Below are 56275 nucleotides of genomic sequence, written 5' to 3'. Positions count from 1 at the left end.
CTTGCCGCCGAGCTCGGCGTAGCGCGTGGCGATGCGCCAGATCATCGCTTCCAGGCTCTTGTCGATCTCGAGCACGTCCTTGCGAAACGCCGGCTCGAACATCGCCTGCGAGCGCATATCGTACCAGAGCCGGTGCATGCGGGCTTCGTCCCGCAACGTTGCCGCGAGCTTGGCGAGAAAACCTTCGGTCAATTCGTCGCGGCTTTGCGCCGACGTCACCACCTCGTCATAGCGCGTCACGCATTTCGCCTTGTAGTGACGGACGCAGCAGCAGATCAGGTCGAGCTTGTCGCTGAAGTAGTAGTGAAACACGCCGTGCGTGAAGGCGGAGTTCTGCGCGATCTCGCGCAGGCTGGTGCGCGCGAAGCCGAGCTCGCCGAGCGTTTCCAGCGCGGCTTCCGCAAGCTCGATGCGCCGCGCATTGAACTTCTCGTCGCGCAGCGCCTCGGCCGCCACCGCCACGCGTTGGGCCGCTCCCGTCGCTTGCCGCGCCATCTCGTGCCTTTCGTCTGACTGTTCCTTGCTGAGACCATACCGCGCGGACCGCGGCACGCTCCATCCCTTCACACCATCCTATTTGACACTTGTCAAATTCAGGCTTGACAAGTGTCAAGTTCCTGGACGAGGGTTGGCGCAATAATTTGGACAACCGTCAAGACGGCTGACCTAACGACAAACAGGAGGAAATGCACCGCCGGGCGCGCCAACGCTGCGCCCGCCGACCGGCCGCGACCACCAGTGCGCAGAGAATGCGCAAGGCCGCAGGCCGTGCCGCCGATCGCCACAGCACCGATCAATCACCAAGCAAAGGGAGGACTACGTCATGAGTGCGAAGAGCCTTGAAGGCAGGAAAGCCCTGGTCACCGGCGGCGCCCGGGGGATTGGCGCGGCGATCGCGCAGGCGCTGGCGCGGTCCGGCGCCGCGGTCATGATCGGCGATATTCTTGAAAGCGCCGGCAAAGACACCGCCGGCGAGATCGCCAAGGCCGGCGTGAAAACCGGCTTCGTCAAGCTCGACGTCACCGACGACGCGCAATGGGAGCGGGCCGCCGCCGCGACGATCGAAACCCTCGGCGGCTACGACATCCTGATCAACAATGCCGGCATCGAGATCACCTCGCTGGTCAGCGAGATCAAGGCCGAGGACGCGCGCCGCATGTGCGACGTCAATATCGTCGGCACCGTGCTCGGCATGAAGCACGCCTTCCGCGCGATGCGGCCGGGCGGCGCCGCCGGCAAGGGCGGCGCGATCGTCAATATCGCTTCCGTTGCGGCGACGATCGCGTTCCCGAGCATCGCCGTCTACTCCGGCACCAAATCCGCGGTCGATCGCATGACGCGGGTTGCGGCGATGGAAGCCGGCAAGCTCGGCTACGGCGTGCGCGTCAACTGCATCTATCCCGGCCTGATCCCGACCGACATGGGCCTGCAGCTCGCCAATGACATCGTGAAGATCGGTCTGGCGCCCGACGTCAACGCCGCCGTCGGCTCGGTGGTGGAGCAGACGCCGCTCGGCAAGCTCGCCGAGGTTTCCGACATCGCAGACGCCGCGGTGTTCCTGTGCTCGAACGACGCCCGCTTCATCACCGGCATCGGCCTGCCGGTCGATGGCGGCATGGGCATGTAGCAACAAAGCCGACAACAAGCATTTCGGAGGATCGCAATGAGCGAGAAGAAGCCCGTCATCGTCTATGGCGCTTCCGGCTACACCGGCCGGCTGGTCTGCGAATATCTGCGCGAGTACAACATCCCCTTCATCGCCGCCGGCCGCAGCGCCGAGAAGCTCAACGCCGCGATGAAGTCGAACGTGGCCGGTATCGAGACCGCCGACTACGAGGTGGTGACGGTGCCGCACACCGCGGCCGCACTGACTGAATTGTTCAAGGGCGCCTCGGTGGTGCTCAACACCGTGGGCCCGTTCGCCAAGTTCGGCGTCGAGGTGGTGCAGGCCTGTCTGGCTGCCAAGTGCCACTACACCGACACGACAGGCGAGCAGGACTGGCTGATCACGCTCGAACACGAGTTTGGCACGAGGTTCGCCAATGCCGGCCTGCTGTTGGCGCCGGGCATCGCGCAGATGTACACCACCGGCGAGATCGCCGCGCAGCTCTGCCTGGAGACGCCCGGCCTCGACACGCTTGATATCGCCGTGTTCTGGGGCGGGAGCCCAACCATCGCCTCGACGCAGACCATCCTGGTCAACGCCGCGATGGCCAAGGCCTACTACCTGGAGCAGAACAAGTATGTCGAGCATCAGCCCGATGCCGGCCTCTACAACCTCGCGATCCCCGGCCAGCACGAGCTGGCGCTGGCGCTGCCCTGGGGCGGCACCTCGCACCCGGTGTGGTTCAAGCACGATCCGCGCGTGGCCAACGTGAAGGTGCTGGGCGGCGTGTTCAACCGCGCGCTGATGCTGGGCGTGCCGCAGATCGTCGCCGCCGCGCTGGAGGCGACCAAGAACATGAACCCCGACGACCGCTACGCAGCCCTGGCGCAGACCGCTGCCGGCGTGATGAACACCATGCCACCGCGCGAGAACCCGCGCGTCAACAAGTCGATGGATTCGGTGTATGCCTCCGGCCCGCTGGGGCGCGCGCACTGCGTCATCTACGGCAACAGCAACTACAAGCAGACCGGCATGCTGCAGGCCTATGCCGCTGCGCACCTGCTGCAGCAGCCGCCCAAGCGTGTCGGCTTCGCCTCCGGCTGCCAGGCGTTCGGCCATCACGAACTGCTCGGGCAATTGCGCAGCTTCGGGCTTGTCGGCAAGCCGGTCCTGACTGTGCACGACTGAGTCAATCGCGGGTGGCGCGGTTATTCGCGCCACCCGCCTCTCGCGCGAGGCCCGCCATGCGCTTCATCGATTATCTCGACAAGGGCGCCTCGCTCGGCGCCGACGCGCCGTGTCTCACCATGGACGGACGCGACCTCAGCTATGGCGAGGTGCAAAGGCTGAGTTACCGGATAGCGCGCGGGCTCGACCGATCCGGCGTCGCGCCCGGCGACAAGGTCGCGATCCTGTCCGGCAACGATCCGCTCGCGTTCGCCTGCGTGTTCGGCATCTCGCGTGCTGCTGCCGTGTGGTGCCCGATCAATCCGCGCAACGAGGCGGCCGAGAACAAGTTCATCCTCGACCAGTTCGATTGCAGCCTGCTGCTGTTCCATTCGAGCTTTGCGCCGATGGTCGAGGCGGTCAGGCAGGACCTGCCCAAGCTGCGCACGCTGGTCTGCCTCGATACCGAGTTGCCGTTCGCGCCGTCGTTCGACCGCTGGCTGAGCGGTCTCGCCGACGATCCCTATGAACGCGACACGATCGACGATCTCGCCATGATCCCGGGCACCGGCGGCACCACCGGCAAGCCGAAGGGCGTGATGCTGTCGGGACGCAACATCGAGGCGATGACGGCGCTGACCTTGATGGGTTATCCGTTCAAGGGCCGTCCGGTCTATCTCGCGCTGGCGCCCCTGACGCATGCCGCGGGCGTGCTTTGTTTTCCGATCATGACGCTCGGCGGCCGCATCGTGATCATGCACCACCCTGACATTGGCGAGTTCCTGGCGCTGATCGCGCGTTACAGTGTCACCCACACCTTCCTGCCGCCGACCGTGATCTACATGCTGCTCGATCATCCCAAGCTCGACGCGGCCGAGCTCGGCTCGCTGCAATGCTTCTGGTATGGCGCGGCGCCGATCTCGGCGGCGCGGCTTGCGGAAGCGTTGCGGCGGATCGGGCCGATGGCGCAGCTGTTCGGCCAGACCGAGGCGCCGATGATGATCTCGATGATGGCGCCGGCCGATCACTACAATCCGGACGGCACGATCGCGATGCAGCGGCTATCGTCCGCCGGACGGATCAGCCCGTTGGTGCAGGCCGGCATCATGGATGGCGACGGCAAGCTCGTGCCGGCCGGATCGCGCGGCGAAATCGTGGTCCGCGGTTCGCTGGTGATGGAGGGTTACTACAAGAACCCGCAGGCTACGGCGGAAGCCTCGGCGCATGGCTGGCACCATACCGGCGACATCGGCTACATCGACGGCGACGGCTATCTCTACATCGTCGATCGCGCCAAGGACATGATCATCACCGGCGGCTTTAACGTCTACTCGATCGAGGTCGAGAACGCGTTGCGCGCCCACGAGGCGGTGCAGGATTGCGCGGTGATCGGGTTGGCCGATGATAAATGGGGCGAGCGCATCGTCGCGGTGGTGCAGCCGCGCGCCGGCCAAAAGATCGATGCAACAGCGCTGGCCGCCTTCGTCAAGCAGCAGATCGGCAGCATCAAGACGCCGAAGCAGATCGAGGTCTGGGACGATCTTCCGCGCTCCAAGGTCGGCAAGGTGCTGAAGCCGGACATCCGCGCGCGGCTGACGGAGCGTTCAGGCAGCTAGGGCGTTTGCGTGGTCCGGGGCGCCATGGACCTGGCGCTGTTGCCGCACAAGGTTTTAAAAGCTCGCTATTTGCCGGACCTGAGCGTAGAGTCGCGTCATCACCGTCCATCCACGGCATTCACCGGTGACTGAGGGTAACGTAGGGCTCCCGCCAAAAGATGAGGAGCATACGTGTCTCGATTTCGCCTGACCGATTGGATCGTGCCGCCGGTGATCGTCCCGCTATTTCTTCTGCTCTTGGTGGCTGCTGCGGCCGCCTTGCATGGATAAGACGACGCAGCTCCAATACCTGGTCAGCGGAAATCATCAGTTCGGCCGCGTCAACCTTGGCCGCGCGACGATCGCTGCTGCTTTGTCGAAGGCAAGGGAGCTTCTGCGGGACGGCTATATGGACGTGCGGATATGCACGCCGCGAGGCCAGGTCCTGATGCCTGATGAGTTCGATCAGCTCGAAACGTGAAGAAGCGCCGGCAGATTTTCAATGGCTGCGTCGATACCTCGCCGGAGCACGGCTCGGCCGAAGGCGAGCAAGGCACCAATCGGCGGGCAAAAGGAAAGATGATTGGATGTTCAGTTTGAATACTGAACGGAAAGGCACCTGCATGAGGACGCTTATTCTCCCCTTGGCGCTTGGCACATTCGCTCAAGGCGCTCTCGCCGCAGAACCGAACTGCCGCGCGATCGAAAGCACGGGCGCGCGCCTCAGCTGTTACGACGCGGCGTTTCCTCTGAAATTGAAGGAGCCGCGGGCGGTCGATAACAGCGCCCCGCAAGCTGAATACAAGGATCCGTTGATTGCGGAAGACGCCCGAATCGCGGCCAAGCTGAAGAATATCTGTCGCGGCTGCTGAGGTTTGTGACAGCGCCTGCACGGCAACGGGAGACAGCGAGGGCGGCCGAAGAGGGCGCAGCCAGTCCAAAGGCTGTTCCCGGGCGTCAGAGTGGCCATTGGAACAGATGTCGTGATCGAATCGTTGTGACAGCGCGCTGTTGCGAAGCGCGACGTCTTAGCCACGCCAAACCGTCTGAGCGGAAATCGACCAGCGGCATGTCGTTTCGACATGCGCGTTTTGGGTCAGGACAATCGATGACCATCGAGCAGGCCTCGATACAGATCACCCGCAAGCCGTGGGGGTGTGTCGATCTGCGTCCCTGGAGCCGCATCGACGCTTCCGCCGATCCGGTGGGAGAATTGTGGCTTGAGCGTACGGGCGTGAGCGCGCCGATTCCGGCACTCCTGTTCAAACTGCTGTTCACCAGCCAGCCCCTGTCGATCCAGGTTCATCCGGATGATGAGCTTGCGCACGCCCTCGGTCTGCCGAACGGGAAAACCGAGGCCTGGTACATCCTTTCGGCGGCGCCGGGGGCGCGGGTTGCGCTGGGCCTAAAGCAACATCTCACGCCGCAGGCTTTGCGCGCAGCGATCAGGGACGGCTCGATTGCCGGCCTGGCGCAATGGCATCCTGTCGTGCAGGGCGACGTCATCTTCGTCCCCGCCGGCACAATTCACGCGCTCGGAGCCGACATCGTGCTCGCCGAGATCCAGCAGCGCAGCGATACGACATTCCGTTTGTTCGACTTTGGCCGGAATCGCGAGCTGCACGAGAATAGCGCCGTGGCGGCCTCGGTTGCGGGGCCACCCCCAACGCAATCGCCTCCACGACGTCTCACCGATGTCCGGAAGGTTCTCGTCGCAAATCCGCATTTCATTCTTGAGCGGATCGACCTTCAGGCGAATTCGCGCTGGGCGCTCGATACCGATCGGGAAACCTGGATCCTTGTGATCGAAGGGAGCGGGCGCATCGGGTCGACCGCTACCTCCGTTGGGGACGCAATTTTTGCCGAAGCCGACAGCGCCGGCATCGAGGTTGGCCCGGAGGGGATGAGTATTTTGATCGCCTATCCGGGACCTGATCCGATTGCGGCCCTGCTGCAGGATTGCGCAGAACGAACGACCAAATCTGCCGTCGCATCCGGCGTCGTGCACGCTCCGACATCAAGCCGGATCATCGAGGTACAGACATGACACCGCCCCGCCGTATCGCCTTTATCGGCAACTCGTTGCCGCGCCGATGCGGAATTGCAACTTTTACGACAGACCTGCGAAACGCGATATCGGTTTCGCGCCCGGATCTTGAGGCCTGCATCGTGGCGATGACCGATCGCGGTCAAGTCTATGATTATCCCTTGGCGGTCGCTTTTCAGATCAAGGACGGCAATCTCGAAGATTACACGCGCGCCGCGGATTTCCTCAATGCCGGCCAGTTCGACATCGTGTGCCTGCAGCACGAATTCGGGATTTTCGGCGGTGAAGCCGGTGCTCATATCCTCGTGCTGCTGTCGCGCCTTACCATGCCGGTGGTGACGACGTTCCATACCGTGCTGGCCGATCCGACGGCCAGGCAACGTATGGTCATGGAGCGCATCGTCGATTTGTCGTCGAAGCTCGTGGTAATGGCCGACAAGGGGCGCGAGCTGTTGCGCGATATCTATCTGGTGCCGGAGGACAAGATCGAGATCATCGCCCACGGCATTCCCGATGTCGCCTTTGTCGAGCCCGATGCAGCGAAGGCGAGGCTCGGATTTGAGGAAAAGTCGGTCATCCTGACATTCGGCCTGTTGTCACCGAACAAGGGCATCGAAGTCATGATTGACGCCATGCCGTCGATCCTGAAACGCTGCGCGGATGCGGTGTACGTCGTGCTCGGCGCAACACACCCCAACCTGGTTCGAAACCAGGGCGAGGGGTATCGCGAGGGCCTGATGGCGCGAGCGCGCGAACTCGGAATAAACGGTCAGGTGGTGTTCCTCGACCGGTTCGTCGATCTGGCGACACTGCTCGAATTCATCTCGATGTGCGACGTTTACGTCACGCCCTATCTCAAGGAAGCCCAGATGACGTCAGGGACCCTGGCCTACAGCTTCGGACTAGGGAGGCCGGTCGTTTCGACGCCCTATTGGCACGCGCGCGAGCTGCTGGCAGATGGATGCGGCGTTCTGGTGCCTTTCGGCAACGCCTCGGCGATCGGCAACGAAATCGCAAAGTTGCTCACCGATGACGCTCGCCGGCAGGCGATGTCGCGGCGCGCCTACGCGGCGAGCCGAACGATGACATGGGAACGCACGGCCGAGCGTTACATGGCGGTCTTCGAGACTGCACGGCAAGCGCACCGGCCGAAGCTCTTCGCGCGCTCCGACGTAGGATCGCCGGAGCTCCGCAGTCCCGCGCCGCCGGACATGCAGATCGGCCACTTCCTGTCGATGTGCGACGATACCGGGCTGTTCCAGCACGCGGTCCATTCGGTGCCCGATCGCGCGCACGGCTATTGCGTCGACGACAATGCCCGCGCATTGCTGCTGGCCTGCGCACTGAACAATCCGGGCGAACAGCCGCTGCCGGAGCTGTTGACGACTCGCTTTGCGGCTTTCGTGCAGCACGCGTGGAACCCCGATACCAGGCAGTTTCGCAACTTCATGGGCTTCAATCGAACCTGGCTTGAAGACAAAGGTTCCGAAGACAGCCACGGGCGAACGCTATGGGCCTTGGGCGAGGCCGCGCGCAGTGATCTGAGCCCGTCGCGGCGCCGATGGGCCGCTGCCTTGTTCGCCGAGGCATTGTCGACTGCGGAGAGCTTTCGTTCACCGCGAGCGTGGGCATTCATACTTCTGGGCCTGGACGCCTATTGCGCAGTGACGCCGGACGATCTCCACGCCAGGGAGATCCGGCTGTCTCTTGCCGACCGCTTGATGTCCTGCCTGGCATGTGTCGAGACGCCGGACTGGGTGTGGTTTGAAGAAGGGCTGGCTTACGATAATGCGCGGCTGCCGCAGGCCTTGATGCTGACGGGCGTGGCGACGAAAGTGCCAGAATATTTCGATGCTGGATTGAGGTCCCTGCGCTGGCTCATGACGCAACAAACCACAGCAGCAGGTCATTTCCGGCCGGTCGGCACCGCCGGGTTCGGCGAGCGGCGGCAACATCCCCGTGCCTTCGATCAGCAGCCCGTGGAAGCAACGGCGACGATCGCAGCCTGCCTTGCGGCCTGGCGCGCGAGCGGCGATGCCGAATGGAAGGCCATGGCAGCGCGCGCCTTCGGCTGGTTTCTCGGCAGCAACGATCTGTCGGTGGCGTTGGTCGATGCGCACACTGGAAGTTGCCGCGATGGATTGCACCCCGATCGTGCCAACGAAAACCGCGGCGGCGAATCGGTTGTTTGCTATCTCCTCGGACTTGCAGAAATGCGTCAGCTCGCGCGCCTCAACACCAGCCTGACCAAGCCTGCCGCCTTGCGGGCTGTGGGCGCCTGAATTTCACCCTCCAATCCAGCGAGCTGAGGATACCGTGTCACAAGCTACTTTCCTGAATCGGCAGGCGTTTCATCTGCGCCCCGATCCCGCGCGGGTCATCGTGCGGCCGTTCAAGCCGGCGACCGAACCACGCGATCTGAATCCGACCGACAAAATACGCGCAAATCATATCGTCGATCGGGTTCTCGCACTCGATCCGGATGCCGTTGCCGCTCAGCTCGCGGACGTCCTGGACAATTTCCAGGGCCGTCATCGGAACCTGTTGGAGACCTTCGAAGCCCGCGCGGATGAAATGGAAGACGCGTTCGCGACGCATGGCGTCTTTTCAAAGACCCAGCGCCAGCTGGTGGGCGCCTATTTTCTCAGTGAGTATTCGTTCGAAGCCTCCGCCTTGTTCAATCCCAGCATCGTGCCGCACCCCGATCAATCGGGTGCGCCGAACGGCGGCATACGCGTCGTCATCAGTCTGCGTGCGATCGGCGAAGGGCACGTGTCGTCACTGACTTTTCGAACCGGAACGATCGCTGCCGATGGCAGCCTGACCGTTGATCCGACGGCGCGCCTCGCCTCGCTACCCCGGATTTCCCATCGCATATCCGGTCCGGACGGCGAGCGTGTCGAGTTGACTTTCAAGGGTGAGGAAGAGCTCAGCGAGCGCGTCATCTTTCCCATCACCGAATCCCAATCCAACGGCATCGAGGATGCGCGCTTTGTTGAATTCAGCGACGGTGATCGAAAAACCTACTACGCGACCTATACGGCCTACAGCGGACGGGCGATCCGTTCCGAATTGATCGAGACCAGCGACTTCATGTCGTTTCGACTGACGCCCTTGCGGGGCGCCGCGGCACGCAACAAGGGCATGGCGCTGTTCCCGCGCAAGATCGACGGCAGATACGCCATGATCGCGCGACAGGATAACGAGAACCTGTACCTGATCTTTTCAGACGACGTCTATACATGGGAAGGCGGTCAGGCCGTTCTGCGGCCGCAATTTCCCTGGGAGTTCGTCCAGATCGGCAATTGCGGGTCGCCGATCGAGCTTGATGAGGGTTGGCTGCTGCTGACGCACGGTGTTGGCCCGGTCCGCAAATACTCGATCGGGGCGGCGCTGCTCGACAAGCGCGACCCATCCAGGGTGCTGGCACGCTCGAGCGAGCCGTTGTTGCGGCCTGAACCGTCCGAGCGCGAAGGCTACGTCCCCAACGTCGTCTATACCTGCGGTGCGATGAGGCACAATGACCAGATCGTTTTGCCATATGCCGTGTCCGACACCTTTTCCAGTTTCGCCACGATCAAGATTTCTGCGCTCATAGAAGCGATGAAGCGCTGAGCGCGGCCGTTCGCAGTCGTTGGCATCAACCGCGTCGCTCGGCAGCTTAAGGAGCCATCATGGCCCGCGAAACAACCTACGTCGTGCAGGCATTCAACGCCGGCAAGGGCGGACATCTGAAGCCCGACTCTCCAATCGTCTGCAAGACGGCAAATGGCGCGCTGCGAACAGCGGAGAGACTGGCGTTGAGCAAGCTCGCCGTCGTTGCATTTTCGTCCACCGGCGACCCGGAAATGGGCGACTATGATGATGAGCCCATGGTCTTCTTCCGGAAGGGCGATCTTCCGGCTGCGTTCGGCTGAAGCCCTGGTTGCGAACGAGGAAGGTATGTAAGGGAAAACCCGGATGAGCGAGCGACTTGAAACACTGAAGAAGGCCCGCGATCGCATGATCGAGGAGAGGGACACACATGCGAAAGTGCTGGCCGCTCCCTTTGACCGTGACAAGGCGGAGCGGGCACGCAGCAAGTTCGTCGAGGTTCAAGCGTTGATCGAAGCCCTGGACCGCGCCATCAGCGCGGAGAACTTCGGTTCAACGAGAAACTGAAGCCGGATATCCGCGCACGGCTGACGGAGCGTTAGCTCGCGCAATCCGGCCTTTCACCGCTTTCCGTACTCGGTGAATACATAGTCGCGGTTCTGCACGACCGTGTGGCACGCATAGCCGCACTTGGCGTCGTTTTCCTGCGGCGGATTGTCCGCCGTGGTTGCGGGCCTGAATACCTCGGTCGCCGCGTCATACTCGAACGCGCCGTATCCCCATCCGCCGCTGTCGGCGAACCTCTTGCTGTCCTTCACCATGAAGTCGACGTCGTGCTGGGCGCCCGGCACCGTGGGCTGGCCGGGATACGCTTCCTGCTTTTTCGGAAGCCAATGAATCTTCGCCATCCTGGCGCCGTCCGGGAACGGCTTGCCATTGCCGGGCACGCCCTCCCTGTAAGCGCCGATCATCGCCGGATTGCCCAGGATCACGGCAATGACGCCTTCGTTCTCACTGATCGCGATCACGGACCAGTCCTCGTATCCCCTGAACTCGGAGAATGCGAGCCCACCAGGCACCTGCAAAGTGTACTTGTCCGGCGCGGAAATCGCGATGCCGGTTGCCAGGATGGCGATCGGCACCGAAGCAATGAGACTGATCAGCGAGCTCTTCTGCATGGCCGCATCTCCCTCAATCGATTTGACGGCGGATAATCTTTTGCTGGAAATTCCCTTTATCGCGTTGCCTCATTCGAGGCTCTGGACTGCGCGGACTGTTGGTCACGGGAATGAATTACAACATGGAATGGCGCGGAGCGAAATGGGGCCACTGCATGGGTCTGCTGCCTAAAGCATCGGCGTGAGGGGCTATTGACAACCGTTCCATCGCGCCAGAAGAATCCGGGGCGTATCATCGTGCACGCGGCCCCAGGGGATAAACGATGTCCCTCGAGTTTCGCTTCCATCGCACTCCCATCGACGTTCTCGCTTACGAGCTCGCCGAGGAAAAGGCTTCCGCACTCGGACGGATGGGACGAGCGCTGGAACAGGCCCTCGCCAAATTGCGGGAGTTCGATGCCGCGCAACCGGCCTCGGGCGCGCCGGCATCCAGGCTGCAGGCGCGGCGGGTTCTGGTGCGGGAGGCCGGCCACGCGCTCTGGATGTTCGTGGTGCAACGGGAAGCCTGTGGCATGCGCGACAGCCGCGCGATCATGCGCACCTACAATGTGCCGGGCGAGGTGCAGCTGTGCATGGGCCCGATGCTCGCCACGTCTACGCGGATCGTCACATGATTGATGCGTTCCGCCGCCTGTCGCGGCCCAGTCTCAGCCCGCGGCTCAAGTAGGAGACCCACCGAGCGGGGGTGGAGTTGTCTGCGCGCCATGCGTCGCGTGCGCGTTCTCTTCCGAAGCAACTTTCGATCCAACAAGGAGGCCCGCGATCATAACCGGTAGCAGCCCGGTCGGAAGCAACACATAAACACCCTGCCGCCCTTGCAGCGCTGGAAGGATCCCGCCCGCTATCCAGGACGCGTATGGCACCAGCGCTCCCAGGGAAACAAGTCCTCCCAGCAGCGCATAACTCAGCGGTGACGGTTCGATACGATGCCTGCTGAGAGCAATGATGGTACCGACGATGCCGAACAGAAATCCGCCGGCGATGCCGCCCATGATCGTGACAGCGGGCACGAACAGCACCAGCAACATGACAAAGCTGCCGGGTTCTCTCGACCAAGCAAGAGTGAGGCAGCAGGCGACGACAAGCGAGGCCAGTCCGCCAAACAGAACACCCCAGTTAGACGATCTACTGATCATAGGCACCGCGCACCCATGGCGTCATATCGGGGAAGCTTACCGCGGGCTTCGTTAAAGTTGTGACAACTGCAACTACCCGCAGAACGGAGCCCAAAATAAGAATGCGCGGACCGCCTCGATTGGTGTCGAGGCATGCCCGCGCATTAAATTCGCGGATGCTGAATTCAGCCGTGTCTTGCTGGATTCTGCGTCAGTGGACGCTAACGGCCTGCAGTTCGTTGCTCCAGGCGTTCGCGATCGCGGCTTCGCGGCTGTCGGTCAGCATGATCGGCGTGCCGTCGGCGGCATGCAGTGCGAACAGCTTGAGGCCCGGCGCAATCTTCGGCGCCTGCGGAAAGAGGTCGGGCACGTCCTCGGAACGGACCTGCTTCACATAGGCGATATGGCCCTCGCCCAGATGGGCCAGCGCTTCCGGCGTGACGCTGTCGGACTGGTAGATGATACTCGCTTCACTCATGGTCTCGACTCCTCAGTCAGATAAGCGGTCGAGTCCGCTCCTGGTTTCTATTATTCGTGTTCACTGATAGCGATTGTCTTAACGACCCGTTCAGGTTCTGGCCTGGCCAAGTCGATCGACAACAGCCCGTTCTTCAGATCCGCGCCCAGCACCTGCATCCCCTCCGCCAGCACGAAAGTGCGCTGGAAGTGGCGCGCGGCAATGCCGCGATGGATGTATTGCCGAGCCTTGTCGTCCTGCTGGCGGCCGCGGATGACGAGCTGATTTTCCTCAATGGTCACATCGAGTTGGTCGCGGGTGAAGCCCGCCACCGCCAACGTGATGCGAAGCCGCTCAGGCTGGCCGTTGGTACGGTCGCACCGCTCGATGTTGTACGGAGGATAGCCGTCGGCGCCCTTCACGACACGGTCGAGCGCACGCTCGATCTCGTCGAATCCCAGAAGGAACGGACTGGACAACGATGGAACACGAGACATTACAAAGTCCTCTCGAAGCGACTTTGAGGGGTCCTTGCGGCACCCCATGCAACCGGCGGGCCGCTTGCCTGTCGGTCACAAGCCAATATGGGAGTGATCTGGATAGCGTTCAAGCGCCTCTGAAACCAGCGTAAATGCCGCCTGGAGCATATCGGTTCTGATGAAATCAGAACCGAAGCTCCAGCCTTTTGTTTTGACCGCGTTTTCTTCACGCGAACCGGCGTCCACTTCGCTCGAAAACGCGCCAGCATGGCTCCCAATCGTTCCCGATTGGTTATTGCCCGACCCGCTTGCGGCCGTCAGCGGTAAAAAGATGCAGTTTGTCCCGCGGGGCGACCGCCCGGATCTGCTCGCCGATGGCGGGGCCGGTGGCGCCGGGAACCCGGACGATCACCTCGCCCGGCGGCAGCTCGCCGGGATTGGCGGCCACGCTTTGCTGCTCGCGCTGACGGCTGCCATAGACGAAGGTCTCGGCGCCGACATGCTCGATCGCCTCGACGGTCAGGCCGAGCGCGACGCCGCCGGATACCGTCTCGTTGGTAATGACGAAATCCTCCGGCCGGATCCCAGCAATGCCGGCGCCATCGGCGCCCGTGATCTGGGACTTCAGCTCGTCCGAGCGCAGCGGCATCAGGTTCATCGGCGGCGCGCCGATGAACGAGGCGACGAAGGTGGTCGCCGGCCTCTGATAGATGTCGAGCGGATTGCCGATCTGCTCGACCTGGCCGCCATTCATGACCACGAGGATGTCGGCGAGCGTCATCGCCTCGAGCTGGTCGTGGGTGACGTAGATCGAGGTGGTGTTGAGCCGGCGCTGCAGCTTGCGGATCTCGACCCGCATCGCGATGCGCAGCTTGGCGTCGAGGTTCGACAGCGGCTCGTCGAACAGGAACACTTTCGGCTGACGCACGATGGCGCGGCCCATCGCGACGCGCTGGCGCTGGCCGCCGGAGAGCTGGCGCGGCTTGCGCTCCAGCATCGGCGAGAGCTCGAGCACGCGGGCGGCTTCCTCCACCCGGGTCCTGATCTCGGTCTCGGCCATGCCGCGGTTGCGCAGGCCGTAGGCCATGTTGTTGTAGACGCTCATGTGCGGATAGAGCGCGTAGTTCTGGAACACCATCGCGATGTCGCGATCGGCGGGCTCGATCTGGTTGACGACGCGGCCGCCGATGTCGATCTCGCCGCCGGTGATGGTCTCGAGCCCCGCGACCATGCGCAGCAGCGTGGACTTGCCGCAGCCGGAGGGGCCGACCAGCACGCAGAACTGGCCGTCGCCGACGTCGACATCGACGCCCTTGATGGCCTCGAAGCCGCCGGGATAGGTCTTGCGGACGCTGCGCAGCGTGACGTTAGCCATTACTTTTCCGTCTCCACCAATCCGCGCACGAACAGTTTCTGCATCGCGACCACGACGAACACCGGCGGCAGCATCGCCAGCAGCGCGGTCGCCATCACCACCGGCCATTCGGTCAGCGCGTCGGTCGTGGTGATCATCTTGCGAATGCCGACCTGGATGGTCTGCATGTCGTCGCGCGTGGTGATCAACAGCGGCCAGAGATACTGATTCCAGCCGAGGATAAACAGGATCACGAACAGCGCGGCCATGTTGGTGCGCGACAGCGGCAGTAGCGTATCCCAGAAGAAGCGGAACGGGCCCGCGCCGTCGATTCGCGAGGCCTCGAGCAGTTCATCCGGCACGGTCATGAAGAACTGGCGGAACAGCAGCGTCGCGGTGGCCGAGGCGATCAGCGGCAGCGACAGGCCGGCATAGCTGTCGAGCAGATGCAGATCGGCGACGATCTTGTAGGTCGGGTAGATGCGCACCTCGACGGGCAGCATCAGGGTGATGAAGATGATCCAGAAGATCGCCATCCGGAAGGGAAATCGGAAATACACGATCGCGTAGGCCGAGATGATCGAGATCGCGATTTTGCCGACCGCGATCAGGAGCGCCATGATCAGCGAGTTCAGCATCATGTTGAGCACCGGCTCGCGGGTCGAGCCGCTCGTGCCGACAAACAGCGTCTGGTAGTAGGTCTCGAGGAAGTGGCCGCCCGGCAACAGCGACATCTGGCCGTTGGCGATGACCGCGTTGTCCTGGGTCGAGGCGACGATCGCGAGATAGACCGGGAAGGCAACGATCGCGATCCCGATCCACAGGATGGCGTGAGCCAGATAGCGCTGGAAGCCTTCCTCCTCGACCATCAGTAGGTCACCTTGCGTTCGACGAAGCGGAACTGGATGCCGGTCAGCACGACGACGATGACCATCAGGATGACCGACTGCGCCGCCGAGGAGCCGAGATTGCCGCCGAGCAGACCGTCGGTATAGACCTTGTAGACCAGCGTCTCGGTCGCCTTGCCCGGACCGCCGCGGGTCATGGTGTCGATGATGCCGAAAGTGTCGAAGAAGGCGTAGACGATGTTGATGACCAGGAGGAAGAAGATGGTCGGCGACAGCAGCGGGAAGATCACGGTCCAGAACCGCCGCATCGGACGGGCGCCGTCGATCGCGGCGGCCTCGATCACGCTCTTCGGGATGCTCTGCAGGCCCGCGAGGAAGAACAGGAAATTGTAGGAGATCTGCTTCCAGGCCGCGGCGAGGATGATCAGGGCCGCCGCCTGGTCGCCGTTGAGCAGCGGATTCCAGTCGATGCCCATGCCGCGCAGATAGCGCGACAGCACGCCGAGCGAGGGATGCAGCATGAACACCCAGAGCACGCCGACCACCGGCGGAGCCACCGCGTAGGGCCAGATCAGCAACGTGCGGTAGAGCGTCGAGCCGCGCAGCGGCCTGTCGGCCATGACCGCGAGCAGCAGCGCAAAGGACAGCGAGGAGGCCGCGATCGCGAACGAGAACGCGAAGGTCCTGACGATCGCGGCGAAATAGGTCTGGTCCTTGAACAGTTCGAGATAGTTCTCGAACCAAACGAAGCTGGAGGACAGGCCGAAGGCGTCCTGCAGCAGGAAGGACTGGATCACCGCCTGCACGGCCGGCCAGTAGAAAAAGATCAGGACGATCGCGAGTTGCGGAGCAACCAGCGCGTAAGGCAACAGCTTTGATTGGAAAATCGCTTGCTTTTGCATGGTCTCGGCAAAAAGGGCAGGCCGCGAGGTCGCGGCCTGCCGGGGGATGGCCTCAAGGCATCATGTCAGCGGACGGCGGTCTTTTCAAACTGCCGCAGCATCTGGTTGCCGCGCTCGACGGCGGCGTCCAGCGCCTGCTTGGCGGTCTTCTTGCCGGCCAGCGCCTGCTCGATCTCCTCCGACCACATGTCGCGCAGCTGCACCATGTTGCCAAGGCGCAGACCGCGGGAATTCTCGGTCGGCTCCTTGTTGGTGAGTTCAAGCAGCGGGGTCTCGAGATAGGGCTGGTCCTTGTAGAAGCCCTCTTCCTTGGCCTTGGCATAGGCTGCCTTGGTGATCGGCAGATAGCCCGAGGCCTTGTGGATCCAGATCTGGCGGTCGGTGTCCGAGAGGAAGGTCAGGAACTTGGCCACGCCCTTGTATTCCTCGGCCGATTTGCCGCCCATGACCCAGAGCGAGGCGCCGCCGATGATCGAGTTCTGCGGCGCGCCCTTGACGTCGGGATAGTACGGCATCGGCGCCGCGGTGAAGTTGAACTTGGCCTGCGCCTTGACGTTGCCGAAGAAGGCCGACGAGGTCAGGTAGATCGGGCACTCACCGGAGGTGAAGCGGCCTTCGCCGGTGTTGGTGCGGCCGGCATAGTCGTAGGTCTTGTCCTTCTGCAGCTCGACCAGAGTCTCGAGGTGCTTGACCTGCAGCGGGCCGTTGAATTCGAGCACGGTGTCGAAGCCGTCGAGGCCGTTGGCCTTGCTGGCGAGCGGCACGTTGTGCCAGGCCGAAAGCTGCTCGAGATTGACCCAGGTGACCCAGGAGCCGGAGAAGCCGCAGGTGGCGTAGCCGGCCGCCTTCAGCTTCTTGGCGTCGTCGAACAGTTGCGGCCAGGTCTTCGGAATCTCGGCGATGTTGGCCTTCTTCAGCGCGTCGAGATTGACCCACATCACGGTCGACGACGAGTTGAAGGGGAATGACAGCATCTCGCCCTTCGAGGTCGAGTAGTAGCCGGTGATCGCGGGCAGATAGACGCTCGGATCGAACTTCTCGCCGGCATCGGCCATCAGCTTGTAGACCGGTTTGACGGCGCCGGTGGCGGCCATCATCGTCGCGGTGCCGACCTCGAACACCTGCATGATATGCGGCGCGTTGCCGGCGCGGAATGCGGCGATGCCGGCGTTCATGGTGTCGGCGTAGCCGCCCTTGTAGGTCGGGATGACCTTGTAATCGGATTGCGCGGCGTTGAAGTCGTTGGCCAGCTTGACGATGACGTCGTTGTTGGCGCCGGTCATCGCGTGCCACCACTGAATCTCGGTCACCGCAAATGCTGGCGACGCGAATGCAAGCGCGGCAGCGGCTGCCGCAGCAGCGCCGAGTCGTCGAAAGATCATCAAAACCCCTCCCGGTTGGAACGCCATCTTTCGTTGCGCGCGTTAACAGCGCCGGATGACGTTCAAATGACCGTATAAACGAAAGTCATGGTAGGGGGGAAGCCGAAGCAAAGGGAAGCGGTAAAAAAGGCGGAGATTGCGGCCGCGTCCGTGCGGTGCAACGCCGGACGCGACGTTGCACCGCAGAGCAGGCGTGAGGTTTAGCGCTTGCGCTGGGGACCGCAGACCACGCCCTTCTCAACCAGGCCGCTGATCTCGTCCTTGGAGTAGCCGAACTCGCCGAGCACTTCCGCAGCGTGCTGGCTGAACTTCGGCGGCGTGCGGCGCAGGCTCGGCTTGGTGCGTTCGAGGCGGATCGGCGAGGCGACGCCCTTGTACCAATCCTTCTCGATGACGTCGCCGCGATGGATGGTGTGCGGGTTGGTCAGCGCCTGGTCGATCTTCTGCACCGGGCCTGCCGGCAGGCCGGCGGCGAGCAGCCGGTTGCACAGCGGCTCGGCCTCGTGCTGGCTGAACACCGCGGCAAGCTCCGCCCGCAGCGCATCGCGGTTGGCGATGCGGTCCTTGTTGCGGGCAAAGCGCGGATCGGTACCGAGTTCCGGCTTACCGATTTCCTTGGCGAGCTTGCGGAAGGTGCCGTCATTGCCGACGCCGATGAAGATGTTGTCGGTCTTGGTCGGGAAGATCGCGTAGGGCACGAGGTTGGGATGCTCGTTGCCGGTGAGCGACGGCGGCTTGCCGTGCATGAAATAGTTCGCGGTGTGCGGATGCATGATCGCAAGCCCGGTCTCGTACAGCGTGGTCTCGATGAACTGGCCGAGCCCCGAACGCTGCCGCTCCGACAGCGCCATCAGGATGCCGATCGCCGCATAGAGACCGGTGGTGATGTCGACCAGCGGCACGCCGATGCGCATCGGGCCGCTCTCCGGCGAGCCGGTGGCCGCGATCATGCCGGTCATCGCCTGGATGATCGCATCATAGCCCGGATTGCCGCCGCGCGGGCCGTCGGCACCGAAGCCGGAGATCCGGCAATGCACGAGGCGCGGAAACTTCGCGCGCAGCACGTCGTTGCCGATGCCCCATCTGTCGAGCGTGCCCGGCTTGAAATTCTCGATCAGCACGTCGGCGGTCTCGAGCATCTTCATCAGCACGACGCGTCCGCCCTCGGAGGCGAGGTCGAGGCCGATCGAGCGCTTGTTGCGGTTGATGCCGACGAAATAGGCCGCGTCTTCCTCGTGGAAGGGAGGGCCCCAGTCGCGCACCTCATCGCCGGCGGGCGGCTCGACCTTGATCACGTCGGCGCCGTGGTCGGCGAGGATCTGGGTGCAATACGGGCCGCCGAGCACGCGCGTCAGATCGATCACGCGCAGTCCGCTCATCGCGCCCGTAGCCGCTGGGGTATTCATGGAAGCAACCTTCGCTCAGTTGGGACTCAAAAACGAGGTCCCAGAGCTAACGGTCACTAACGGTCTTCGGGCGAGGCAGCAATGCTCCCGTCCGCGCAGGCCCATGCAGTGGGCCGCGCCTGCGTTCGCCAAGCGAACTGGCATTCGAAATGCAATGATCTCCTGCAAATGCAATGGTCCGCCACGCTGATGTGGCGGACCATTGGCGGAAGGCGAATTAGACGACGCTCAGCTTGACGTCGACATTGCCGCGGGTCGCGTTGGAATAGGGGCACACCTGGTGGGCCTTTTCGACCAGCGCTTCGGCCTCGGCCCGGGGAAGGCCGGGCAGCGAGACGGCGAGCTCGACGGCGAGGCCGAAGCCGCCTGCAGAGCGCGGGCCGATACCGACCGTCGAGGTCACCGAGGCGTCGGCAGGAACCTTCGGGCCGCCCTGCGAGGCCACGAACTTCATGGCGCCGATGAAGCAGGCCGCATAGCCGGCCGCGAACAGCTGCTCCGGATTGTTGCCGGCGCCGCCGCCGCCACCGAGCTCCTTCGGGGTGGTGAGCTTGACGTCGAGCGCGCCGTCGAGCGTCGCCGCATGGCCGTCGCGGCCGCCGGTTGCCTTGGCGCTGGTCTTGTAGAGCACAGACATGGTGGTCTCCCTTGGGTTTGGACTTCGGTGGACTTGAGTTCGTGTTCGACGAACGATTAATTGCACGCAATTAGATTGCGCACAATATAAAATATGTGGCCTCACATTTAATTGTTCGCAATTGAATCCCGGCTCCCGTGAGCCCAGAATGACCCGGAAACGAGATGGATTCGATGGGAATCATGGTCAGGAAACCAACGGCGGCGGATCAGGCGCTGCGGCTCGATAACCAGATCTGCTTTGCGGTCTATTCGACCGCGCACGCCTTCAACCGCGTCTACAAGCCGCTGCTCGACCGGCTTGGGCTGACCTATCCGCAGTATCTCGTGATGCTGGCGCTGTGGGAGCGCGACGACGTGCCGGTGAAGCACCTCGGCGAGCGCCTGTTCCTGGATTCCGGCACGCTGACGCCGCTGCTCAAGCGGCTCGAGGCGGCCGAACTGATCAAGCGGACCCGCAGCACCGACGACGAGCGCCAGGTCCTGATCGCGCTGACGCCGCAGGGCCACGCGCTGCGCGAAAAGGCCAAGGCCGTTCCGCAGTCGATCCTCGCGGCCTCGGACTGCACGGTCGGCGAGTTACTGGCGATGAAGGATGAGATCGTCGCGCTGCGCGACCGGCTGAATGCAGTGCTGGGGGAGTAGGGGGCGGTCTCTTATCCGGGAACGCGGCGCCCCCTGTCAGGGCAAGGCTGAGTCATAACAAGGCTGGCACTCTGCAAGTCTTGCACTGGAAATCGTTGCCGCGTTCGTCGTGAAGAATCTCGAAGCCCTCCGGGACCAGATCGATCCGATTTCTAAAAGGGAGGATCTCCGAGAGCTGAGCATGACCGGTGCGTTGGCTCCTGGGGCACCGCAAGAATTCCGTCCAGGTGGAATAGCTCATGCTTCGCGTCCCTTGGCGCCCGACAGGGTCAAATGGACTTTCGGACTTTGTTCTAGATCAAAAAGGGTGGTGGATCGCGATAGCAGCTGGCGATGAAGGATCGTCGCGGTGCGCGACGGGGTGAATGTGGAGCTGGGGGAGCAGGGGGCGGTCAGAGGCGCTTCTTGGTGAAGGCGCGGCCGCTGTGGGATTTAAGGTATTTCTCGAATGCCAGGGCTTTGCACTTGTCGGGAAATGCGCAGTACCAAACGAGTTGCCACGGCTTGAATTTTGAGGTGTGCGTGGATTTGCCGGCATTATGCTCGGGAATCCGCCGTTTCAGATCCTCGGTGGCGCCAACATATTCCTGATCAGGGAAGTTGATGCTGCGGATGATGTAGACGTACCACATTCGCATCCACTGGAGCCGGTGGGGATTAGAACCCTTGGCAGTCCGTCTTCGCCCTTGGGGCTACGCCGGACACCACGCTTCGCCCTTCAGGCAACTCGTGGCTGCGCCACGCGTGGCCGGGCGATGTAGGCTATCGCTGCAGGACAGATTGATAAAGTGGGGGATTGAAACAGTCACGCGTAGCCCGAAGGGCGAAGCGTGGTGGAGCCAGGCGGGATCGAACCGCCGACCTCTTGCATGCCATGCAAGCGCTCTCCCAGCTGAGCTATGGCCCCTTATCCAGTTGGGATGACCCTGGGGGATCAATCCCGGCCCGCGCGGCCTAAGCGACTCGCGCGGCAGCACCGTTGATCATAGATCGGCGCCGATCTCAAGTCTCTTCATCACCGCCGACGTCACCAATGATGTCGGTCACGTCCTCATCGCCCTCTTCCTCGTCGGCGATGAAGGTCGAATCGTCGTCGTCATCGTCATCGATGGTCTCATCGACCTCGATATCGTCCTCGGATTCGGGAACCACGGCCTTGACCTTGCCGGTGTTCTCCTCGGCATCGGCCTCCTCGAGCGAGACCAATTCCTCGGTCTCGGCCGCCTCGGGCATCTCGGCGGCGGTCGCAGGCGAACTGACGGTGGCGCCACGGCCTCTCGGCGGGGCCACGGGTGCGATCGGCACGACCTCGCCGGTGTAGGGCGAGATCACCGGATTCTTGTTGAGGTCGTAGAACTTCTTGCCCGTGGTCGGGCAAATACGCTTGGTTCCGAGCTCGGACTTGGCCAACGTGGTCATCCCAGAATTTTGCTGAAAAACGGTGCTTCACTTGGCTAGTTGAGCCGCCGCTGTCAATAGCGGTTTGCGCGCAAGTGACGGGCGCGTGACGCGGTGTTGCCTATGTGATACCTGCCGCGGCGCGAGAGGACACAATCTTGGCCCATTCTGACATCCCGACCCCGCTGGAATCGCGCGCCTGCGGCCCCCTGGCCGGCAAAGTCCGCGTTCCCGGCGATAAATCGATCTCCCACCGTGCCCTGATCCTGGGGGCGCTTTCGGTAGGCGAAACCCGCATTTCCGGCCTCCTGGAGGGCGAGGACGTCCTCAATACCGCCAAATCCATGCGCGCATTGGGCGCCAAGGTGGAGCGGACGGCCCCGTTTACCTGGTCGGTCGCAGGCGTAGGCGTGGGCGGCTTCGCCCAGCCCTCAGCCGCGCTCGATTTTGGCAATTCCGGCACCGGCTGCCGCCTGGTGATGGGCGCGGTGGCCGGCTGTCCGATCGCGGCCATTTTCGACGGCGACGCCTCGCTGCGCACGCGGCCGATGCGCCGCATCCTCGACCCGCTGGAACTGATGGGCGCCCGGACTAGCGACATCAGGGAGGGCGGCCGGCTGCCGCTCACGCTGCATGGCGCCCGCTATCCGGTGCCGATCGTCTACAAGACGCCGGTCGCCTCGGCCCAGATCAAGTCCGCGGTGCTGCTGGCGGGGCTGTCCGCGCCCGGTGTCACCACCGTGATCGAGCAGGAGGCGAGCCGCGACCATACCGAGCTGATGCTGAAGCATTTCGGTGCCGAGATCTCCTCGGAGAAGGAAGGCAGCCACGGCCGCAGGATCACGCTGAACGGCGAGCCCGAGCTGCACGGCGCCGGCGTCGTGGTGCCCGCCGATCCGTCCTCGGCGTCGTTCCCGATCGTGGCGGCGCTGATCGTCCAAGGCTCGGACGTCGTGTTCTCCGACGTGATGACCAATCCGCTGCGCACCGGGCTGTTCACCACGCTGCGCGAAATGGGCGCCTCGATCGAGGAGAGCGATGTGCGCGGCGATGCCGGCGAGCCGATGGCGCAATTGCGCGTGCGCGCCTCGAAGCTGAAGGGCGTGGAGGTGCCGCCGGAGCGCGCGCCGTCGATGATCGACGAATATCTGGTGCTGGCGGTTGCGGCCGCCTTCGCCGAGGGCACCACGATCATGCGCGGCCTGCAGGAGCTGCGCGTCAAGGAATCCGACCGTCTTGAAGCCACCGCCGACATGCTGCGGGTCAATGGGGTCAAGGTCGAAGTGTCCGGCGACGACCTGATCGTCGAGGGCCGCGGCCATGTGCCGGGCGGCGGCCTGGTCGCGACCCATATGGACCACCGCATCGCGATGTCGGCGCTGGTGATGGGCTGCGCGTCCGATCGGCCGGTCAAGATCGACGACACCGGCTTCATCGCCACCAGTTTTCCGGATTTCATTCCGATGATGCGCGCGCTCGGAGCTGATTTCGCATGATCATCGCCATCGACGGACCCGCCGCCTCGGGCAAGGGCACGCTCGGCAAACGGCTCGCCCACCACTACGGCTATCGCCATCTCGACACCGGCGTGATCTACCGCGCGGTGGCCTATGCCATGATCGAAGCCGGTGCCGATCTCGGCGACAAGGTGCTGGCGGTGGCGGCGGCGCTCGAGCTCGATCCCGAAAAATTCGGCAATCCGATCCTCAAGACCCAGAAGGTCGGCGATGCCGCCTCGGTGGTGTCGGCGATTCCCGAGGTGCGCGAGGTGCTGGTGAACTTCCAGCGCCAATTCGCCGCCGATCCGCCCGGTGCGGTGCTCGATGGGCGCGACATCGGCACCGTGATCTGTCCGAATGCCGACGTGAAGATCTTCGTGGTCGCCGACCCCCGGGTGCGGGCGCGGCGGCGCACGCTGGAGGCGCGTGCCCGCGGCGAGGACGCCGACGAGGAAGCGGTGCTCGCCGACATTCTCAAGCGCGATGATCGTGACAAGAACCGGGCGATTGCGCCATTGCGGCCTGCGACGGACGCCCACACGCTGGATAATTCCAATCTCGACATCGAGGCCGGCGTCCGCGCCGCCATCGCGATCGTCGAGCAGGCGCGCGCCAGGCGCTGATCCGGCGAGGCTCGGACAAGAAAAAGCGCGATGACGGGATCATCGCGCTCCGGGTCCGGCGTGGACCAGTTGGATCAGTTGGATCAGTTCTTGGACCAGTAGCGGTCGAACGGCAGTTCCTGCTCGGCCATGGTCAGAAGCGGCTGCACCGACTGGGCCGAAGCGGCGGGCCCGGCCGGTACGGCGCCAGGCAGCGCGGCGACGGCATTTCCAATACTCAGGACGGCAAACACCGCCAGCACCACAAAGCTTTTCATTGTTAGTCCCCCTGTTTTTAGCGGTGCCATCGTAGTGGGGGGCTGCTTAAGGGCGGGTTCCAGGGCGACCCTCCTGCGCCGCATTTCGCGCGATGCGGTCAACAAGGCGTTGAGGCGCAGCCGCGGGCGCGATCAGCCTTAAGCGCCCGTAAATCGGGCATTTCCAGCTTGCCCAAAATGACCTCCGGGGCTATATCAGCGCCGTTCGGAGCGCCATCGACCATGTCGAGGCCGTGTCTGAGCGGGCCGGCGCCGGGTTTTAGCCCTCGCCGCATCTGGAGGAACGCCCGCTCCCAGGTCTTGAAGTCGATATTTTCGTTTCAGGCTCCGGACAATTCAAACGTACCGAACGTGCAGTCATGCTGCCGGCCCGCTGTTGCGCCTCCTGCAACAAGCGGTCGTCAGGGTTTGCGGAACCCTGACACTTCACGCGCGGTGCGCCCATCAACCCGAACGGCCGGCAAGAATCCCGCGCTGGAGAACAAATGGCTTCGAATACTGTGTCTTCCTATACCCCGACCCGCGACGACTTCGCGGCGATGCTTGATGAGTCCTTTGCCGGCGGCAATTTGCAGGAAAGCTCGGTCATCAAGGGCAAGGTGGTTGCAATTGAGAAGGACATGGCCGTCATCGACGTCGGCCTGAAGACCGAAGGCCGCGTCGCGCTGCGCGAATTCGCCGGCCCCGGCCGTGAAAGCGATCTGAAGGTCGGTGACGAAGTCGAGGTGTTCCTCGACCGCATCGAGAATGCGCTCGGCGAAGCCGTGCTGTCGCGCGACAAGGCGCGCCGCGAGGAAAGCTGGGGCAAGCTCGAGAAGGCGTTCCAGAACAACGAAAAGGTCAACGGCGTCATCTTCAACCAGGTCAAGGGCGGCTTCACGGTCGACCTCGACGGTGCGGTGGCCTTCCTGCCGCGCTCGCAGGTCGACATTCGTCCGATCCGCGACGTCGCGCCGCTGATGAACAACTCGCAGCCGTTCCAGATCCTCAAGATGGACCGCCGCCGCGGCAACATCGTGGTGTCGCGCCGCACGGTTCTCGAAGAGACCCGCGCCGAGCAGCGCCAGGAGCTGGTGCAGAACCTCGAAGAAGGTCAGGTGATCGACGGCGTGGTCAAGAACATCACCGATTACGGTGCGTTCGTTGATCTCGGCGGCATCGACGGCCTGTTGCACGTCACCGATATCGCCTGGCGCCGCGTCAACCACCCGACCGAGGTGCTGACCATCGGCCAGACGGTGAAGGTCAAGATCATCAAGATCAACCACGAGACGCACCGCATCTCGCTCGGCATGAAGCAGCTGCTGGATGATCCGTGGCAGGGCATCGAAGCCAAGTACCCGCTGGGTGCCCGCTTCACCGGCCGCGTCACCAACATCACCGACTACGGCGCGTTCGTCGAGCTCGAGCCGGGCATCGAAGGCCTGATCCACGTCTCCGAGATGTCGTGGACCAAGAAGAACATGCACCCCGGCAAGATCGTTTCGACCTCGCAGGAAGTCGAAGTGCAGGTGCTGGAAGTGGATTCGGTCAAGCGCCGTATCTCGCTCGGTCTCAAGCAGACCATGCGCAATCCCTGGGAAGTCTTCGTCGAGAAGTTCCCGGTCGGCTCGACTGTCGAAGGCGAGGTCAAGAACAAGACCGAGTTCGGTCTGTTCCTCGGTCTCGACGGCGATGTCGACGGTATGGTCCATCTCTCCGACCTCGACTGGAAGCTTCCGGGCGAGCAGGTCATCGACAACTTCAAGAAGGGCGACATGGTCAAGGCCGTGGTGCTCGATGTCGATGTCGAGAAGGAGCGCATCTCGCTCGGCGTCAAGCAGCTCGAAGGCGACCCCTTCGCCGAGCCGGGCGACGTCAAGAAGGGCGCGGTCGTGACCTGCGAAGTGCTCGAAGTGAAGGAGAGCGGCATCGAGGTCCGGATCTCGGGCACCGAGTTCACCACCTTCATCAAGCGGTCCGAGCTGGCCCGTGACCGCAACGACCAGCGCGCCGAACGCTTCGCCGTCGGCGAGAAGGTCGATGCCCGCGTCATCCAGTTCGACAAGAAGGCCCGCAAGGTGCAGGTCTCGATCAAGGCGCTCGAAGTCGCCGAGGAGAAGGAAGCCATCGCGCAGTACGGCTCCTCCGATTCGGGGGCGACGCTCGGCGACATCCTCGGCACCGCGCTGAAGAACCGCGGCACCGACAAGTAAGGCTCGTTCGATCAGATGGACGATTGGGGCCCCGGCGAAAGCCGGGGCCTTTTTTGTTGGTCCCGTAGCCCGGATGGAGTGGAGCGAAATTGTCTTCTCCTTCCCCTGAAAGGGGGAAGGTCGGGATGGGGGTCAGCCGCGACCGACACTGTATGTGGAGGGAGCAGATCCCCACCCGCTTTGCTCTCGCGAGCAAAGCGACCTCCCTTTTCAAGGGGAGGTTGGGGCCTTGTTTTCTTCATATTGCGTCGCAATTGATGTATTTGGCTAAGCTGATAGTGACGCTGCGACTGCAAAAGGCGCGGATTGCGCGCTGCATTTCTGGAGAGATCGGATGTCGCTGGATTCAGACGTGATCGTCGACCGCCGCCGGATCAGGCGCAAGCTGACGTTCTGGCGCGTCGCTGCTGCGGTCATTGCGATCGCGGCCATCGTAGGCGTTGGCGTGATCGCCGCCGGCGGGCGCGGCACCTTTGCGACCTCGAACGCGATCGCACGCGTCAGTATCGACGGACTGATCCGCAGCGACCAGGAGCGCGTCGAGGCGCTGGAGCGGCTCGGCAAGTCGAGCTATGCGGCTGTTGTCGTGCATATCAATTCGCCTGGCGGTACCACCGCGGGCTCCGAGCAGCTTTACGACTCGCTCACGCAGTTGAAGGCGAAGAAGCCGCTCGTCGTCGTGGTCGAGGGATTGGCGGCCTCGGGCGGCTACATCACGGCGATCGCCGCCGATCATATCGTCGCCCAGCAGACCTCGCTGGTCGGCTCGATCGGCGTGCTCTTCCAGTTTCCGAACGTGTCCGAATTGCTCAAGACCGTCGGCGTGAAGATGGAGGAGATCAAATCCTCGCCGCTGAAGGCGGCGCCCAACGGCTTCGAGCCGACCAGCCCGGAGGCCCGAGCCGCGATCGACGGCCTGGTCAAGGACTCCTATGCATGGTTCCGTGGATTGGTGAAGGAACGGCGCGGCATGGATGACGCCCTGCTGGAGAAGGTCGCTGACGGTCGCGTCTTCACCGGCCGGCAGGCGGTCGATCTCAAGCTGATCGATCAGCTCGGGGACGAGAAGACCGCGATCGCCTGGCTGGTTGCGGAGAAGAAGGTCAAAAGCGACCTGCCGGTGCGCAATTACAAGCTTAATCCGCGATTCAGCGACCTGACCTTCCTGCGCACGGCGGCGTCCGTGACACTCGATGCGTTCGGCCTCGGCGGCTTCGCGCGGCGGATCGAGCAGGGCGGCGTGGCCCAGGCGGTCGATCGATTCGGGCTCGATGGCATGCTGGCACTGTGGAGCCCGATGGGAACCGACTAGCCAGCTGTCAAACGCGTACTCATCAGGGTATTCCCGCTCTGCGGGAATCGCCGCATGCCCCAATTGGGCTATTTGTCACGTGATTTCACGACGCTCTAAATCGATTTAGCGTCTTGACAGTGCACGGCATTTTCACGGAAATGGGTCTCCGCAAGAGCCCGGATCCCATTTTCGATGATCAAATCCGAACTTGTTCAGCGTATCGCCGAGCACAACCCGCACCTCTATCAGCGGGATGTCGAGAACATTGTGAATGCGATTCTCGATGAAATCGTCGCGGCGCTGGCGCGTGGCGACCGCGTCGAGCTGCGCGGTTTTGGCGCATTCTCGGTGAAGCATCGGCCGGCGCGCGCCGGCCGCAATCCGCGAACCGGCGAGCATGTGCCGGTCGATCAGAAGAGCGTGCCGTTCTTCAAGACCGGCAAGGAAATGCGCGAGCGCCTCAATCGCGACGCCGACGCGGAAGCCTCCAAGGTCGACGCGCCCAAAGCTGACGCCTAACAAGGCCGACGCCTAACGCGCGGCGTCACGCGTTGCCGTGTTGCGGGCGATCTGCCCGCACTGTCTCCATCGCTGCGAGAGATGGTCATGCGAAAGTTCTTCACGGCAGTGGTCGTCATTCCGCTCGGACTGATCTTCATCATCTTTGCGGTCGCCAACCGTCACTGGGTGACGGTGTCGTTCGATCCCTTCAACTCTGTGACGCCTGTGGTTGCGGTCACACTGCCGCTGTTCGTCGTGATCATCGTCTCCGCGATCCTCGGCGTGCTCGCGGGCGGCATCGCGACCTGGTTCAGGCAGGGGCGCTGGCGCCGCGCGGCCCGGCAGCACGAGGCCGCCGCCCGCCACGTCCGCTCGGAGCTCGCCGACCTCAGGGCCGCCGCCTCCCGGGACGACGCGCAGCGCCGCCCGGCGCCGGCCCTATCAGGGTTTTACGGGCCCAATGGGCGAGACAAGCAGGGCGCGACGTTGTAGAACCCGCCCCGTCGGACTGGGGTGCACCCCGGTTCCGGCCGCCCGAAAACCCGTTTTGAAGACCCGTTTCGAGACCATGCCCCTGCTCGTCAAAATCTGCGGCCTGTCCACGCGCGAGACGCTCGACGTCGCGCTTGAGGGCGGCGCCGACATGGTCGGGTTCGTGTTCTTCCCTCCGTCGCCGCGCCATATCAGCCTCGAGACCGCGCGCGAGCTCGGCAAGCAGGCCAAGGGCCGCGCCGTCAAGGTCGCGCTGACTGTCGATGCCGACGACGCCACCATCGAGAACATCATCGAGACGCTGCGGCCAGATATCCTGCAGCTGCACGGCAAGGAGACCACGGCGCGGCTGCGTGATCTCAAGCAGAAATTCGGTCTGCCGCTGATGAAGGCGCTGCCGGTCGAGACCGCAGCCGACCTCGCCCCGCTGCCGGGCTATGCCAGCGTCGCCGACCGCATTCTGTTCGACGCCCGCGCGCCGAAGGATGCCACGCGGCCGGGCGGCCTCGGCGCGCCCTTCGACTGGCACGTGCTTGAAAATCTCGATCTCGCGCTGCCCTACATGGTCTCCGGCGGGCTCAATGCCGAGAACGTCACTGAAGCTGTCCGCGTCACCCGCGCCGGCGGGGTCGACGTCTCGTCGGGCGTCGAGCGCGCGCCCGGCGTCAAGGATCCTGAGTTGATCCGCGCCTTCATCCGCGCCGCACGCGCAACCCAACCGTCCTCACCTCTCCCCGTTCACGGGGAGAGGTCGACCGCGCAACGCGCGGGCGGGTGAGGGGCGCCGCAACGATGATCGAGCAAGTGGAGAAACCCCTCACCCCAACCCTCTCCCCGCAAGAGCGGGGCGAGGGAGTGGAAACAGCCGCGACGCGGCCAGAAGAACTGATGGTTCGATGAATCCTAACCTGCCCAATTCCTTCCGCAGCGGTCCCGACGAGCGCGGGCATTTCGGCATTTTCGGCGGACGCTTCGTCGCGGAAACGCTGATGCCGCTGATCCTCGATCTCGAAAAGGCCTATGCCGACGCCAAGGCCGATCCGGCGTTCCAGGCCGAGATGAACGTCTATCTGAAGGACTATGTCGGCCGGCCGTCGCCGCTGTATTTCGCCGAACGGCTCACCGAGCATCTCGGCGGCGCGAAGATTTATCTGAAGCGCGAGGAGCTCAACCACACCGGTTCGCACAAGGTCAACAACGTGCTCGGCCAGATCATGGTCGCGCGCCGCATGGGCAAGAAGCGCATCATTGCCGAGACCGGCGCCGGCCAGCACGGCGTGGCGACGGCGACGCTGTGCGCGCGCTTCGGGCTCGAATGCGTGGTCTATATGGGCGCGGTCGACGTCGAGCGGCAGCAGCCGAACGTGATCCGCATGGAAATGCTGGGAGCCACGGTGATCCCGGTGCAGTCGGGCGCGCGCACGCTGAAGGATGCGATGAACGACGCGCTGCGCGACTGGGTCACCAACGTGCACAACACCTTCTATTGCATCGGCACGGTGGCGGGTCCACACCCCTATCCGATGATGGTGCGCGACTTCCAGTCGATCATCGGCCACGAGACGCGCAAGCAGATGCAGGAGGCCGAGGGCCGCCTGCCGGACTCGCTGGTCGCCTGCATCGGCGGCGGCTCCAATGCGATGGGCCTGTTTCATCCGTTCCTGGACGATCCCTCGGTCGAGATTTTTGGCGTCGAGGCGGCCGGTCATGGACTGACGCAGCTGCATGCGGCTTCGCTCGCCGGCGGCCGTCCCGGCGTGCTGCACGGCAACCGCACCTATCTCCTGATGGACGCCGACGGCCAGATCGAGGAAGCGCATTCGATCTCGGCGGGCCTCGATTATCCCGGCATTGGCCCCGAGCACGCCTGGCTGCACGAGACCGGCCGCGTGAAATATCTCTCGGCGACCGACGAGGAGGCGCTGGCCGCATTCCAGCTGCTGTCGCGGCTGGAGGGCATCATCCCCGCGCTGGAATCCGCGCACGCCATCGCGAAACTGTCCGAACTCGCGCCGCAGCGGCCGAAGGATCACCTGATGGTGGTCAACCTCTCGGGCCGTGGCGACAAGGACGTGCCGCAGGTCGGCGACATCTTGAAGGGCAGGAAGAAGTGACCACCCGTATCGACGCACGTTTCGCCGCGCTGAAGCAGCAGGGCCGCTCCGCCTTCGTCACTTTCGTGATGGCCGGCGATCCCGACGCGAAAACCTCGCTCGCCATCCTCAAGGCGCTGCCGAAGGCCGGCGCTGACGTCATCGAAATCGGCATGCCTTTCACCGATCCGATGGCCGACGGCCCGTCGATCCAGGCCGCCGGCCTGCGCGCGCTCAAGGGTGGCATGACGCTGCGCAAGACGCTGGCGATGGTCCGCGACTTCCGCAAGGACGACAATGCCACGCCGATCGTGCTGATGGGCTACTACAATCCGATCTACATCTACGGCGTCGACAGCTTCCTGGCCGATGCCAAGGAAGCCGGCGTCGACGGATTGATCATCGTCGATCTGCCGCCGGAGGAAGACACCGAGCTCTGCATCCCCGCGATGAAGGCCGGGCTGAACTTCATCCGGCTGGCGACGCCGACCACCGACGACAAGCGCCTGCCGGCGGTGCTCGCCAACACCTCGGGCTTTGTCTACTACGTCTCGATCACCGGCATCACCGGCGCTGCGACTGCCGATTCGAACGCGGTTTCGGAAGCCGTCGCCCGCATCAAGCGCCACACCAGGCTGCCGGTCTGCGTCGGCTTCGGCATCCGCACCCCGGAAACGGCACGCGCCATCGCGGAGAACGCCAACGGCGCCGTGGTCGGCACCGCGATCGTCGACGTGGTGCGGGGTAGCCTCGATGCCGAGGGCCGCGCGACGCCGAAGACCGTGCCCGCGGTGGCCGATTTAGTGTCGGCGCTGGCGCAGGGGGTCCGGGGCGCCAAACAGGCCGCTGAATAAGCCACATTTTGCGGCAACAAGGCCGCCGACGGCGGCTTGCCGGGTTCGCCCGGCCCGCCATATATCCAGCTGGTGCGGGACCGACCCGCATTTCGGAGCGAACCATGAATTGGCTCACCAACGTCGTCCGGCCAAAGATCCGCAACATCCTGCGCCGCGAGACGCCTGAGAACCTCTGGATCAAGTGTCCGGATTCCGGGCAGCTCGTGTTCTACAAGGACGTCGAGGCCAACCAGTTCGTGATCCCCGGCTCCAACTACCACATGCGCATGGGCGCGGTGGCGCGGCTGAAGTCGGTCTTCGACAACGAGACCTGGTTCGACGTCGCGCTGCCCGAGGTGACGGCGGACCCGCTGAAATTCCGCGATGAGCGAAAGTATGTCGACCGCATCAAGGACGCCCGCACCAAGACCGGGCTGAACGACGCGATCAAGGTCGGCTACGGCAAGCTCGAAGGCGCCGGCGTCGTGGTCGCGGTGCAGGATTTCGATTTCATGGGCGGCTCGCTCGGCATGGCCGCCGGTGAGGCGATGGTGCGCGGGCTCGAACTCGCGGTCGAGAAGAAGTCGCCCTTCATCGTGTTCGCCGCCTCCGGCGGCGCGCGGATGCAGGAAGGCATCCTGTCGCTGATGCAGATGCCGCGCACCACGGTCGGCGTGCAGATGCTGCGCGAGGCGAAGCAGCCCTACATCGTCGTGCTGACCAATCCGACCACCGGCGGCGTCACCGCATCCTATGCGATGCTCGGCGACATCCAGATTGCCGAGCCCGGTGCGCTGATCGGCTTTGCCGGCGCGCGCGTGATCGAGCAGACCATCCGCGAGAAGCTGCCGGAAGGCTTTCAGCGCGCCGAATATCTGCGCGAGCACGGCATGGTCGACATGGTCGTGCACCGCCACGAGATGAAGGGCACGCTGGCGCGGCTGTGCCGCCTGCTGACCAAGTCGCCGGCGCTTGAAACCGCCTCCAAGCCCACCGTCGCCGTCACCGAGCCGGCCCAGATCGTCACGGCGCCGGAGACGGTGCCGGCCGCGCCGCACGCGTGACCGCAAGCGCCGCCCCATCGCAACCCTCGTTCGAGGCGTTGATCGCGCGGGTATCGGCGCTGCATCCGAAGCGCATCGATCTCAGCCTCGATCGCATGCGCGGCCTGATGGAGCGGCTCGATCATCCCGAGCGCAAGCTGCCGCCGGTAATCCATGTCGCCGGCACCAACGGCAAGGGCTCGACCATCGCCTATCTGCGCGCGATCCTGGAAGCATCAGGCCTGCGCGTGCACGTCTTCACCTCGCCCTATTTGGTGCGGCTCAACGAGTGCTACCGGCTCGGTGCCGTCGGCGGCGGCAAGCTTGTCGGCGACGATGAGCTGCGCGCGACGTTCGAGGATTGCGAGCGCATCAATGCCGGCAATCCCGTCACCATCTTCGAGATGGAAACCGCGGTGGCGTTCTGCCTGTTCGCCAAGCATCCGGCCGACGTCGCGTTGCTCGAGGTCGGCCTCGGCGGCCGGCTGGATTCGACCAATGTGGTCGAGACGCCGCTCGCCTCGGTGATCGCGCCGGTCAGCATGGATCACATGGAATTCCTCGGCGACAATCTGACGGCGATTGCCGGCGAGAAGGCCGCGATCATCAAGCGCAAGGTGCCGGTGATCTCTGCCGAGCAGGCGCCGGAAGCGATGGCGGTGATCGAGGCGGAAGCGAACCGCATGCGCGCGCCGCTGCATGCCGCCGGCCAGCAATGGCATGTCGGCGTCGAGCGCGGCCGGCTGGTCTATCAGGACGAGCGCGGCTTGATGGATCTCGCCGCGCCAAAACTGTTCGGACGGCACCAGTTCGACAATGCCGGCCTTGCGATCGCGACATTGCGGGCGATCGACACGTTCAAGCTCAACATCGCCGCCTATGAGGCCGGCATCGTCAATGCGGAATGGCCGGCGCGGATGCAGCGGCTGGCCTCCGGCACGCTTGTCTGCCAGGGGCCGCAGGGCTCCGAGGTCTGGCTCGATGGCGGCCACAATGCCGAGGGGGGCCGCGTTGTGGCCGCAGCGCTCGGCGATCTCGAGGAGCGGGTGTCGCGGCCGCTGGTCGTGATCGCGGGCATGATGGGCAACAAGGATGCCAATGCCTTCCTCGCCAATTTCGCCGGACTGACGCGCCACATCATCGCGGTCCCGGTGCCCGGCCGCGACAACGGCATGGCGCCTGACAAGCTGGCGGACGCCGCGCGTGCGCTCGGCATGCGTGTCGAGATCGCTGGTGGCGTCGACGCCGCGCTGCAACGGCTCGCCACGCTGGCCTACGAGGTGCCGCCGCGCATCCTGATCACCGGCTCGCTGTACCTCGCCGGCCCGGTGCTTGCCGCCAACGGCACGCCTCCTGCTTAATCAATCTCGAGGCCCGGACGCGGTGCAGCGCGCAGCGATGCTCCGCAGAGCCGGGACCCATCTCGACACAATGGGCCCCGGCTCAGCAGCGCACCACTGCGTGCTGCGCCGCGTCCGGGGCACGCAAGGGGGACGACTGACACCATGCGTTTTGCTGCGATCGCCGACGTCCACGGCAACCATCTCGCGCTTGAAGCCGTGCTGTCGGACATTCGCGCCCAGGGAATTTCAGACATCGTCGATCTCGGCGACATGGTGAGCGGGCCGCTCGACGCCCGGCCGACGATCGATATGCTGATGGCGCTCGATGCCGTCCATCTGCTCGGCAATCATGATCGCTATCTGATCGACCGTCCGCACGAGAAAATGGGCTCATGGGAGCGACTGACCTACACCCAGCTTGAGCCGCGGCATCTCGACTGGCTGCGCACGCTGCCGGCGAGTGCGATCTATCGCGACGAGGTTTTCCTCTGTCACGCAACGCCTCAAGATGACGAGACCTACTGGCTCGACACGGTGCTGCCGGGTGGCGAGGTCTTGATGTCCACGCTTGAGACGATCGAGGCGAGGGCCGCCGGCGTGAGGCAATCGCTGATCCTCTGCGCACACACCCATATCGCCCGCGCCGTACGGCTGAGCGACAGCCGGCTGATCGTCAATCCCGGCAGCGTCGGCTCGCCCGGCTATCGCGCCGGCAAGCCGCATCCGCATGTCGTCGAAGCCGGTTCGCCCGATGCGCGCTACGCGATCCTTGAACGGGTTGATGGCGACTGGGACGTGACCTTCCGACATATCCCGTACGATCACGCGGCGATGGCAGCGCTGGCGCGGCAGCACGGCCAAGCCGAGCTCGCCTCGGCGCTGGCGACGGGATGGATCAGGTAGTCCGCTTGTCCACGTGGAACATTCGTCACACGCGGGCTTGACCCGCGTGTCCATCGTTCTTCGCAAGAGCACTTTCCGAAGCGGATGGATGGCCGGGCGTAGGCGAGCGGAAGCGACGCCGTCCTTTGGACGGCTATGCCCGGCCATGACGGATTGAGATTTGGTCTCGCACAAAACAAAACGGCCAGCATGACGCCGGCCGTTTCGCAAATCAGCTAATTCGAAACGGATCAGACCGCAGCGGTGATCCACTGCTGCAGCTTGGCCTTCGGAGCGGCGCCGACCTGACGGGACGCCATCTCGCCGCCCTTGAAGATCATCAGGGTCGGGATCGACATCACGCCGTACTTCGACGCGGTCTTCGGGCTCTCGTCGACGTTGAGCTTCACGATCTTGACCTTGTCGCCCATCGCGCCGGAGATCTCATCGAGAGCGGGCGCGATCATGCGGCAGGGGCCGCACCACTCGGCCCAGAAGTCGACGACCACCGGCCCGGTCGCCTTGAGCACTTCGGCTTCGAAATCGGCGTCAGAAACCTTGCCAACGGCCATCGGAATACCTCGTTCGGTTGAGACAAAAGGGCGGTTGAGAATCGCGCCCGGGAGCATGGGGCAAACCTATGAACGCCCCCTTGCCGGGTCAAGCTCGCTCACGCCGACATGATCTTATGCCAGCCCGGCGTCCAGCGCGGGGGCGGAAATCTCCATGATTTCAGGTGTTTCGGTCCAAAGCAGCGCCGCCCTTATGGGTAGCTGGGGATAAAGCCTGGCGAGGACTGCGCGGTAGAGCGCGAGCTGCCGGATATAGCCCCGCGGGGCCTCGGCGGCGGTTTTGGGCGGGGCGTGGTTGGTCTTGAAATCGACGATCAGGACGTCATTTGGCGTCACCACCAGCCGGTCGATCTGACCCGAGACCAGCGCCTTCGGCTGGCCGGGCCGCTCCAGCCGCCCGACGATCGAGACCTCCGCGCGGCTGCCGGGCGCGAACACGGCGGCAAAGCGCGGATCGGCGATCAGGCCGAGCACCTGCTCGGCAAGTGCGGCTTGCTCCGCCTCGCTCCAGCCATCGGCATTGCGCGCGAGATAGCCGAGCGCGGCCGTGCGCCGCCGCTCGCTGGCAACGTCGGGCAGCGACTGCAGCAGGCGATGCACCAGCGTCCCGCGCTGCAGGGCGCGGGCGCGCAACAGCACCGATTCGCCGGTTCGTATCGGATGGCTGTCGTCATCAGCCGGATCGGACGGGCGCAGCACGCCCGCGGCGGAAGCTTCGGGTGCGGCCGCAGTCCGCAGCCAGGACGGCAGCGCGACCGGCGCCGCGGCCGTTGCCGCAGCAGCACCCGTGAGATCGGCGACGTCGTCGGGCCGCGAATAGCGCGTCACCTTGCCGGCCTGCGTCTCGATCTCCTCGAGCTTGAGCCCGGCATTGGCGAGCCCCTTGGTGATCAGATCGTACCAGGAGGATTTCCGCACCGTGTTCATGTTGCCCGGCATGCAGCCGCCGACGATCAGCCGGTCGGCCGCACGCGTCATCGCGACATAGAGCAGGCGGCGATATTCGTCCTCGGTGTCGCCGAGCATCGCCCTGCGCGCATCGGCGACGCCGGGCGGATCCTCGGCCTTCTTGCCGGCCCACACCACGACGCCGGGTGCGTTCGGCGCGGCGTTGCCCTGCGGCAGATGGATCAGCCGCAGCCGCTGCGTGTCCGACGGCGAGGTCGTGGTGTCGACCAGGAACACGACCGACGCTTCGAGGCCTTTGGCGCCGTGCACGGTCATGACGCGGACCTCGTCGCGCGAAATCTCCATGTCGCGCTTCACCTCGGTGTCGGCGGCGCGCAGCCAGGCGACAAAGCCCTGCAGCGAGGCCGGCGCCTTGCGCTCATAGCTCAGCGCGAGCTCGAGGAATTCGTCGAGCGCGTCATTGGCCTCGTGGCCGAGCCGGCGCAGGATGCGCGCCCGCCCGCCATCGCCGCCGAGCAGCCAAGCGTAGAACGCGAATGGTGTCTCCTGAGTGAAGCGGCGTTCGCATTGTTCGAGGCGGCGCAGTGCGGACGACAATCGCTCGTCGGCCGGGGCTTGCGCGGCCAGCGCCTCGCGCAGCGAGCCGCGGCGCTGGTACGCCAGCTTGAACAGGTCGTCGTCATCGACGCCGAACAGCGGGCTCTTCAGCGCCACCGCGAGCGCGAGATCGTCCTGCGGCAGCAGCAGCGCGTCGGCGAGGTTCATCAGGTCGATGATCGCGATGTGCTCGGTCAGCTTCAGCCGGTCGGCGCCCGCGACCGGGATGTTGGCGTGCTTCAGCGCCTGGATCACCGCGTCGAAAGCGTTGCCACGCCGCCGCACCAGGATCAGCATATCGCCGTAACGCAACGGCCGCCGCGCACCGACGCTGCCGGTCATGGTGCCGCTCGTGACCAGGCGCTTGATCTCGGCCTGGATGCGCCGCGCAAGCTTCACCTCGGGGCTGGTCACCGAGACGCCGTCGAACGGCGCACGCCAACCCTCGATGTCCTGGCGGTCATCGGCAACAGCGAGATCCCAGAGCTCGATCAGGCTGGGACCGGCGTCGGCCATCGCATTGTGGATCGGATAGCCGTTCTCGACCGCATGAATGCTGCGGAAGATCTCCTGCTCGCGAAACACATGGTCGACCGAATGCAGGATCACCGGTCCGGAGCGGAACGAATAGGTGAACGACACCGGATCGAATTTCAGCCCGGCCTCCTCGAACCGCCGCTTCAGCTCGCGCCACCGCAGGTCGAATTCGCGCGGCGCAGCGCCCTGGAACGAGAAGATCGACTGCTTCTCGTCGCCGACCGCGAACACGGTGCGCACGAGGCCGTCGCGCGCGCCGGCGCCGGAGGTGAATTCCGAGATGATGTGCGCGACGATGTCCCATTGCCGCGGGCTGGTGTCCTGCGCCTCGTCGATCAGCACGTGATCGACGCCGCGGTCGAGCTTGTAATGCACCCAGCCCGAGGAGACGCGGTCGAGCATCGCCAGCGTCTTGTCGATCAGATCGTCATAGTCGAGCAGGCCGCGTTCCAACTTCTCGCGCCGGTAATGCGCGGCGGCTGAGGTCGCGATGTGGATCAGCGCCTCGGTGCGGTCGCGCGCGACCACGGCGCGGCGGCGCTCGATCAGCGGACCGAGACGGTCGACCTCCGCCTCGAACCGGTGGCCCGCGACAGCATTCTTCTTGATGAAGTTATTTGTGATGACAGACGCGCGCGGCGCGCGGTCATCGGTCAGGAAGACGCCGAGATATTCGTCGACCTGGGCTGCACCGGTGAAATTCAGCGCGCTCCGCAGCCGCTCTGCCTGCTTCTGATCCGCCTTGCTGCTGGTGTCGAGAAGCGTCGCCATCTCCCGCCAGCCCGACCGCGGCAGGTTCGGTCCGTCGACGATCTCGCGCTCGACATCCTCGATGCGATCGTCGGAGGAGACGCCGAGCGCCGCCGACATCTGCGCGGCGGCGGCCGCAGCGCTGCCGGCGGCATCGGTCCAGGCCATGAAATGATCGCGGCTGAGGCAGGCCTCGCGGACCACGTCCTTGAAGGTGACGTCGGCCGCGCTCGCCATCGCCGTCATCAGTGCGCGGCCGATCGCGCTGTCGGGATTGCGCGAGGCCTCCAGGAACACCGCCAGATTGGCGCGTTCCATCATCTCGTTCTGGTCGCGGTCGTCGAGCACGGCAAAGCGCGCCGGCACGTTGGCCTCGAACGGAAACTGCTGCAGCAGGCGGGTGCACAGCGCGTGGATGGTCTGCACCTTCAATCCGCCGGGCGTCTCCAGCGCGCAGGCAAACAGCTTTCTTGCCTCGCGCCGCAGCGTGGCGGATGGATGCGCGATGCCGGCCTCGCGGATCGCGGCATCGAGCGCGGTGTCGTCGAGCGTCACCCAATGCCCGAGCGTCGTGAACACGCGCTCGGCCATGTTGGCCGCGGCGGCCTTGGTGAAGGTGATGCAGAGGATCTTTTCCGGCGGCACGCCTGACAGCAACAGGCGGATCACGCGCTGGACCAGCACATGCGTCTTGCCCGAGCCGGCATTGGCCGACACGAAGGTCGACGCCTTCGGATCGGAGGCGCGCGCCTGCGCATCGCGCACCGCTGATGGAATGGGGCGGGGCGCCTTCACCATTCCTCGATCCCCAGTCCGCCGGCCGCGGACCATTCCTTGATGCGCGCGAGGTCGTCATAGGCGCCGTAGCGGTTCGCCCACATCGAGAGATTCAACGAGGTGTAGGCCTGCTGCTCGTCGTCGAACGCACGGATCAAGGCTTCCAGCTTGCGCCGCGCGCTGTCGGCGGCTTCATCGGGCGGTTGCGGTGTGTCGTTGGTCTTGATCTTCAGCTCCAGCGAACGCTGCTCGCCCGGCGGGTTGTTGCCGCTGAGCCTGACATAAACGAGGTCGCCGACCGAGGAGCCGGCCGGAATCTCGGCAAAGCCGCCCTCGCGCAGGATCGCGGCCTCCAGCGTCAGCTGCGGCGACAGGCCCATGCGCACCTGCTTGCCGGTCGGCGGCTGGCCGGTCTTGTAGTCGAGGATCGCAAAGCTGCCGTCGTCGCGCCGCTCGATGCGGTCGGCGCGCGCGGAGAGCACGAACGTCCTCGCGTCGTCGAGGGGAATGCCGATCTCGCCGCGGATCTCTGCCTTGATTGCGTCGATACCACCGCGCCGGGCCTGCTCCCATTCGGCAAACCAGGCCGCGATGCGCTGGAAGCGCGGCCACCACAGCGCGCGTGCCTCGGGCCGCTCCATCAGCGGCGCAAAATATTTAGCCCCGATCTCGCGCAGGGTGCGCATGGTGTCGGCGGGCAGCGCGTCGGCATAGACCTGCGTAAACTCGCCGAGCGCCTCGTGGATCGCCGAGCCGCGATCGGCCGCCGACAGCGGCATGTCGACGGGATCGAGGGGATCGAGCCGTAGGATATAGCGCGCGTAGATCGTGTAGGGATCGCGCAGCCAGTCCTCGATCGCGGTAACCGACATTTTCAGCGGCCGCGCCTCGCGCGGCGGCCGCGGTTCCGGCTGCGGGATCGGCTCGACCTTGTCGGGCCGGTCGAGCTCGGCGGCATATTGCACGTAGGTTTCGCCGGCCGAGGTTGCTGCCTTCCAGCGCGCTTCGCCTGCAACAGCTTCCAGCCGATGCAGGAAGCGCGAAGCAACCGCCGGCGCGCCGCCGACCTTGGCGGCGTGGGTGAGGATCACCTCGTCATGGCCGAGCAGCTGCGCAAAGTCGTGTGCGGAGAGGCCGATGCGCCGCTCGGGGAGATCGAGCCCGAGCTCATGCCGCATCGGCCGGCTCAGCCAGGGGTCGATCCGCGGCGCCGGCGGCCAGACGCCCTCGACCAGACCACCGAGGATGACGCGATCCGACTCGGTGAGGCGCGCCTCGAGCTGGCCGTAGATATTGAGCTGCGCGCGCGCCGATTCCGGCCGCCGCACCATGCGGTCGGCAAACGCGGTCTGGAACACCTCGGGATAATCGGCGAGCGGCGTCATCAGCCCGCTCGGCTGCTGCTTGGCGAGCAGCTCGTCGAAGGCGGACGCCAGCGACGCACCGGCGCGCTCCTCGAATACGACGGCAACGCCGTTCTGGTCGGCCGACAGCGCGATCAGCGCCTCGCGGTGGCGCGCTGCCAGCTCGGCGAAATCGTAGGGCCTTGATGAGGCCATACCTTCGAGCAGCGCCAGTGCCACCTGAAGTTTCTCGATCAGGGCCTGTGCCTGATCGAGGTCGCGGTCCCGCAACCGCGCGCGGGGCTCCATCTTGTGCAGCGACGAGGTCTCGCCGCCGTGCAGCTTGACGAGCTCGGCGCGGAAGCGCGCGAAGTCGCGCGCCAGTCCACTGGTCCCGGCTTGCGGCCGCGTGCCGCGCAACAGCGCGATCTCCAGCACCTCGATCGCGCGTTTCAGCGCGCCATGAGCGCCGCCGAGCCGGAACAGCGGATGCTTGAGCAGCGCGAGCAATGTCGGCGGCTCCAGCCCCTTGGCCGCGGCCTCGGCGGTGAGGCGGGCGAACACGCCGGCCGGCGTTTCCATCAGCGCATCGCCGCCGGAATCGTCGAATTCGAGCTTCCAGCGCGTCAGCGAGGCCATCACGCGCCGTGCCAGCGCGCGATCCGGCGTCACCAGGGCGGCCGATTTGCCGAGATGCCGCGCCTCGCGCATCGCGACCGCGATCGCCAGCGCTTCCATCTCCGGATTGGGCGCCTCGACCACGGTGAGGTTGGTCATCCCGGCGGAAATCCGCGCGATGATCTCGGGCCGCTCCAGCCGGTCGTGCCACTGCGCGGTCGCCGTCGACGGGCGCATCGTCTCTGACACCAGCACCTCGCGTCCGAGCGGCGTAGGCTGAGCAAGGCTCTCGACATCGCGGCGCTTGATGCCGAAGCGGTCGAGCAGCGCGTGCATCGCGAATTGCGGGTGGTTCGACGAGGGCGGCGTCGTGAACCGGCCTTCGTCGTTGCGCTCGCCGCCGATCGTGTCCCAGGACTCCTCGTCGAGATCGGTGTCGAGCCCGGGCAGCACCACCGCACCGTTCGGAAGCTTGGCCACCGCGTGGAGGAATTTTGCCGTCGCCGGCATCGAGCCGGTCGAACCGGCCGCGATCACCGGGCCGGCGTGATGCGCGGTGAGCCGAGCAGCCTCTGCCTCGATCAGCAGATCGCGGCGCGCCGCCGGCTCGATCCGTGCGATCTCCTTGAGGTAGTTCGGCCAGGCGTCGCGCGCGATGCGCAGGAAGTCGAGCGAGTGCTGCCAGTATTCGTCGAGCTGGTCCGGCACCAGGCGGTCGAGCTCGCGCCAGTCGACGCCGCGCGTCACCATGTCGTCCATCAGCCGCGCCAGGTCGCCGGCGAGCTGCAGCGTCGAGGCAGGACCGCCGACCACCAGCGGCGCCGACACCGGCGTCTTCGCCCAGGCCGCGACCAGATGCGCCAATGTCAGCCGGCGCTCGAGCTCGCCGAGCCTTGGCGGGATCTCCAGCGGCGCGGCGCCGCCGACGTCGTCGCCTTGATCGGCGAAGGCGAGCTCGTCCTCATCAATCTCGCCGAGCGCGACGATGCGCGGCAATACCGCGGCGTCGGAATCGAGTACATCGAGGAAGATTTCGCGCGCCAACCGTCCGGCGCGGCGGGTCGGCAGATAGAGCGTGGCGTTGGCAAGCCTTGCCGGGTCATTGCGCGCGTCGAATCCCGCGACCAACCGTCCCTCGACCAGCGCCGAGATGACGGTGCGCAGGAACGGCGCAGAGACGGGAACGCTGAAAACGCGCATGGGCTGCCTGATTCGGGTCAGGCGCCAATATAGGGAGCCGCGGCCATCGTTAGCCACCCCTGTGGATCAGCCGTCACCGCTCAATACCGCAGCCGGCTGCTGCTGCGATCGACGGCATCCAGGAACCAGCGCAGCGCCGGATCCTGGGCGGCGCGGGTCGTATGGATCAGGTCGATTGCGAAGGCCGGGATGTCGATCGGCGGCGTGACCACGGCAACATCGGCGAGATGCGTGAAGCGCCGGGCGACGCGCTCGGCCATCGTGGCGATGAGATCGGTGCCCGCCACGGCGAAGGGAACGGCCACCACATGCGCAAGCGTCACCGCCACCCGCCGCTTCAAACCGCGGCGCGCCAGCAGCGCGTCGATCACGCTCGGCAGGCCGTCGCCGCCCGCCGCTGAGAACAGCGCGTGCGGTAGGGTCGCATAATCGTCCAGGCTCAGGCGCTCCGATCGGTCCGCGCGGACCGCATCGCGGATGCAGACGAAGCGCTCCTCGAACAGCCGATGCCTGATACAGCGCGGCGAGTCCGGCAGGTGGCCGCCGATCAGCGCATCAAGTTCGCCGCGCTCCAGCTTCGCCAGTGCCGCAGTCGTGTCGGTCAGCGGGCGCACGGCGAGGTCGATGTTAGGTGCTTCCATGCGCAGCAAACGCGTCAGTTCCGGCACCACGACGAGATCGCCATAGTCGGTTGCGGCGATGGTGATGCGCCTGCGCGCGGTGGCCGGATCGAAGGCCAGATCGGGCGCCAGCGCGCTCCTGACCTGCCGCAGCGCCTCGCCGATCGGTCCGGCCAGCGCCAGCGCCTTTTCGGTCGGCTGCATGCCCGCGCCGGCGCGCAGGAACAGTTCGTCCGCAAACAGCGCCCGCAGCCGGCGCAACGCGCTGCTCATCGACGGCTGGGCCAGCCCGATGCGCTCGGCCGCGCGGGTGACGTGGCGCTCCTCCATTAGCGCCTCGAAGGCGACCAGCAGGTTGAGATCGACGGCGGCTAAATTCATCGGAGTAATAATGCTTATATAAATAATCGATTTCAACAATGATCTGCTCGAGCCTATGGTCGCCGCGGACATGACGATGAGGCGGAAGGATTTGGGGCGATCATTGGCGAAGCTCGTGCCGCGCGGGCCGACACTGCTGATTATCGGTGTTCTGGCCGGGCTGGCTTTCCCTGGCTTGGCGGCCGCCGCGCGCCCGCTGATGGCGGCGGCGATCTTTGTCCTGGTGCTCGGCACCTTTCTCCAGGTCGACGGCGCGGCGTTCCGGCGCGCGCTGCGGCGCCCGCTGGTCTGGCTGCTGTTGCCGGCGCTCGCGATGCTGGCCTGTCCGCTTGCGGTCGGTTTCGCGGCGCGCGGCGCCGGACTTCGGCCGGAGTTGGTCGTTGCGCTGGTGCTGTCGGTGTGCGCCCCGCCGTCGAGCGGCACGGCGGCGGTCGCGCGCATGCTCGGCTTCGATGCGACTGTTCCGCTCGCCGTGACGCTGCTGTCGATGGCGCTGGCGCCGGTCACGGTGCCGTTGATTGCCGCAGGTTTTGCTGATCTCGCGCTCGATCCGCAGGCGCTCGCCACACGCTTGGCGCTGCTGGTCGGCGGCGCCGGCGCGCTGGCGTTGCTGCTTCGCCATCAGTCCGCTGGACAATTGATACGGCATGCGCGCGTCATCGACGCGCTCGTGCTCGCCTCGCTGTTGCTGTTTCCGGTTGCCACCATGGCCGGGGTACGTGCGCAGATCGAGGCGCAGCCGCTCGCCGCGCTCACCTGCGTCGGCCTTGCCTTCGTCTGCAATCTCGCCCTGCAAGCGCTTGGCGCGCTGCTCACGCCGGGCAATCTGGCCGCGCGGCTGACCAGCGGCCTCGTTCTCGGCAACCGCAATGTCGGACTGGTCTGGTCGGCGATGGGCGCGGCGGTGTCGCCGATGACGGCGTTGTTCTTCGCGGCCACACAGTTTCCGATCTATATGACGCCGCGCCTGATCGAGATGCTCGTCCAGCGCGAGCGAAAGGAGAATGCCTCACCATGAGCGAAACGATCCTGACCGAACACCTCGCCGTTCGATTCGCCCGCATCGCGCTCGGCCATGTCACGCGCGAATACCCGAACAAGCCGGATCATGTGCTGGCCGGGCCGCAGGATGCGCGCACGCCGCGCGAGCTGCATCCGGTGTTCTTCGGCAGCTACGACTGGCATTCCTGCGTCCACAGCTACTGGATGCTCGCGCGGCTGTTGCGGCGATATCCGGCATTCGAAGCCGCGGATGATATCCGCGCTTTGTTCGACGCGCAGTTCGTTGCCGAGAAGATCGCGGCCGAATGCGCCTATCTCGCGGCTCCGACCGCGCGCGGCTTCAAGCGTCCCTATGGCTGGGGCTGGCTGTTGAAGCTCACGGCGGAGCTCTCATCGCTCGACGACATCAGGTGGCGCGAGCAGATCGCGCCGCTTGCCGAGATATTCGCACAGCGCTTTCGCGATTTCCTGCCGCTCTCCACGTATCCGGTGCGGGTCGGCACGCATTTCAACACCGCGTTCGGGCTTCGCATGGCCGCTGACTACGCCACCGCGATGCACGACGATGCGTTCGGCGCGCTGTTACGCGAGACGGCGCTGCGCTGGTACGGCGACGATCAGGATTGTCCTGCCTGGGGCGAGCCGAGCGGCGACGACTTCCAGTCTTCTGCGCTGATCGAAGCCGAATGCATGCGCCGGCTGTTCTCGCCCGGCGACTTCCTGCCCTGGTTCGACCGCTTCCTGCCGCGCCTCCTGCAACACGAGCCGGCAACCTTATTCCGGCCCGTCACGGTCACCGATCGCACCGACGGCAAGCTCGCGCATCTCGATGGGCTCAATCTCAGCCGCGCATGGTGTTGGCGGGCGCTGGCCGGCGCATTGCCGGAGGCCGATGCGCGTCGTCCGATCCTGCAGGACGTTGCGCGGCGCCATCTCGACGCCGGCCTGCCGCATATCGCCAGCGACTATATGGGCGAACATTGGCTGGCGAGTTTTGCGGTGCTCGCGATCGATGCCGATGACTGACGGCGGCGTCGTTTACGCGACGCTTTCCAGGAAAGCGTCTTCAGCGGCCTGGATCGCATCGGGGGTCCCGACATGCATCCAGACGCCGTCGAGGCGCAGGCCGAACAGCCGTTCCTGCTCGTTGACACGGTCGAACACCTTGGTCAGCGAGAACTCGCCGGCCGGGGCGTCAGCGAACAGCGCGGGCGACATGATCGCCGCGCCGGCATAGACGAACGGCACCACCTGGTGCTCGCGCCGCTTGCGCAGCGCGCCATCCGGCAGCATCGAATAGTCGCCGCGGCCGTTATAGCCGATGCTGGAGGCGGTCGGCGCCATCAGCAGCAGGATATCCATCCGCGCCGGATCGAAAGCTTCCGCCAGCCGCGCCAGATTGGAGCGCACGCCGTCGATCCACATCGTGTCGGCATTGAGATGGAAGAACGGCGCATCGCCGAGCAGCGGCAGCGCCTTCACCACCGCGCCGCCGGTGCCGAGCACCTGGTCGCGCTCATCGGAGATGATCACGCGCGGGCGGCTGCGGGTCTTGACGTGCTCGATGATCTGGTCGGGCAGATAATGCACGTTCACGACGGCTTCGCTGACGCCGGCGCCGGCGAGCTTGTCGAGCACATGGTCGAGCAGTGGCTGGCCGGCGACACTGACCAGCGGCTTCGGCATCGTGTTGGTCAGCGGGCGCATGCGCACGCCGAGGCCCGCAGCGAGCACCATGGCCTTGTGGGGGGTGACGGGCATCTTCCGTATAGTCTCGGTCATCATCTCTCGGCGCCGATCATATCACGGCGATTCGGCAAGCACATCGATCAGAGGCCATAGTCACCGGACATGACGGCCGTAAGACGGCAACGGTGGCCCCCTTGTAGGAGCATGATCTTGCCGGAAAACCGTCTCCACTTTTCCGGATCATGCTCTAGACGTCGGCAGCCTGCGCACCGCGTCTGGCAGTTTTCTTCTTCTTGTCGCCTTGTTTGAGGAAGTTGACGCCGATCTGGTCGCCATTGACCCATGCCAGCTCGCAGCGGCGATAGGCCAATCCTGTGGACGACAGCAGCAGAAAAAACTCCTTCAGGTTCAGGCCCTCGACCGAGCCCTCGACGGTGAGCTTGGCACCCGTCTCGGACACGTCTTCCATGGTGCAGTCGCGCCGCCAGGTGCCGTCAATGCCCATCATGTGCGCGGCGATGCCGCGCTCAAACGTGACACGATCGCCCCTGCGTCGTTCCGTCGCCATCGTGTGGTCCCGCTCCCGATCCGGCCCCGCCATGGATGAGGTGCGGCCTCGGCAACCTTAGGGGACCTGAGGCTAATAACCCGTAAACTACGGTACTGGGGGAGGGACGTTGGCCGTGTACCAGATGCGGAAGCTGGTCAGCGCAGGGTGGGCCAGCGACCGCTCGAGATAGGTCCAGATCCGCGGCTGGTGCTTCAGATATTGCGGCTTGCCATCGCGGCGGTTGAGCCGCGCGAAGGTGCCGAGCAGGCGGGTGTTGCGCTGCGCCGACATGATCGCATAGAGCTCGGCAAAGGCGGCCGGATCGAAGTTTTCGTCGGTCGCGCGCCGCGCCTTGATGTAGCGGGTCAAGAGCGACAGCTCGAGCTGTTCGGGCACGTCGATCCGCGCATCCTGCAGCAGCGACACCACGTCATAGGCCGCAGGGCCGAGCAGCGCATCTTGGAAGTCAATGATTCCGACCCGGAGGATGCCAGTGCGCTCGGCAAGCCAGATGATATTCGGCGAATGGAAGTCGCGGATCACCCAGGTCTGCGGCGCTGCGGCGGGCTTCTCCAGCAGTCCCCGCCACATCCCGAGAAAATCGGCGCGGAGCTCCTCGCTCGGCTGCACCCCGCGGTCGGGCAGGTACCATTCCAGCATCAGCCCGATCTCGATCAGCCAGGCGTCGATATCGAACACCGGGATGTCGTAGCTCTCGTCTGATGCCAGCGGCAGCGTGTCGGGCAGCACCTCGCGGTGCAGCGCCGCCAGCATGTCGACGGCGGCCTCGTAGCGCTCGGTGATCGGCTGCGGCGGGTCGCCCTCGATCACGCCTTCGGCGCCGAGATCCTCGGTGATGAGGAAGCCGGATTCGAGGTCGGTATGCCGGATCGCGGGCGCGGAGAAACCATGCTTGCGCAGGCCGTTTCCGATCGCGACGAACGGCCTGACGTCCTCGGCGAGATGCACCGCCGCGCTATACGGCCGGCCATTGTAGATCGCCGGACCGTCGGGGCGGCGCGGCGAGTTCATCAGGATCACGGTGCCGTCGTCGGCGCGCAGCCGCGCGTAAGAGCGCGTCGAGGCATCGCCCGGCATGCGCTCGCGCCGGGCATTGAGGAAGCCCGCGCGATCGAGGAACTGGCGCAGCTCGTTGAGCCGCGCGACCTTTGCCGCGCCCTTGCCATGGCCGGTGATCTCGGCCGCGCGTGCCGCCGATCCGAGCGCCGGCCGGTGCGTGAATGCAATGTCGATGCGATCGGCGGGCATCGCGCTGGGCGCGCGTTCCGGCCACTCGATCAGCGCCACGATGTCGTCGGGCAGCGGCGACAGCCCGATCTCCTCGAGCTCGCTCGCGTCGTTGATGCGGTAGAGGTCGGCATGGACCAGCGGAAACGACGGCAGCTCGTAGCTCTGCGCCAGCGTGAAGGTCGGGCTCGGCACTTCCAGCGTGTCGTCGGTGGCGAGGTAGCGGATCAGCGCGCGGGCGGCCGCGGTCTTGCCGGCGCCAAGGTCGCCCGACAGCGTGATGACGTCGCCGGCGCCGATCAGGAGCGCGAGATCGGCCATCAGCTCTGACGTCGCGGTTTCGTTCGCGAGCGCCACCGAGAATGTCGAGGTCGCCGTCATTCTGCGGCGTTGCGATGGGCGGTCTGGTCGATCGGGAAGTCGCAGGTCACGGTCGTGCCTCGACCGACGGTCGAATCGACCCGCACCCGTCCGCCGTGCAGTTCGACGAAGGAGCGCACCAGCGACAGGCCAAGTCCCGCGCCGCGATGCCGCGAGCCGTGCGAATGGCTCTCGAACCAGTTGAACACCTTGTCGCGCATCTCGGCCGGAATGCCGGGACCGGCGTCGGTCACCGCGAACACCACGCTGTGCTCGGTGCGGTGTGCGCTGATCGTGACGGTGGCGTCATGCGGCGAGAAGCCGACGGCGTTGGCGAGCAGATTGTAGAGCACCTGCACCACGCGCCGCTCGTCGCCGACGAAGGCGCCGATGTCGGGCGCGATATCGACCTTCAGCGTGATGCGGTCGGTCGCTAGCCGGTCCTGGATGCCTTCGGCGGCGGCCTCGATCGTCTGGCCGATATTGACCGGACCGAGCTCGAGCTTCATCGCTCCGGCGTCGATGGTGGCGAGATCGAGGATGTTGTTGGTCAGCGCCAGCAGCGCGTTGGTCGATTTGGTGACGTAGTCGAGATACTCGGCCTGCTTCGGCGTCAGCGGCCCGGTCGAGGGATCGCTGAGGAAATGCGCGAAGCCGATGATGGTGGTGAGCGGCGCGCGCAGCTCGTAGGAGACGTGGTGGACGAAATCCACCTTCATCTGGTCGGCGGTTTCCAGCGCCTCGTTGCGCTCGCGCAGCGCGCGCTCGACATTCTCGGTGTCGGTGATGTCCTGGAAGGCGAGCAGCGTCTTGCCGTCGGGCAGCGGGATGGTCATGCAATTCAGCACGCTGCCGTCCTTGCGCTCCAGCTTCAGCGCGACCTGGGCGCGGTTCTCGATCGCGGTGATCTGCTCGCGCAGCGTCCGCCAGGTCAGCGCATCGTCGAACAGCGGCCTGCACAGCGCTTCCACCGCTTCGATATGCGGCTCGCCCTGCAGCGCGTCGGCCGGCAGCTTCCACATCTTGGCGAAGGGCGGGTTGAACAGCTCGGCGCGGCCGTTGCTGCCGAACACCGCGACCGCTTCGCCGAGATTGTCGAGGGTTTCGCGCTGCACCCGCGTCAGGCGGTCATAGCGGCGCGCGAGGTCGAGGCTCTCGGTGACGTTGTCGAACAGATAGGTGACGCCGCCCTCGAGGTTCGGCGTGGTGACGACGCTGATGGCGCGGCCGTCGGGCAGGAACCAGGTGTAGGTCTCGGATTCGACCGAGCGGTAGGCCTCGTGCAGCTTGGCCTTCCAGGCGCGGAAATCCGGCTGCTCCGGCAGCTTGCGGTTGGCGCGCAGCCGGTCGAGCACGCTGGAATCGTCCGGGTTGCTGTCGAGGAAAGCCTGGTCGAGGCCCCACAGCCGGCGGTAGGACTCGTTGTAGAAGGTGAGCCGCCGGTCGGCATCGAACACCGCGACGCCCGAGGACAATTGGTCGAGGGTACGCCGGTGCGCCTCGACCATGCGCGCGATCGCCGCGCGCAGCGCCGCGGCCTCGCTGGCGTCGATCGCGATCCCGGCGCTGCCGCCGGAGAGCTTGAGCGCCTGCACGTCGTAGATCCGCCGCTCGCCGCTGACCACGATCGGCAGCCGTGCGGCATAATTGGCATTGTCGTTCAGCGCGCGGGTCAGTTCGGTGCGCTGGTCGCTTTCGAGCAGCTCGAGATTGCGCTGCAGCGCATCGGACACGCTCTTGCCCTCGGTGGCGCGGACATAGGCTGCGTTGGCATAGCGCAGATTGCCCTCAAGGCTCTTGGCCCAGATCGGCCACGGCGCGGCGGCGGCGAAATCGCGCAGCAGCTCGGTCTCCTCCTGCAGCGTCTTGTAGCGCAGGTTGGATTCGGCGAGGTCGCGGCGCAGGCCGCCGAGCTCGCGGATCCGCACAATGGCCTGGCCGCCGATCGCGCGGCCCATCGCCTCGATGGCGCGGCCGGCTGATGTCGAGAGGTTGAGCAGGAACGCCTCGCCCTTTTCGCGCAGCGCGTCGACCGCGTGATCCATCTGCAGCGCCGGCTCGGGCGGCAGCCAGGTTCCGAAGGCGAGGACGCGCTGCGGCGAGCCGTCCTGCGACATTACCAGCGAGGTATCGCCCGAGATCTGCGGCCGGTTGTCGCCGGCGGCCCACGAGATCAGGACCTGCGGCTCGACGAATAGCAGCGCGCGCAGCCGGTCCGACTGCGCTTGCAGGTCCGAAATCTCGGACTGCAACTGCTCCTCGTTCCTCGTCGCGCGCACGCGGGTGCGCATCAAAAGGATCGCGGCGACGGCGGAGAAGCCAACCAGCGCAAACGACGTCGCGAGGACCGCGACCTCCTGATGATTGAAGCCGAAATGATCCGACATCGCCTGGGCCACCAGGCTCTCGGCGGCAAACGACGTGCGGGCCGGCAGCAGCGCGGTGATGGCGAGCCCAAGCATGCCGTCGCGCGCCAGTGAGGTGCATGACAGCAGGGTTCGACGCATTGCCGCGACTACGCCCGACATATGTTGCCCCAGAACGCACAAACCCCAGGCATGATCCGGAAAAGAGGAGACCGGTGTTCCCTCACCGCAAACGTATAACGTTCGTCCGGGGATCATGCCCAAGCAGGACCCAGATAGCCCGACGAAGAGCCCCCGTCGTGCTCGAATCAAACCAGAATAGTCCTAACGGGACTCGGCGAGTAAGAGTCCAGACCGTGAACGCAGAATCCGCTGTGAAAAAATGCACGCGGGCGGTGTGGATTTTACGCGAATTGACTCCGTATTCGTGCGGAGGCGCGCTCTGGGAGCGTGATCCTGCGGGCAGGCCCGCACACTTCTCCGCTCGCGTTAGCGTCCGGTCGATCCGAAGCCGCCGCTGCCGCGTTCGGTTGAGGTCAGCACGTCGACCGGAACCAGTTCGGCCCGGGTGACCGGCGCGATCACCATCTGCGCGATGCGCTCGCCACGCCGGATCGAAAACGGCTCGTGGCCGTGATTGATCAGGAGCACGTTGATCTCGCCGCGATAGTCGGCGTCGATCGTGCCGGGCGAGTTCAGCACGGTGACGCCGTATTTGGCGGCCAGGCCGGAACGCGGCCGCACCTGTGCCTCGTAGCCCGGCGGCAGCGCAATCGTCAGCCCGGTCGGAACCATCTCGTAGCGTCCCGGCAGCAGAATCAGCGGCGCCGACCGCGGCACCGCGGCCAGTAGGTCGAGCCCGGCGGCCTCAGTGGTCTGATAGATCGGCAGCAGAAGGTCTGCGCCGTGCGGCAATTGGTGGACTTCAACCTTGATGGTGGCGCTCACGATGCGGTTCCTACGGCTCTTGCGATGCGCGACACCAGCGCGGTCGCGACTTCCTCCTTGGTCATAACAGGCCAGGAGTCGACGGTGACGTCCTTGCCCTCGCGCGAGAGCAAATGAACGGTGTTGCGGTCGCCGCCCATCACGCCGGTCGCCGGCGAGACGTCGTTGGCGACGATCCAGTCGCAGCCCTTCCGAGCGAATTTCGCCTTGGCGTTCTCGATCAGGTGCTCGGTCTCGGCGGCAAAGCCGATCACCAGCGGCGGCCGCTTCTCCTTCAGCTTCGAAATCGTCGCGAGGATGTCGGGGTTCTCGACCAGCTGCAGCGGCGGCATGCCGGCCGAGGTCTTTTTCAGTTTTTGGCTGCCTTCATTGGCGACCCGCCAGTCGGCGACCGCGGCAGCGAAGATCGCGACGTCGACCGGCAACGCCGCCTCGACCCGGTGCAGCATGTCGCGCGCGGACTCCACGCGCATCACCGAGATGCCTTGCGGATCGCCGAGATCGACCGGGCCGGTCACCAGCACGACCTCGGCGCCGGCGGCGCGCGCGGCGGCCGCAATGGCAAAGCCCTGCTTGCCGGACGAACGGTTGGCGATATAGCGGACCGGATCGATCGCCTCATGGGTCGGGCCGGCCGTGATCAGCACACGCTTGCCGGCGAGCGGACGCGGCTGCGGCGGCCGCAGCATACGGTCGGCGGCGGCGGCGATCTCGGTCGGCTCGGCCATCCGCCCGACGCCGGCCTCGCCCGCCTCCGCCATCTCGCCCGCATTGGGACCGACGGTGTGGACGCCGTCGCGGCGGAGCTGCAGCACGTTGCGGCGGGTGGCCGGGTTGTTCCACATCAGCGGGTTCATCGCCGGCGCCAGCAGGATCGGCCGGTTGGCCGCAAGAAGCGTGGCGGTGGCGAGATCGTCGGCAAGGCCCTGCGCCATCTTGGCCATCAGGTCGGCGGTCGCCGGCGCCACGACGATCAGATCGCAATCCCGCGCCAGGCGGATATGGCCGGCGTCGAACTCGCTCTCGGCGTCGAACAGGTCGGTGTAGACGCGCTCATGCGACAGCGCGCTGGCGGCGAGCGGGGTGACGAATTGCTGGGCCGCCTTGGTCAGCACGCAGCGGACCTGGATGTGCCGTTCCTTGAGCCGCCGGATCAGATCCAGCGCCTTGTAGGCGGCAATCCCGCCGCCGATGATCAGGGTGACACGGGGCTCGCCGGCTGCGCTGGTGGGGCGTGGAACGGGGGCTGTGACTGCCGTGGAACCCGCGCCAGGCGTCTGTACGGGCTCCGTGCCGCCTTCAGCGAGCTCGCGGAGGATGACCCGGATTTCCTCCTCGACCGAGCGGCCGTTTTTGGCGGAGCGCAGCCGCAGATAGGCCTTCAGGGTGTCGTCGAGTTTGCGGATGGTCAGGCTGGCCATGGCATGCCCTCAGGCATGATCCGGAAAAGTGTGAAGCGGTTTTCCGAAGAGATCATGCAAACAATGATAGCGATGCTATCACACAGTGCATGCATTGCAATCAGTGCCCGCGGATGGCGAAGAAGATTCCGATCAGGGCGACGGCAATGACCCAAAGGCTGACGGTCTGCAGCCGCGCCTTGCGGGCCTCGGCGCGGGCCATTTCGTCGATGGTATCCGACGACAGCATGTGGCCCTCCCGGGTCATGGTCTCGAGCTGCTCGAGCACGGTCATGGCGCGGTTGGCGATTGTCGGCAGGTTGGCGACGATGCGGCCGAGCTCGCCCGCGCCCGATATCGCCCCCTGGATGCGTCCGGCCGGGCCGAGATTGTGCGTGATCCATTCGCGCACGACGGGATCGGCGACCTTCCAGATGTCGAGCTTCGGGTCGAAACCGCGCGCCACGCCCTCGACCACCACCATGGTCTTCTGCAGCAGGATCAGCTCGGGCCGCGTCTGCATGTCGAACAGGCCGGTGACCTCGAGCAGAAGCGTCAGCAGCTTCGCCATCGAGATTTCCTCGGCGGTGCGATTGTGGATCGGCTCGCCGATCGCGCGGATGGCTTGCGCGAAATTCTCCACCGAATGGTGGCTCGGCACATAGCCGGCCTCGAAATGCACCTCGGCGACGCGCCGATAGTCGCGGGTGATGAAGCCGAGCAGGATTTCGGCAAGGAAACGCCGCTCCTTCAGCCCGAGCCGCCCCATGATGCCGAAATCGACCGCGACCAGGCGGCCGGCCTCGTCCAGGAACAGGTTGCCCGGATGCATGTCGGCATGGAAGAAGCCGTCGCGCAGCGCGTGGCGCAGGAAGCTCTGGATCACCTTGCGGCCGAGATCGGGCAGATCGACCTCGGCCTGCTTCAGCCGGGCGTGATCGTTCAGCGCGATGCCGTCGATCCACTCCATCGTCAGCACGTTATGGGTGGTGCGGTCCCAGTCCACGGTGGGCACCCGAAAGTCCGGATCGTCGCGCGTGTTCTCGGCCATCTCGGACAGCGCGGCCGCCTCGAGCCGCAGGTCCATCTCCATCGCGACCGAGCGCGACATCGTGTTGATGACCTCGATCAGCCGCAGCCGCCGTGCTTCGGCGGAATGCGCCTCGGCCTTGTACGCGACAAAGAAGAAGTCGCTGAGGTCACGGCGGAAGCGCGCCGCGACGTTGGGCCGGAGCACCTTGACCGCAACCTGGTGGCGCACGCCGTCGCGCTCGACCTCGCCGTGATGGACCTGCGCGATCGAGGCGGCAGCAACCGCCGGGCCGAGATGAGCAAAGGCCTGCGAAACCGGACGCTCCAGCGATTGCGCGATCACCGCTTCGGCCTCTGCCTGCGCGAATGGCGGCAGCCGGTCCTGCAGGCTTTCGAGATCGCGCGCCATCGTCACGCCGACCACGTCGGGACGGGTGGCGAGGAATTGCCCGAGCTTGAGATAGGCGGGGCCGAGCCGCGTCAGCGCGCGCGACAGCCGCGGACCGGATTTGGCGCCGGAACGCTCGATCAGCCGCGCCAGCTTCAGCGCGAGCTGCCCGGGCGGCGGCACCAGCGACGGATCGACGACGCCGAACACGCCCTCGCGTGCAAACACGAAACCGGCGCGGGCGAGGCGCGCAATGTGGGTCAGTGCAGAGATCACAAACGCCAGCCCGAATGCAGCGCCACGATGCCGCCGGAGAGGCTCTGCCACTTCACGCGGGCAAAGCCGGCGGCGCCGATCATCTCGGCGAACGCGCTCGGCCGCGGGAATTTGCGGATCGATTCGACGAGATATTGATAGGACTCGGCGTCACCGGTGACGGCGCGACCGAGCGGCGGGATCACCTTGAAGGAAAACAGATCGTAGATCTTGTCGAGGCCGGGCACGTCGACGGTGGAGAATTCCAGGCACAGGAAGCGGCTGCCGGGCTTGAGCACCCGATAGGCCTCGCGCAGCGCGAGGTCGACCTGCGGCACGTTGCGGATGCCGAATGCGATGGTGTAGGCGTCGAACGCGCGGTCGGCGAAGCCCAGCGTCTCGGCATTGCCCTCGACGAACGACACGCGGTCGTCGAGATGCTGCTTGGTGGCGCGCTCGCGGCCGACGGCGAGCATGTCGCTATTGATGTCGCAGACCGTGGCATGGAAGCCAGAGCCCGCGGTCTTGGCGGCGCGGAACGCGATATCGCCGGTGCCGCCGGCAACATCGAGCAGCGCGAACGGCCGGTCGCCCTTCGGCGGATCGAGCGCCGTGATCATGATGTCCTTCCAGGCCCGGTGCAGGCCTACCGACATCAGATCGTTCATCAGGTCGTAGCGCTGTGCCACGCTGTGAAACACGTCGTTCACCAGCGTCTGCTTCTCGCCCAGGGGCACGTCCCTGAAGCCAAAATGCGTGGTTTGATCCGGCCGATCCATCAACTCATACTCTTACCATTTTGGGTCGCGTTTTCTTCACGCGAACCGGTACCCATCCCGCATCAAGTGCGGGACAGGCTTCGCTCGAAAACGCTCCGGCTCCACCATAGCGCGGCGGCCGCAATGGCGCTATCACGTCACTTCCAAAAGGTGAATGCCTGCCATGCCGGAATTACCCGAAGTCGAGACCGTCCGCCGCGGCCTGCAACCGGCCATGGAGGGGGCCCGGATCCTCAAAGCCGAGGCCCGCCGCAAGGATTTGCGGTTTCCGTTTCAAAAAGACTTTATCGCCCGCCTCGAAGGCCAGACCGTCACCGGGCTTGGCCGCCGTGCCAAATATTTGATGGCAGACCTCACGTCAGGCGACGTGCTGCTGATGCATCTGGGCATGTCCGGCTCGTTCCGCGTCTTGAAGGATGAGGGCACGGCGACGCCGGGGCAATTCCACCATCCGCGCAGCGAGGATCGCGCGCATGATCACGTCGTGTTCCACATGTCGTCGGGGGCGGCTGTCATCTTCAATGATCCGCGGCGCTTTGGCTACATGAAGATCATCGCCCGCAACGCGATCGAGGATGAACCGCTGCTGAAGGGGCTCGGGCCCGAGCCGCTCGGCAATGAATTCGACGCGGCGATGCTGGCGCACTCCTGCCACAACAAGAAGACCAGCCTGAAGGCGGCCCTGCTCGATCAGCGCGTGGTGGCGGGACTTGGCAACATCTATGTCTGCGAGGCGCTGTTTCGCTCGCATCTGTCGCCGCGGCGATTGGCCGCGACGCTTGCCACCAGGAAGGCCGAGCCCACCGATCACGCCAAACGGCTGGTCGGCGCGATCCATTCGGTGCTCAACCAGGCGATCAAGGCCGGCGGCTCCTCGATCAGCGACCATCGCTTGACCAACGGCGATCTCGGTTATTTCCAGCATTCCTTCCAGGTCTACGACCGCGAAGGCGAGACATGCCGCACCTCGGGCTGCGAGGGCATCGTCAGGCGTTTCACCCAGAACGGCCGTTCGACGTTCTGGTGCCCGAAGTGTCAAAAATAACAACAATGGGAGTACGGATCATGGGCAGCAACTGGCGCGATC

At 65.1% G+C, this 56275-nt stretch carries 55 protein-coding genes and 1 tRNA gene (2 of these 56 cut by a window edge); 28 read left to right on the top strand and 28 right to left on the bottom strand.

Translation table 11 applies throughout. From position 1 onward, the window contains the following. Positions 1-495: the 5' portion of a TetR/AcrR family transcriptional regulator gene (locus tag HAP54_RS11605; RefSeq protein ID WP_166300103.1), read on the bottom strand. Its footprint begins 144 nt before the window's first position; the window shows 495 of its 639 coding nt (coding positions 1-495); its start codon is at positions 493-495; its stop codon lies off the left edge, out of view. 328 nt (positions 496-823) lie between these two features. Here HAP54_RS11605 and HAP54_RS11600 point away from each other — a divergent pair, with 328 nt between their 5' ends. The 10 genes from HAP54_RS11600 (at position 824) to HAP54_RS11555 (ending at position 10576) form a co-directional block, all read left to right on the top strand. Further along, complete coding sequence (locus HAP54_RS11600) at positions 824-1627, top strand: SDR family NAD(P)-dependent oxidoreductase (protein ID WP_166300101.1); 804 nt, start codon at positions 824-826, stop codon at positions 1625-1627. A 36-nt stretch (positions 1628-1663) separates the two neighbouring features. Then, positions 1664-2794, top strand: coding sequence for a DUF5938 domain-containing protein (locus HAP54_RS11595; RefSeq protein ID WP_166300099.1), 1131 nt, complete (start codon positions 1664-1666; stop codon positions 2792-2794). A gap of 56 nt (positions 2795-2850) precedes the next feature. Continuing rightward, positions 2851-4389, top strand: coding sequence for an AMP-binding protein (locus HAP54_RS11590; protein WP_166300097.1), 1539 nt, complete (start codon positions 2851-2853; stop codon positions 4387-4389). 262 nt (positions 4390-4651) lie between these two features. Continuing rightward, positions 4652-4849: a hypothetical protein gene (locus tag HAP54_RS11585; protein ID WP_166300095.1), complete on the top strand. Its 198-nt coding sequence runs from the start codon at positions 4652-4654 to the stop codon at positions 4847-4849. Beyond that, positions 4824-5240 carry a type VI secretion protein gene (locus HAP54_RS11580; protein WP_224741297.1) on the top strand — a complete coding sequence of 139 codons (417 nt, stop codon included), beginning with the start codon at positions 4824-4826 and terminating at the stop codon, positions 5238-5240. Before HAP54_RS11585 ends, HAP54_RS11580 begins: the two co-directional genes overlap by 26 nt. A gap of 236 nt (positions 5241-5476) precedes the next feature. After that, positions 5477-6415: a class I mannose-6-phosphate isomerase gene (locus HAP54_RS11575; protein ID WP_166300093.1), complete on the top strand. Its 939-nt coding sequence runs from the start codon at positions 5477-5479 to the stop codon at positions 6413-6415. Further along, complete coding sequence (locus tag HAP54_RS11570) at positions 6412-8697, top strand: glycosyltransferase family 4 protein (protein ID WP_166300091.1); 2286 nt, start codon at positions 6412-6414, stop codon at positions 8695-8697. The genes HAP54_RS11575 and HAP54_RS11570 overlap by 4 nt, the downstream gene beginning before the upstream one ends. 34 nt (positions 8698-8731) lie before the next feature. After that, the gene (locus HAP54_RS11565) at positions 8732-10030 is read left to right on the top strand and encodes a glycoside hydrolase family 130 protein (RefSeq protein ID WP_166300089.1); all 1299 of its coding nucleotides are present in this window, start codon (positions 8732-8734) and stop codon (positions 10028-10030) included. Positions 10031-10089: 59 nt separating this feature from the next. After that, a complete protein-coding gene (locus tag HAP54_RS11560) occupies positions 10090-10332 on the top strand; it encodes a hypothetical protein (protein WP_029082496.1) in 243 nt (80 codons plus the stop codon). Positions 10333-10375: 43 nt separating this feature from the next. Next, positions 10376-10576 (top strand): hypothetical protein, encoded by a 201-nt coding sequence (locus HAP54_RS11555; protein WP_166300087.1) that lies wholly within the window; start codon positions 10376-10378, stop codon positions 10574-10576. Positions 10577-10629: 53 nt separating this feature from the next. On the opposite strand, the gene HAP54_RS11550 is transcribed toward HAP54_RS11555, so the two are convergent. Continuing rightward, positions 10630-11187, bottom strand: coding sequence for a cytochrome P460 family protein (locus HAP54_RS11550; protein WP_166300085.1), 558 nt, complete (start codon positions 11185-11187; stop codon positions 10630-10632). A gap of 263 nt (positions 11188-11450) precedes the next feature. Here HAP54_RS11550 and HAP54_RS11545 point away from each other — a divergent pair, with 263 nt between their 5' ends. Beyond that, positions 11451-11801: a DUF6665 family protein gene (locus HAP54_RS11545; protein ID WP_166300083.1), complete on the top strand. Its 351-nt coding sequence runs from the start codon at positions 11451-11453 to the stop codon at positions 11799-11801. A gap of 45 nt (positions 11802-11846) precedes the next feature. On the opposite strand, the gene HAP54_RS11540 is transcribed toward HAP54_RS11545, so the two are convergent. From HAP54_RS11540 to HAP54_RS11495, 10 genes are all read right to left on the bottom strand, one after another. After that, a complete protein-coding gene (locus tag HAP54_RS11540) occupies positions 11847-12215 on the bottom strand; it encodes a hypothetical protein (RefSeq protein WP_166300081.1) in 369 nt (122 codons plus the stop codon). A 298-nt stretch (positions 12216-12513) separates the two neighbouring features. Continuing rightward, complete coding sequence (locus HAP54_RS11535) at positions 12514-12780, bottom strand: DUF1150 family protein (RefSeq protein WP_029082491.1); 267 nt, start codon at positions 12778-12780, stop codon at positions 12514-12516. Between the two features lie 50 nt (positions 12781-12830). After that, the gene (locus tag HAP54_RS11530) at positions 12831-13256 is read right to left on the bottom strand and encodes an Hsp20 family protein (RefSeq protein ID WP_029082490.1); all 426 of its coding nucleotides are present in this window, start codon (positions 13254-13256) and stop codon (positions 12831-12833) included. Between the two features lie 75 nt (positions 13257-13331). Next, positions 13332-13484: a hypothetical protein gene (locus HAP54_RS11525; protein ID WP_166300079.1), complete on the bottom strand. Its 153-nt coding sequence runs from the start codon at positions 13482-13484 to the stop codon at positions 13332-13334. 46 nt (positions 13485-13530) lie between these two features. Beyond that, positions 13531-14613 carry a sn-glycerol-3-phosphate import ATP-binding protein UgpC gene (locus tag HAP54_RS11520; RefSeq protein ID WP_166300077.1) on the bottom strand — a complete coding sequence of 361 codons (1083 nt, stop codon included), beginning with the start codon at positions 14611-14613 and terminating at the stop codon, positions 13531-13533. After that, positions 14613-15461 carry a sn-glycerol-3-phosphate ABC transporter permease UgpE gene (gene ugpE / locus HAP54_RS11515; RefSeq protein ID WP_029082488.1) on the bottom strand — a complete coding sequence of 283 codons (849 nt, stop codon included), beginning with the start codon at positions 15459-15461 and terminating at the stop codon, positions 14613-14615. Before ugpE ends, HAP54_RS11520 begins: the two co-directional genes overlap by 1 nt. Further along, the gene (ugpA, locus tag HAP54_RS11510) at positions 15461-16342 is read right to left on the bottom strand and encodes a sn-glycerol-3-phosphate ABC transporter permease UgpA (RefSeq protein WP_166300075.1); all 882 of its coding nucleotides are present in this window, start codon (positions 16340-16342) and stop codon (positions 15461-15463) included. The genes ugpE and ugpA overlap by 1 nt, the downstream gene beginning before the upstream one ends. Before the next feature lie 65 nt (positions 16343-16407). Further along, a complete protein-coding gene (gene ugpB / locus HAP54_RS11505) occupies positions 16408-17724 on the bottom strand; it encodes a sn-glycerol-3-phosphate ABC transporter substrate-binding protein UgpB (RefSeq protein WP_166300073.1) in 1317 nt (438 codons plus the stop codon). A gap of 200 nt (positions 17725-17924) precedes the next feature. After that, the gene (locus HAP54_RS11500) at positions 17925-19130 is read right to left on the bottom strand and encodes a CaiB/BaiF CoA transferase family protein (protein ID WP_166300071.1); all 1206 of its coding nucleotides are present in this window, start codon (positions 19128-19130) and stop codon (positions 17925-17927) included. 217 nt (positions 19131-19347) lie between these two features. Then, a complete protein-coding gene (locus tag HAP54_RS11495; RefSeq protein WP_166300069.1) occupies positions 19348-19767 on the bottom strand; it encodes an organic hydroperoxide resistance protein in 420 nt (139 codons plus the stop codon). Positions 19768-19949: 182 nt separating this feature from the next. On the opposite strand from HAP54_RS11495, the gene HAP54_RS11490 reads away from it, so the two are divergent. Continuing rightward, the gene (locus tag HAP54_RS11490) at positions 19950-20411 is read left to right on the top strand and encodes a MarR family winged helix-turn-helix transcriptional regulator (RefSeq protein WP_166300067.1); all 462 of its coding nucleotides are present in this window, start codon (positions 19950-19952) and stop codon (positions 20409-20411) included. Between the two features lie 392 nt (positions 20412-20803). Here the strand turns inward: HAP54_RS11490 and HAP54_RS11485 are convergent, their stop codons facing one another. The 3 genes from HAP54_RS11485 to HAP54_RS11475 form a co-directional block, all read right to left on the bottom strand. Next, on the bottom strand, positions 20804-21043 hold the full coding sequence (locus HAP54_RS11485) for a GIY-YIG nuclease family protein (RefSeq protein WP_166300065.1): 240 nt from the start codon (positions 21041-21043) through the stop codon (positions 20804-20806). Positions 21044-21242: 199 nt separating this feature from the next. Continuing rightward, a tRNA-Ala gene (locus tag HAP54_RS11480) sits at positions 21243-21318 on the bottom strand. Between the two features lie 95 nt (positions 21319-21413). After that, positions 21414-21821 (bottom strand): TIGR02300 family protein, encoded by a 408-nt coding sequence (locus tag HAP54_RS11475; RefSeq protein ID WP_029082481.1) that lies wholly within the window; start codon positions 21819-21821, stop codon positions 21414-21416. 146 nt (positions 21822-21967) lie between these two features. Between HAP54_RS11475 and aroA the strand changes: the two genes are divergently transcribed. Beyond that, positions 21968-23305, top strand: coding sequence for a 3-phosphoshikimate 1-carboxyvinyltransferase (gene aroA, locus HAP54_RS11470; RefSeq protein WP_166300063.1), 1338 nt, complete (start codon positions 21968-21970; stop codon positions 23303-23305). Beyond that, entirely contained in the window at positions 23302-23931 is a 630-nt protein-coding gene (gene cmk / locus HAP54_RS11465) for a (d)CMP kinase (RefSeq protein ID WP_166300061.1), read from the top strand. The genes aroA and cmk overlap by 4 nt, the downstream gene beginning before the upstream one ends. 83 nt (positions 23932-24014) lie before the next feature. Here the strand turns inward: cmk and HAP54_RS11460 are convergent, their stop codons facing one another. Further along, the gene (locus HAP54_RS11460; RefSeq protein WP_166300059.1) at positions 24015-24188 is read right to left on the bottom strand and encodes a hypothetical protein; all 174 of its coding nucleotides are present in this window, start codon (positions 24186-24188) and stop codon (positions 24015-24017) included. 485 nt (positions 24189-24673) lie between these two features. Between HAP54_RS11460 and rpsA the strand changes: the two genes are divergently transcribed. From rpsA to HAP54_RS11410, 10 genes are all read left to right on the top strand, one after another. Continuing rightward, positions 24674-26383, top strand: coding sequence for a 30S ribosomal protein S1 (gene rpsA, locus HAP54_RS11455; protein WP_029082478.1), 1710 nt, complete (start codon positions 24674-24676; stop codon positions 26381-26383). Positions 26384-26717: 334 nt separating this feature from the next. Beyond that, a complete protein-coding gene (sppA, locus tag HAP54_RS11450) occupies positions 26718-27695 on the top strand; it encodes a signal peptide peptidase SppA (protein WP_166300057.1) in 978 nt (325 codons plus the stop codon). A 174-nt stretch (positions 27696-27869) separates the two neighbouring features. After that, on the top strand, positions 27870-28196 hold the full coding sequence (locus HAP54_RS11445; protein ID WP_029082476.1) for an integration host factor subunit beta: 327 nt from the start codon (positions 27870-27872) through the stop codon (positions 28194-28196). An 87-nt stretch (positions 28197-28283) separates the two neighbouring features. Continuing rightward, complete coding sequence (locus HAP54_RS11440; protein WP_166300055.1) at positions 28284-28670, top strand: LapA family protein; 387 nt, start codon at positions 28284-28286, stop codon at positions 28668-28670. Between the two features lie 76 nt (positions 28671-28746). Beyond that, positions 28747-29448 carry a phosphoribosylanthranilate isomerase gene (locus HAP54_RS11435; RefSeq protein WP_166307705.1) on the top strand — a complete coding sequence of 234 codons (702 nt, stop codon included), beginning with the start codon at positions 28747-28749 and terminating at the stop codon, positions 29446-29448. Positions 29449-29566: 118 nt separating this feature from the next. Next, positions 29567-30784: a tryptophan synthase subunit beta gene (trpB, locus tag HAP54_RS11430; protein WP_166300053.1), complete on the top strand. Its 1218-nt coding sequence runs from the start codon at positions 29567-29569 to the stop codon at positions 30782-30784. Next, positions 30781-31617, top strand: a complete 837-nt coding sequence (trpA, locus tag HAP54_RS11425; RefSeq protein WP_166300051.1) for a tryptophan synthase subunit alpha — start codon at positions 30781-30783, stop codon at positions 31615-31617. The genes trpB and trpA overlap by 4 nt, the downstream gene beginning before the upstream one ends. Positions 31618-31721: 104 nt before the next feature. Beyond that, on the top strand, positions 31722-32663 hold the full coding sequence (accD, locus tag HAP54_RS11420) for an acetyl-CoA carboxylase, carboxyltransferase subunit beta (RefSeq protein WP_166300049.1): 942 nt from the start codon (positions 31722-31724) through the stop codon (positions 32661-32663). A 95-nt stretch (positions 32664-32758) separates the two neighbouring features. Beyond that, positions 32759-34003 (top strand): bifunctional folylpolyglutamate synthase/dihydrofolate synthase, encoded by a 1245-nt coding sequence (locus HAP54_RS11415; protein WP_414646218.1) that lies wholly within the window; start codon positions 32759-32761, stop codon positions 34001-34003. Between the two features lie 144 nt (positions 34004-34147). Further along, positions 34148-34888, top strand: coding sequence for a metallophosphoesterase family protein (locus tag HAP54_RS11410; RefSeq protein ID WP_166300045.1), 741 nt, complete (start codon positions 34148-34150; stop codon positions 34886-34888). A gap of 230 nt (positions 34889-35118) precedes the next feature. Here the strand turns inward: HAP54_RS11410 and trxA are convergent, their stop codons facing one another. The 4 genes from trxA to HAP54_RS11390 form a co-directional block, all read right to left on the bottom strand. Continuing rightward, positions 35119-35439: a thioredoxin gene (gene trxA, locus HAP54_RS11405; RefSeq protein ID WP_016847387.1), complete on the bottom strand. Its 321-nt coding sequence runs from the start codon at positions 35437-35439 to the stop codon at positions 35119-35121. A gap of 114 nt (positions 35440-35553) precedes the next feature. Then, positions 35554-39030, bottom strand: a complete 3477-nt coding sequence (gene addA / locus HAP54_RS11400; protein ID WP_166300043.1) for a double-strand break repair helicase AddA — start codon at positions 39028-39030, stop codon at positions 35554-35556. Then, positions 39024-42170 carry a double-strand break repair protein AddB gene (addB, locus tag HAP54_RS11395; protein ID WP_166300041.1) on the bottom strand — a complete coding sequence of 1049 codons (3147 nt, stop codon included), beginning with the start codon at positions 42168-42170 and terminating at the stop codon, positions 39024-39026. The genes addA and addB overlap by 7 nt, the downstream gene beginning before the upstream one ends. 80 nt (positions 42171-42250) lie before the next feature. Next, positions 42251-43405 (bottom strand): LysR family transcriptional regulator, encoded by a 1155-nt coding sequence (locus HAP54_RS11390; protein WP_248114240.1) that lies wholly within the window; start codon positions 43403-43405, stop codon positions 42251-42253. On the opposite strand from HAP54_RS11390, the gene HAP54_RS11385 reads away from it, so the two are divergent. Continuing rightward, complete coding sequence (locus HAP54_RS11385; protein ID WP_248114241.1) at positions 43371-44189, top strand: hypothetical protein; 819 nt, start codon at positions 43371-43373, stop codon at positions 44187-44189. The genes HAP54_RS11390 and HAP54_RS11385 overlap by 35 nt on opposite strands. After that, a complete protein-coding gene (locus HAP54_RS11380; protein WP_166300039.1) occupies positions 44186-45199 on the top strand; it encodes a DUF2891 domain-containing protein in 1014 nt (337 codons plus the stop codon). Before HAP54_RS11385 ends, HAP54_RS11380 begins: the two co-directional genes overlap by 4 nt. A gap of 12 nt (positions 45200-45211) precedes the next feature. Here HAP54_RS11380 and HAP54_RS11375 read toward each other — a convergent pair whose 3' ends face one another. The 8 genes from HAP54_RS11375 to ubiE form a co-directional block, all read right to left on the bottom strand. After that, positions 45212-45934, bottom strand: a complete 723-nt coding sequence (locus HAP54_RS11375) for a nucleotidyltransferase family protein (protein WP_166300037.1) — start codon at positions 45932-45934, stop codon at positions 45212-45214. Positions 45935-46109: 175 nt separating this feature from the next. Continuing rightward, positions 46110-46430 carry a PilZ domain-containing protein gene (locus tag HAP54_RS11370; protein ID WP_029082463.1) on the bottom strand — a complete coding sequence of 107 codons (321 nt, stop codon included), beginning with the start codon at positions 46428-46430 and terminating at the stop codon, positions 46110-46112. Between the two features lie 87 nt (positions 46431-46517). Beyond that, positions 46518-48041, bottom strand: coding sequence for a tRNA (adenosine(37)-N6)-threonylcarbamoyltransferase complex ATPase subunit type 1 TsaE (tsaE, locus tag HAP54_RS11365; RefSeq protein ID WP_166300035.1), 1524 nt, complete (start codon positions 48039-48041; stop codon positions 46518-46520). Next, complete coding sequence (locus HAP54_RS11360; RefSeq protein ID WP_166300033.1) at positions 48038-50548, bottom strand: sensor histidine kinase; 2511 nt, start codon at positions 50546-50548, stop codon at positions 48038-48040. Before HAP54_RS11360 ends, tsaE begins: the two co-directional genes overlap by 4 nt. Before the next feature lie 327 nt (positions 50549-50875). Then, entirely contained in the window at positions 50876-51334 is a 459-nt protein-coding gene (gene dut / locus HAP54_RS11355) for a dUTP diphosphatase (RefSeq protein WP_166300031.1), read from the bottom strand. Continuing rightward, positions 51331-52755, bottom strand: a complete 1425-nt coding sequence (gene coaBC, locus HAP54_RS11350) for a bifunctional phosphopantothenoylcysteine decarboxylase/phosphopantothenate--cysteine ligase CoaBC (RefSeq protein WP_166300029.1) — start codon at positions 52753-52755, stop codon at positions 51331-51333. The genes dut and coaBC overlap by 4 nt, the downstream gene beginning before the upstream one ends. 100 nt (positions 52756-52855) lie before the next feature. Further along, on the bottom strand, positions 52856-54430 hold the full coding sequence (ubiB, locus tag HAP54_RS11345; protein WP_166300027.1) for a 2-polyprenylphenol 6-hydroxylase: 1575 nt from the start codon (positions 54428-54430) through the stop codon (positions 52856-52858). Continuing rightward, positions 54427-55188, bottom strand: coding sequence for a bifunctional demethylmenaquinone methyltransferase/2-methoxy-6-polyprenyl-1,4-benzoquinol methylase UbiE (ubiE, locus tag HAP54_RS11340; protein WP_166300025.1), 762 nt, complete (start codon positions 55186-55188; stop codon positions 54427-54429). The genes ubiB and ubiE overlap by 4 nt, the downstream gene beginning before the upstream one ends. A gap of 163 nt (positions 55189-55351) precedes the next feature. On the opposite strand from ubiE, the gene mutM reads away from it, so the two are divergent. Together mutM and ggt are read left to right on the top strand one after the other, a co-directional pair. Further along, a complete protein-coding gene (mutM, locus tag HAP54_RS11335) occupies positions 55352-56233 on the top strand; it encodes a bifunctional DNA-formamidopyrimidine glycosylase/DNA-(apurinic or apyrimidinic site) lyase (protein WP_166300023.1) in 882 nt (293 codons plus the stop codon). 20 nt (positions 56234-56253) lie between these two features. Next, positions 56254-56275, top strand: the 5' portion of a protein-coding gene (gene ggt, locus HAP54_RS11330; RefSeq protein WP_166307696.1) for a gamma-glutamyltransferase. It continues 1658 nt past the right edge of the window; 22 of the gene's 1680 nt are visible here — the first part of the coding sequence; the start codon lies at positions 56254-56256; its stop codon lies off the right edge, out of view.

The sequence above is a fragment of the Bradyrhizobium sp. 2S1 genome, from assembly GCF_011516625.5.
Taxonomy (GTDB): domain Bacteria; phylum Pseudomonadota; class Alphaproteobacteria; order Rhizobiales; family Xanthobacteraceae; genus Bradyrhizobium; species Bradyrhizobium septentrionale.
The sequence above is the reverse complement of the archived record's forward strand: the minus strand, read 5'-3'. Positions and strand labels throughout refer to the sequence as shown.

Bases quoted from the DNA above. Each gene is read 5' to 3' on its own strand.
- HAP54_RS11600 (WP_166300101.1), top strand. From the start codon at position 824: ATGAGTGCGAAGAGCCTTGAAGGCAGGAAAGCCCTGGTCACCGGCGGC.
- HAP54_RS11595 (WP_166300099.1), top strand. From the start codon at position 1,664: ATGAGCGAGAAGAAGCCCGTCATCGTCTATGGCGCTTCCGGCTACACC.
- HAP54_RS11590 (WP_166300097.1), top strand. From the start codon at position 2,851: ATGCGCTTCATCGATTATCTCGACAAGGGCGCCTCGCTCGGCGCCGAC.
- HAP54_RS11585 (WP_166300095.1), top strand. From the start codon at position 4,652: ATGGATAAGACGACGCAGCTCCAATACCTGGTCAGCGGAAATCATCAG.
- HAP54_RS11580 (WP_224741297.1), top strand. From the start codon at position 4,824: ATGAGTTCGATCAGCTCGAAACGTGAAGAAGCGCCGGCAGATTTTCAA.
- HAP54_RS11575 (WP_166300093.1), top strand. From the start codon at position 5,477: ATGACCATCGAGCAGGCCTCGATACAGATCACCCGCAAGCCGTGGGGG.
- HAP54_RS11570 (WP_166300091.1), top strand. From the start codon at position 6,412: ATGACACCGCCCCGCCGTATCGCCTTTATCGGCAACTCGTTGCCGCGC.
- HAP54_RS11560 (WP_029082496.1), top strand. From the start codon at position 10,090: ATGGCCCGCGAAACAACCTACGTCGTGCAGGCATTCAACGCCGGCAAG.
- HAP54_RS11555 (WP_166300087.1), top strand. From the start codon at position 10,376: ATGAGCGAGCGACTTGAAACACTGAAGAAGGCCCGCGATCGCATGATC.
- HAP54_RS11550 (WP_166300085.1), bottom strand. From the start codon at position 11,187: ATGCAGAAGAGCTCGCTGATCAGTCTCATTGCTTCGGTGCCGATCGCC.
- HAP54_RS11545 (WP_166300083.1), top strand. From the start codon at position 11,451: ATGTCCCTCGAGTTTCGCTTCCATCGCACTCCCATCGACGTTCTCGCT.
- HAP54_RS11540 (WP_166300081.1), bottom strand. From the start codon at position 12,215: ATGTTGCTGGTGCTGTTCGTGCCCGCTGTCACGATCATGGGCGGCATC.
- HAP54_RS11535 (WP_029082491.1), bottom strand. From the start codon at position 12,780: ATGAGTGAAGCGAGTATCATCTACCAGTCCGACAGCGTCACGCCGGAA.
- HAP54_RS11530 (WP_029082490.1), bottom strand. From the start codon at position 13,256: ATGTCTCGTGTTCCATCGTTGTCCAGTCCGTTCCTTCTGGGATTCGAC.
- HAP54_RS11520 (WP_166300077.1), bottom strand. From the start codon at position 14,613: ATGGCTAACGTCACGCTGCGCAGCGTCCGCAAGACCTATCCCGGCGGC.
- ugpE (WP_029082488.1), bottom strand. From the start codon at position 15,461: ATGGTCGAGGAGGAAGGCTTCCAGCGCTATCTGGCTCACGCCATCCTG.
- ugpA (WP_166300075.1), bottom strand. From the start codon at position 16,342: ATGCAAAAGCAAGCGATTTTCCAATCAAAGCTGTTGCCTTACGCGCTG.
- ugpB (WP_166300073.1), bottom strand. From the start codon at position 17,724: ATGATCTTTCGACGACTCGGCGCTGCTGCGGCAGCCGCTGCCGCGCTT.
- HAP54_RS11500 (WP_166300071.1), bottom strand. From the start codon at position 19,130: ATGAATACCCCAGCGGCTACGGGCGCGATGAGCGGACTGCGCGTGATC.
- HAP54_RS11495 (WP_166300069.1), bottom strand. From the start codon at position 19,767: ATGTCTGTGCTCTACAAGACCAGCGCCAAGGCAACCGGCGGCCGCGAC.
- HAP54_RS11490 (WP_166300067.1), top strand. From the start codon at position 19,950: ATGGTCAGGAAACCAACGGCGGCGGATCAGGCGCTGCGGCTCGATAAC.
- HAP54_RS11485 (WP_166300065.1), bottom strand. From the start codon at position 21,043: ATGTGGTACGTCTACATCATCCGCAGCATCAACTTCCCTGATCAGGAA.
- cmk (WP_166300061.1), top strand. From the start codon at position 23,302: ATGATCATCGCCATCGACGGACCCGCCGCCTCGGGCAAGGGCACGCTC.
- HAP54_RS11460 (WP_166300059.1), bottom strand. From the start codon at position 24,188: ATGAAAAGCTTTGTGGTGCTGGCGGTGTTTGCCGTCCTGAGTATTGGA.
- rpsA (WP_029082478.1), top strand. From the start codon at position 24,674: ATGGCTTCGAATACTGTGTCTTCCTATACCCCGACCCGCGACGACTTC.
- sppA (WP_166300057.1), top strand. From the start codon at position 26,718: ATGTCGCTGGATTCAGACGTGATCGTCGACCGCCGCCGGATCAGGCGC.
- HAP54_RS11445 (WP_029082476.1), top strand. From the start codon at position 27,870: ATGATCAAATCCGAACTTGTTCAGCGTATCGCCGAGCACAACCCGCAC.
- HAP54_RS11440 (WP_166300055.1), top strand. From the start codon at position 28,284: ATGCGAAAGTTCTTCACGGCAGTGGTCGTCATTCCGCTCGGACTGATC.
- HAP54_RS11435 (WP_166307705.1), top strand. From the start codon at position 28,747: ATGCCCCTGCTCGTCAAAATCTGCGGCCTGTCCACGCGCGAGACGCTC.
- trpB (WP_166300053.1), top strand. From the start codon at position 29,567: ATGAATCCTAACCTGCCCAATTCCTTCCGCAGCGGTCCCGACGAGCGC.
- accD (WP_166300049.1), top strand. From the start codon at position 31,722: ATGAATTGGCTCACCAACGTCGTCCGGCCAAAGATCCGCAACATCCTG.
- HAP54_RS11415 (WP_414646218.1), top strand. From the start codon at position 32,759: ATGCGCGGCCTGATGGAGCGGCTCGATCATCCCGAGCGCAAGCTGCCG.
- HAP54_RS11410 (WP_166300045.1), top strand. From the start codon at position 34,148: ATGCGTTTTGCTGCGATCGCCGACGTCCACGGCAACCATCTCGCGCTT.
- trxA (WP_016847387.1), bottom strand. From the start codon at position 35,439: ATGGCCGTTGGCAAGGTTTCTGACGCCGATTTCGAAGCCGAAGTGCTC.
- addA (WP_166300043.1), bottom strand. From the start codon at position 39,030: ATGGTGAAGGCGCCCCGCCCCATTCCATCAGCGGTGCGCGATGCGCAG.
- addB (WP_166300041.1), bottom strand. From the start codon at position 42,170: ATGCGCGTTTTCAGCGTTCCCGTCTCTGCGCCGTTCCTGCGCACCGTC.
- HAP54_RS11385 (WP_248114241.1), top strand. From the start codon at position 43,371: ATGGCGGCGGCGATCTTTGTCCTGGTGCTCGGCACCTTTCTCCAGGTC.
- HAP54_RS11380 (WP_166300039.1), top strand. From the start codon at position 44,186: ATGAGCGAAACGATCCTGACCGAACACCTCGCCGTTCGATTCGCCCGC.
- HAP54_RS11375 (WP_166300037.1), bottom strand. From the start codon at position 45,934: ATGCCCGTCACCCCCCACAAGGCCATGGTGCTCGCTGCGGGCCTCGGC.
- HAP54_RS11370 (WP_029082463.1), bottom strand. From the start codon at position 46,430: ATGGCGACGGAACGACGCAGGGGCGATCGTGTCACGTTTGAGCGCGGC.
- tsaE (WP_166300035.1), bottom strand. From the start codon at position 48,041: ATGACGGCGACCTCGACATTCTCGGTGGCGCTCGCGAACGAAACCGCG.
- HAP54_RS11360 (WP_166300033.1), bottom strand. From the start codon at position 50,548: ATGTCGGGCGTAGTCGCGGCAATGCGTCGAACCCTGCTGTCATGCACC.
- coaBC (WP_166300029.1), bottom strand. From the start codon at position 52,755: ATGGCCAGCCTGACCATCCGCAAACTCGACGACACCCTGAAGGCCTAT.
- ubiE (WP_166300025.1), bottom strand. From the start codon at position 55,188: ATGGATCGGCCGGATCAAACCACGCATTTTGGCTTCAGGGACGTGCCC.
- mutM (WP_166300023.1), top strand. From the start codon at position 55,352: ATGCCGGAATTACCCGAAGTCGAGACCGTCCGCCGCGGCCTGCAACCG.